This window comes from Sphaerisporangium sp. NPDC005288 (genome assembly GCF_040607475.1).
GTDB classification, from domain to species: Bacteria; Actinomycetota; Actinomycetes; order Streptosporangiales; family Streptosporangiaceae; genus Sphaerisporangium; species Sphaerisporangium rhizosphaerae.
In genome coordinates this window covers 57,672-108,278 of record NZ_JBEXGT010000035.1, presented here as the reverse complement: position 1 = coordinate 108,278, position 50,607 = coordinate 57,672, and the positions used below count along the sequence as shown (strand labels likewise).

49 protein-coding genes and 1 pseudogene (1 of these 50 cut by a window edge) are annotated in these 50,607 nt (G+C 69.6%); 36 read left to right on the top strand and 14 right to left on the bottom strand.

Going from position 1 to position 50,607, the window contains the following annotated elements:
* Positions 1 to 197 precede the first annotated feature (197 nt).
* Positions 198 to 768: pseudogene (locus ABZU32_RS28950) on the bottom strand (transposase); the annotation flags it as partial.
* A gap of 553 nt (positions 769 to 1,321) precedes the next feature.
* Between ABZU32_RS28950 and ABZU32_RS28945 the strand changes: the two are divergent.
* The 3 genes from ABZU32_RS28945 (at position 1,322) to ABZU32_RS28935 (ending at position 2,951) form a co-directional block, all read left to right on the top strand.
* Complete coding sequence (locus tag ABZU32_RS28945) at positions 1,322 to 1,894, top strand: hypothetical protein (RefSeq protein ID WP_354926918.1); 573 nt, start codon at positions 1,322 to 1,324, stop codon at positions 1,892 to 1,894.
* 202 nt (positions 1,895 to 2,096) lie between these two features.
* Complete coding sequence (locus ABZU32_RS28940; RefSeq protein WP_354926916.1) at positions 2,097 to 2,594, top strand: hypothetical protein; 498 nt, start codon at positions 2,097 to 2,099, stop codon at positions 2,592 to 2,594.
* Positions 2,595 to 2,804: 210 nt separating this feature from the next.
* Positions 2,805 to 2,951, top strand: a complete 147-nt coding sequence (locus ABZU32_RS28935; RefSeq protein ID WP_354926914.1) for a hypothetical protein — start codon at positions 2,805 to 2,807, stop codon at positions 2,949 to 2,951.
* A gap of 392 nt (positions 2,952 to 3,343) precedes the next feature.
* Here ABZU32_RS28935 and ABZU32_RS28930 read toward each other — a convergent pair whose 3' ends face one another.
* Positions 3,344 to 4,135: an SDR family NAD(P)-dependent oxidoreductase gene (locus tag ABZU32_RS28930; RefSeq protein ID WP_354926912.1), complete on the bottom strand. Its 792-nt coding sequence runs from the start codon at positions 4,133 to 4,135 to the stop codon at positions 3,344 to 3,346.
* 3 nt (positions 4,136 to 4,138) lie between these two features.
* On the opposite strand from ABZU32_RS28930, the gene ABZU32_RS28925 reads away from it, so the two are divergent.
* Entirely contained in the window at positions 4,139 to 4,396 is a 258-nt protein-coding gene (locus ABZU32_RS28925) for a hypothetical protein (protein WP_354926910.1), read from the top strand.
* Between the two features lie 2 nt (positions 4,397 to 4,398).
* Here the strand turns inward: ABZU32_RS28925 and ABZU32_RS28920 are convergent, their stop codons facing one another.
* Positions 4,399 to 5,127 carry a TetR/AcrR family transcriptional regulator gene (locus ABZU32_RS28920; RefSeq protein WP_354926908.1) on the bottom strand — a complete coding sequence of 243 codons (729 nt, stop codon included), beginning with the start codon at positions 5,125 to 5,127 and terminating at the stop codon, positions 4,399 to 4,401.
* An 88-nt stretch (positions 5,128 to 5,215) separates the two neighbouring features.
* Between ABZU32_RS28920 and ABZU32_RS28915 the strand changes: the two genes are divergently transcribed.
* From ABZU32_RS28915 to ABZU32_RS28905, 3 genes are read left to right on the top strand one after another with little or no spacing between them, the layout of a single operon-like run.
* A complete protein-coding gene (locus ABZU32_RS28915) occupies positions 5,216 to 6,148 on the top strand; it encodes an alcohol dehydrogenase catalytic domain-containing protein (RefSeq protein ID WP_354926906.1) in 933 nt (310 codons plus the stop codon).
* Positions 6,145 to 7,638 carry an FAD-dependent oxidoreductase gene (locus ABZU32_RS28910; RefSeq protein WP_354926904.1) on the top strand — a complete coding sequence of 498 codons (1,494 nt, stop codon included), beginning with the start codon at positions 6,145 to 6,147 and terminating at the stop codon, positions 7,636 to 7,638. Before ABZU32_RS28915 ends, ABZU32_RS28910 begins: the two co-directional genes overlap by 4 nt.
* Positions 7,639 to 7,681: 43 nt before the next feature.
* Positions 7,682 to 8,242, top strand: a complete 561-nt coding sequence (locus tag ABZU32_RS28905) for a cupin domain-containing protein (protein ID WP_354926902.1) — start codon at positions 7,682 to 7,684, stop codon at positions 8,240 to 8,242.
* Between the two features lie 53 nt (positions 8,243 to 8,295).
* On the opposite strand, the gene ABZU32_RS28900 is transcribed toward ABZU32_RS28905, so the two are convergent.
* Together ABZU32_RS28900 and ABZU32_RS28895 are read right to left on the bottom strand one after the other, a co-directional pair.
* Positions 8,296 to 8,538 carry a hypothetical protein gene (locus tag ABZU32_RS28900; protein WP_354926900.1) on the bottom strand — a complete coding sequence of 81 codons (243 nt, stop codon included), beginning with the start codon at positions 8,536 to 8,538 and terminating at the stop codon, positions 8,296 to 8,298.
* A 712-nt stretch (positions 8,539 to 9,250) separates the two neighbouring features.
* Positions 9,251 to 9,634 carry a hypothetical protein gene (locus ABZU32_RS28895; RefSeq protein WP_354926898.1) on the bottom strand — a complete coding sequence of 128 codons (384 nt, stop codon included), beginning with the start codon at positions 9,632 to 9,634 and terminating at the stop codon, positions 9,251 to 9,253.
* 260 nt (positions 9,635 to 9,894) lie between these two features.
* On the opposite strand from ABZU32_RS28895, the gene ABZU32_RS28890 reads away from it, so the two are divergent.
* Entirely contained in the window at positions 9,895 to 14,454 is a 4,560-nt protein-coding gene (locus tag ABZU32_RS28890) for a caspase family protein (RefSeq protein WP_354926896.1), read from the top strand.
* Positions 14,455 to 14,460: 6 nt separating this feature from the next.
* Here ABZU32_RS28890 and ABZU32_RS28885 read toward each other — a convergent pair whose 3' ends face one another.
* On the bottom strand, positions 14,461 to 14,769 hold the full coding sequence (locus tag ABZU32_RS28885) for a hypothetical protein (protein WP_354926894.1): 309 nt from the start codon (positions 14,767 to 14,769) through the stop codon (positions 14,461 to 14,463).
* On the opposite strand from ABZU32_RS28885, the gene ABZU32_RS28880 reads away from it, so the two are divergent.
* The 3 genes from ABZU32_RS28880 to ABZU32_RS28870 all read left to right on the top strand — a co-directional run bounded on the left by ABZU32_RS28880 (position 14,752) and on the right by ABZU32_RS28870 (position 17,479).
* Positions 14,752 to 15,561: an MFS transporter gene (locus tag ABZU32_RS28880; protein ID WP_354926892.1), complete on the top strand. Its 810-nt coding sequence runs from the start codon at positions 14,752 to 14,754 to the stop codon at positions 15,559 to 15,561. The two genes, ABZU32_RS28885 and ABZU32_RS28880, sit on opposite strands and share 18 nt — an antisense overlap.
* Before the next feature lie 354 nt (positions 15,562 to 15,915).
* Positions 15,916 to 16,341, top strand: coding sequence for a hypothetical protein (locus tag ABZU32_RS28875; protein WP_354926890.1), 426 nt, complete (start codon positions 15,916 to 15,918; stop codon positions 16,339 to 16,341).
* Between the two features lie 25 nt (positions 16,342 to 16,366).
* Positions 16,367 to 17,479 carry an ArsO family NAD(P)H-dependent flavin-containing monooxygenase gene (locus ABZU32_RS28870; RefSeq protein ID WP_354926888.1) on the top strand — a complete coding sequence of 371 codons (1,113 nt, stop codon included), beginning with the start codon at positions 16,367 to 16,369 and terminating at the stop codon, positions 17,477 to 17,479.
* A 12-nt stretch (positions 17,480 to 17,491) separates the two neighbouring features.
* On the opposite strand, the gene ABZU32_RS28865 is transcribed toward ABZU32_RS28870, so the two are convergent.
* Positions 17,492 to 18,253, bottom strand: coding sequence for a class I SAM-dependent methyltransferase (locus ABZU32_RS28865; RefSeq protein WP_354926886.1), 762 nt, complete (start codon positions 18,251 to 18,253; stop codon positions 17,492 to 17,494).
* A gap of 273 nt (positions 18,254 to 18,526) precedes the next feature.
* On the opposite strand from ABZU32_RS28865, the gene ABZU32_RS28860 reads away from it, so the two are divergent.
* Both ABZU32_RS28860 and ABZU32_RS28855 read left to right on the top strand, forming a co-directional pair.
* Complete coding sequence (locus ABZU32_RS28860; protein ID WP_354926884.1) at positions 18,527 to 18,742, top strand: heavy metal-associated domain-containing protein; 216 nt, start codon at positions 18,527 to 18,529, stop codon at positions 18,740 to 18,742.
* 148 nt (positions 18,743 to 18,890) lie between these two features.
* Positions 18,891 to 19,250, top strand: a complete 360-nt coding sequence (locus ABZU32_RS28855; protein WP_354926882.1) for a metalloregulator ArsR/SmtB family transcription factor — start codon at positions 18,891 to 18,893, stop codon at positions 19,248 to 19,250.
* Here the strand turns inward: ABZU32_RS28855 and ABZU32_RS28850 are convergent.
* Together ABZU32_RS28850 and ABZU32_RS28845 are read right to left on the bottom strand one after the other, a co-directional pair.
* Positions 19,215 to 19,562 carry a metalloregulator ArsR/SmtB family transcription factor gene (locus ABZU32_RS28850; RefSeq protein WP_354926880.1) on the bottom strand — a complete coding sequence of 116 codons (348 nt, stop codon included), beginning with the start codon at positions 19,560 to 19,562 and terminating at the stop codon, positions 19,215 to 19,217. The two genes, ABZU32_RS28855 and ABZU32_RS28850, sit on opposite strands and share 36 nt — an antisense overlap.
* Positions 19,563 to 19,690: 128 nt before the next feature.
* Positions 19,691 to 20,626, bottom strand: a complete 936-nt coding sequence (locus ABZU32_RS28845) for a helix-turn-helix transcriptional regulator (RefSeq protein ID WP_354926878.1) — start codon at positions 20,624 to 20,626, stop codon at positions 19,691 to 19,693.
* Positions 20,627 to 21,256: 630 nt separating this feature from the next.
* Between ABZU32_RS28845 and ABZU32_RS28840 the strand changes: the two genes are divergently transcribed.
* From ABZU32_RS28840 to ABZU32_RS28735, 22 genes are all read left to right on the top strand, one after another.
* Positions 21,257 to 21,511 (top strand): hypothetical protein, encoded by a 255-nt coding sequence (locus tag ABZU32_RS28840; protein WP_354926876.1) that lies wholly within the window; start codon positions 21,257 to 21,259, stop codon positions 21,509 to 21,511.
* 86 nt (positions 21,512 to 21,597) lie between these two features.
* A complete protein-coding gene (gene aroA / locus ABZU32_RS28835) occupies positions 21,598 to 22,923 on the top strand; it encodes a 3-phosphoshikimate 1-carboxyvinyltransferase (RefSeq protein WP_354926874.1) in 1,326 nt (441 codons plus the stop codon).
* Positions 22,920 to 24,440: a 2,3-bisphosphoglycerate-independent phosphoglycerate mutase gene (gpmI, locus tag ABZU32_RS28830; protein ID WP_354926872.1), complete on the top strand. Its 1,521-nt coding sequence runs from the start codon at positions 22,920 to 22,922 to the stop codon at positions 24,438 to 24,440. Before aroA ends, gpmI begins: the two co-directional genes overlap by 4 nt.
* A 61-nt stretch (positions 24,441 to 24,501) precedes the next feature.
* Positions 24,502 to 25,215 (top strand): hypothetical protein, encoded by a 714-nt coding sequence (locus ABZU32_RS28825; protein ID WP_354926871.1) that lies wholly within the window; start codon positions 24,502 to 24,504, stop codon positions 25,213 to 25,215.
* Positions 25,216 to 25,229: 14 nt separating this feature from the next.
* The gene (locus ABZU32_RS28820; protein ID WP_354926869.1) at positions 25,230 to 26,258 is read left to right on the top strand and encodes an inorganic phosphate transporter; all 1,029 of its coding nucleotides are present in this window, start codon (positions 25,230 to 25,232) and stop codon (positions 26,256 to 26,258) included.
* A 133-nt stretch (positions 26,259 to 26,391) separates the two neighbouring features.
* Positions 26,392 to 26,601 (top strand): hypothetical protein, encoded by a 210-nt coding sequence (locus tag ABZU32_RS28815; RefSeq protein ID WP_354926867.1) that lies wholly within the window; start codon positions 26,392 to 26,394, stop codon positions 26,599 to 26,601.
* 319 nt (positions 26,602 to 26,920) lie between these two features.
* Positions 26,921 to 27,940, top strand: a complete 1,020-nt coding sequence (locus ABZU32_RS28810; RefSeq protein WP_354926865.1) for a M28 family metallopeptidase — start codon at positions 26,921 to 26,923, stop codon at positions 27,938 to 27,940.
* Between the two features lie 29 nt (positions 27,941 to 27,969).
* On the top strand, positions 27,970 to 28,320 hold the full coding sequence (locus ABZU32_RS28805; RefSeq protein WP_354926863.1) for a carboxymuconolactone decarboxylase family protein: 351 nt from the start codon (positions 27,970 to 27,972) through the stop codon (positions 28,318 to 28,320).
* A gap of 51 nt (positions 28,321 to 28,371) precedes the next feature.
* Positions 28,372 to 29,658, top strand: a complete 1,287-nt coding sequence (locus ABZU32_RS28800) for an ATP-grasp domain-containing protein (RefSeq protein ID WP_354926861.1) — start codon at positions 28,372 to 28,374, stop codon at positions 29,656 to 29,658.
* Between the two features lie 7 nt (positions 29,659 to 29,665).
* Complete coding sequence (locus tag ABZU32_RS28795; protein WP_354926860.1) at positions 29,666 to 30,820, top strand: GNAT family N-acetyltransferase; 1,155 nt, start codon at positions 29,666 to 29,668, stop codon at positions 30,818 to 30,820.
* Positions 30,820 to 32,034, top strand: coding sequence for an ATP-grasp domain-containing protein (locus ABZU32_RS28790; protein ID WP_354926858.1), 1,215 nt, complete (start codon positions 30,820 to 30,822; stop codon positions 32,032 to 32,034). The genes ABZU32_RS28795 and ABZU32_RS28790 overlap by 1 nt, the downstream gene beginning before the upstream one ends.
* A gap of 35 nt (positions 32,035 to 32,069) precedes the next feature.
* Positions 32,070 to 33,347: an ATP-grasp domain-containing protein gene (locus ABZU32_RS28785; RefSeq protein WP_354926856.1), complete on the top strand. Its 1,278-nt coding sequence runs from the start codon at positions 32,070 to 32,072 to the stop codon at positions 33,345 to 33,347.
* A gap of 301 nt (positions 33,348 to 33,648) precedes the next feature.
* Positions 33,649 to 35,382, top strand: a complete 1,734-nt coding sequence (locus ABZU32_RS28780) for an ABC transporter ATP-binding protein (protein ID WP_354926854.1) — start codon at positions 33,649 to 33,651, stop codon at positions 35,380 to 35,382.
* Positions 35,375 to 37,282: an ABC transporter ATP-binding protein gene (locus ABZU32_RS28775; RefSeq protein WP_354926852.1), complete on the top strand. Its 1,908-nt coding sequence runs from the start codon at positions 35,375 to 35,377 to the stop codon at positions 37,280 to 37,282. Before ABZU32_RS28780 ends, ABZU32_RS28775 begins: the two co-directional genes overlap by 8 nt.
* A gap of 3 nt (positions 37,283 to 37,285) precedes the next feature.
* The gene (locus tag ABZU32_RS28770) at positions 37,286 to 37,504 is read left to right on the top strand and encodes a hypothetical protein (RefSeq protein ID WP_354926850.1); all 219 of its coding nucleotides are present in this window, start codon (positions 37,286 to 37,288) and stop codon (positions 37,502 to 37,504) included.
* A 25-nt stretch (positions 37,505 to 37,529) separates the two neighbouring features.
* Positions 37,530 to 37,955, top strand: a complete 426-nt coding sequence (locus tag ABZU32_RS28765; RefSeq protein WP_354926848.1) for a FixH family protein — start codon at positions 37,530 to 37,532, stop codon at positions 37,953 to 37,955.
* Between the two features lie 8 nt (positions 37,956 to 37,963).
* A complete protein-coding gene (locus ABZU32_RS28760) occupies positions 37,964 to 39,187 on the top strand; it encodes a pyridoxal phosphate-dependent aminotransferase (protein ID WP_354926846.1) in 1,224 nt (407 codons plus the stop codon).
* Positions 39,188 to 39,244: 57 nt separating this feature from the next.
* Complete coding sequence (locus ABZU32_RS28755; protein ID WP_354926844.1) at positions 39,245 to 39,466, top strand: heavy metal-associated domain-containing protein; 222 nt, start codon at positions 39,245 to 39,247, stop codon at positions 39,464 to 39,466.
* A 122-nt stretch (positions 39,467 to 39,588) separates the two neighbouring features.
* Complete coding sequence (locus ABZU32_RS28750; RefSeq protein ID WP_354926842.1) at positions 39,589 to 41,955, top strand: heavy metal translocating P-type ATPase; 2,367 nt, start codon at positions 39,589 to 39,591, stop codon at positions 41,953 to 41,955.
* Positions 41,956 to 42,024: 69 nt separating this feature from the next.
* A complete protein-coding gene (locus ABZU32_RS28745) occupies positions 42,025 to 42,405 on the top strand; it encodes a metalloregulator ArsR/SmtB family transcription factor (RefSeq protein WP_354926840.1) in 381 nt (126 codons plus the stop codon).
* Positions 42,402 to 43,361: a GNAT family N-acetyltransferase gene (locus ABZU32_RS28740; RefSeq protein WP_354926838.1), complete on the top strand. Its 960-nt coding sequence runs from the start codon at positions 42,402 to 42,404 to the stop codon at positions 43,359 to 43,361. The genes ABZU32_RS28745 and ABZU32_RS28740 overlap by 4 nt, the downstream gene beginning before the upstream one ends.
* Positions 43,362 to 43,408: 47 nt before the next feature.
* Positions 43,409 to 43,537, top strand: coding sequence for a hypothetical protein (locus ABZU32_RS28735; RefSeq protein ID WP_354926836.1), 129 nt, complete (start codon positions 43,409 to 43,411; stop codon positions 43,535 to 43,537).
* Positions 43,538 to 43,624: 87 nt separating this feature from the next.
* On the opposite strand, the gene ABZU32_RS28730 is transcribed toward ABZU32_RS28735, so the two are convergent.
* From ABZU32_RS28730 to arsB, 3 genes are all read right to left on the bottom strand, one after another.
* A complete protein-coding gene (locus ABZU32_RS28730; RefSeq protein ID WP_354926834.1) occupies positions 43,625 to 44,314 on the bottom strand; it encodes a helix-turn-helix domain-containing protein in 690 nt (229 codons plus the stop codon).
* A gap of 60 nt (positions 44,315 to 44,374) precedes the next feature.
* Entirely contained in the window at positions 44,375 to 46,735 is a 2,361-nt protein-coding gene (locus ABZU32_RS28725) for a molybdopterin-dependent oxidoreductase (RefSeq protein WP_354926832.1), read from the bottom strand.
* Between the two features lie 320 nt (positions 46,736 to 47,055).
* The gene (gene arsB, locus ABZU32_RS28720) at positions 47,056 to 48,138 is read right to left on the bottom strand and encodes an ACR3 family arsenite efflux transporter (RefSeq protein ID WP_354926830.1); all 1,083 of its coding nucleotides are present in this window, start codon (positions 48,136 to 48,138) and stop codon (positions 47,056 to 47,058) included.
* Between the two features lie 201 nt (positions 48,139 to 48,339).
* Between arsB and ABZU32_RS28715 the strand changes: the two genes are divergently transcribed.
* On the top strand, positions 48,340 to 48,753 hold the full coding sequence (locus ABZU32_RS28715; RefSeq protein ID WP_354926828.1) for an arsenate reductase ArsC: 414 nt from the start codon (positions 48,340 to 48,342) through the stop codon (positions 48,751 to 48,753).
* 9 nt (positions 48,754 to 48,762) lie between these two features.
* Here ABZU32_RS28715 and ABZU32_RS28710 read toward each other — a convergent pair whose 3' ends face one another.
* Positions 48,763 to 50,007, bottom strand: a complete 1,245-nt coding sequence (locus tag ABZU32_RS28710; RefSeq protein WP_354926826.1) for an MFS transporter — start codon at positions 50,005 to 50,007, stop codon at positions 48,763 to 48,765.
* A 21-nt stretch (positions 50,008 to 50,028) separates the two neighbouring features.
* Positions 50,029 to 50,607, bottom strand: the end of a protein-coding gene (locus ABZU32_RS28705; RefSeq protein WP_354926824.1) for an FAD-dependent oxidoreductase. 822 nt of this gene lie beyond the right edge of the window; the window shows 579 of its 1,401 coding nt (coding positions 823-1,401); the start codon falls outside the window, past its right edge; the stop codon is at positions 50,029 to 50,031.

Sequence of the window (50,607 nt, the reverse complement as noted above, 5' to 3'; positions counted from 1 at the left end):
ATTCCTGGTACCGACAGTGGAGGCAAACGCGATCAAACGCTCGCAACCCGTACGGCGTGTCGCACCCCGGCGAACGTATGTGGACACCGCACTAGGTACTCGGCGGGTTCCTTGATGGAGACACCGCCGACGAGGGCGATGCTGAACAACTCGCCCTGTCGTAGGCCGCAGCCGGCCGCGACGATCGGCAGGGCGTGGACGCCGGTCAGGCCGCGGGCGACCAGGCTGCGCGGGAAGGACAGCCGGCCGGTGCCGTCTTCGCGGCTGGTGACCTCCAGGCCGAGGATCTCCCGCTGCCTGTTGGCGTTGACCACGGTGGCGACCAAGACGTACACGTTGATGATCCGCCCGCCTTCGCGGACTTCTGGGTGAGGGCGTCCAGCCAGACGAAGGTGTAGGGGCCGGCGTCCAGGGTGCGGGTGCGGAACGCCTCGACCTGGGCGTCCAGGGTCTTGGCCATCACTGACACCTGGCTTTGGAGATCCCGGCGATGCCCAGTTGCTCCATCAGCTTGTCCACCCGGCGGGTGGAGACTCCCAGCAGGTAGGAGGTCGCCACGACGCTGATCAACGACTGTTCGGCCCGGCGGCGGCGTTCCAGCAGCCAGTCGGGGAAGTAGGAGCCCTGCCGTAGTTTCGGGATGGCCAGCTCTATCGTCCCCGCGCGGCTGTCCCAGTCCAGGACGCGGTAGCCATTCGCCAGCCGGCCTGCTGGATCCACTACACCGAACCGGTCGCGGTGGGCGTCGATGAAGGCGTTCGTCTGGGCGGTCGAAGGTCGAGTTCCCTCGGAAAAAGCAGACGCCGCCTTGAGGATCTCATTGGCCCGGCGCAGCTCGCGGACCTCACGCTCCAGCTCGGCGAACCTCTTGGTCTCCTCGGTGCTGGTGCCGGGCCGATTGCAACCGTCGATCCCGGTCTGCCTGACCCGGTTACGCAGCGATTCAGATTCGATGCCGAGCTGACGAGCGACCCTGGTGATCATGCCGAACGAGTCCCCGGACTATTCGATGGCCTCCTGAACCATCCGCACTGCTCGTTCTTTCAGCTCCGGTGGATAGCTCCTGGGCATGCTGACCTCTCTTGGGGTTCAGGCATGCCAGTCAACCAGAGGACTCTACGAAAGCCGGGGAACATCAAAAGTCTCCACGAAACACCAAGTGGGTCGACCAGGGGAACCGCGGCCGCGACTGCGCCGCCGGCTCCCGATTCCCGGCGGCCGGCGAGCGCTCCGGCCCCCATAGAGGAAGCGGCCCCAGAATGGGCGCCGCGACTGGAGGGGAACGGTTGCCCTGTCGTGGGACGCATGCGAGTCTCTCGCCATGGGGCAGTTTTTGGCTCAGTTACCGGCGCTGCTGGGCGTCGTCGTCGGTGCTCTGGCGACATTGGCCACGACACGAGCGACTGACAGAGCCCGCTGGAAGCGTGAGATGGAGATGCGCTGGGACGCCCAGCGGCTCGAGGCCTACATGGAGTACGGCGCCAGGCTCAAGGACCTGTCGACCCTGGCCTTTCGCGCGACCGCGGGAAAGCGGCCCGGATCCCGAAACAAACTGATCGACCCCGCATTGGCCGATCAGTTGTACGCCGAGGCGGAGGCCAATCGGACCCGGTCGTGGGAGAGGGTCCTGCTCATGGGGGACGCGGCGACGGTGGATGCGGCTCGCAGATGGCGGGTGACGATCGCGCGACTGCATGACTACGCCCAGGGGGTGACCGATGACTGGGACGGGTGGGAGCCGGCGGTCCGCCGGGTGGATGACGCGCGCGACGCGTACTACCAGGCCGCTCGGCACAGTCTTCGAGTCGGTGGGGGAGACGTGGCTCAGTCGGCGTTCCTCCGCAAGATGGACGAGCTGCGCAAGGGGCGTGAGACCCCGATATTGGGCGAATGACCGGAGCGGCGCGCGCATCTCCCCGTGCACCGTATATCGGTCCGCCGCCGGAACAATCTCGCACGAGCGCCGCCATGATCCCACCGACGGCCTTCCCGTCGGCCACGGCTCGATGTCCCCGTCCGCCAGGGTGCGCCGGGCGTCACGTGCCCGTCTGCGCAGGACACCCCCTCGCCCATGCCAAACCACTACGATCTGGGATGTGACGGATGCGGAGACCGGCGAACCTGGACGTGAGCAGGGCGTGGTCAGGGTGATCGCCGATCTTTCCGAACCCGAGTACCGAGGGGCCGATCCGGCCGTCAACATGAGGACGGTCGCAGAGTACATAACCCATCTGCATCAGTTCATTGACGCAATACAATATGCCTTCGAGATCAAACGCGTGCTGGACTCCGGCCCCGTCGCGGGTGCCGATGACGTCATAGCCGCCCGCCACTATGGGCTTTATGAACAAGTGAACGTCCGCCGGATGTCGCTGAACTCTCCACTCATGGTGGACGTGGCCCTGGGCGGGATCAGTAGCGCGGGAGCACTCTCCGCAGTGGTCTACCTCTTCAAGAATCCCGACAAGCTCGGCCAGTGGTGGCCGAAGGTTCAGACCTCCTGGTACCGGGGGCGAGAAGAAGCGGAGAAGGCGAAGCAGTCGTATGAGACGCTCCTTAGATATCGAACCGAAATGCAGGAGCTGGAGCGCTGATCATGCGCCCTGTCACCGGTACGGTGCGAAGCCGGCAGTCACCCGCGCTGGATAACCTTCAGTTGCTCCAACGTCAGTTCCTGCGTGCGGTTGGCGTTCGGGCTGGTCACCCATGCCAGGCTCCACGGATCGACGTCCTGTCCGCGCGGCAAGCCTCCGACTGGAAGCCGGTCCCAGGACAAAGCACTGCTATGGGAGCTGGCGGGGCGCATGTCCCGCAGAATCCTGCTCAACATGCGCGACCATTTAATGACGCTCGAGCGTGCGTTCTCCGGGCCGGTGATGCTGGTGTATGGGCACATGCCCTTGAGCCGCGTCGTCGCCGAGAGCGCGGCGCAGATATGCCACCTGCTATAGCTATCTTGGGGGCGCGCAAGAGTGCGTACGGCTGACATGTTCGCGGCGCCGATCGGCTAGAGCTTCCTTGTCGGGTTGCCGGCGCGGGCCTGGGCGCATCGGCCGCCACGGCGGATGGGCCGACGGCTCCCGCGCCCTGCGGTCTGATCGCTGATCGGCAGATCGGCGATCACCTGGTACACGGTGCGCCTAGCCTTCAGCAGGTCCAGCACTTTGCGACGGAACTCGCGGGGTAGCTCCTCACACGCTGACCTCTCGTGGGTTAGGACATGCCGGTCGATCAAAGCGACTCCACGAAAGCCGGAGAACATCAGGGTGGGTATCGTGACGACCCTGTCCAAGGCCCGCATCGCCGCACCGGGTAACTGAGGCCACTGCGCCGACGCTGGTGATCAACGGAACGCGGCCAGGGCGAGTGGCTGCCACCTTCGCCATGTGGCGAGGCGGTCCTCGTATTCAGCCGTGACCGGTTCGAGGGAATTGCCGAAGAAGATCCGGGCCGGAGGGGCGTCGGTGTCGGCCAGTTCCAAGATGGGGGCGCGGGTGGCTTTCGGGTCTCCGAGGTCCCACTCGATTTGAGTGGCGGCGCGGACTTCGGCGTAGTCCGGATGCTCGGCGCTGGCGCGGACGCTGGCGCCGCCGAAGTCAGTGGAGTAGGGGCCGGGTTCCAGACAGATGATGTCGATGCCGAAATGTGCGACCTCCTTGCGGAGCGACTCCGACAGGCCCTCCACGGCCCACTTCGACGCGTGGTAGGCGCCGATGCCGGGGAAGGCCCGGACGCCGCCCTCGCTGGTGACCTGGATGATCCGGCCGTGACCCTGTGCGCGCAGCATGGGCAGGACCGCCTGCGTCACCCACAGGGTGCCGAAGAAGTTGGTCTCCATCTCGGCGCGGATCTCGGGTTCGGTCAGCTCTTCGACCATGCCGAAGTGGCCGTAGCCGGCATTGTTGACCACCACGTCCAGAGCGCCTAAGCGCTCGGCCGCCTGCCGTACCGCGGCGAACACGGCGGCGCGGTCGGTGACGTCGAGCCGCAGGGGCAGTACGGCGTCGCCGTACCGCTGGACAAGGGGACGCAGGTGGCCGAGGTCGCGCGCGGTGGCGGCAACGCGGTCGCCCCGCTCCAGGGCGGCCTCCGTCCACTCGCGGCCAAAGCCTTTGACGTGCCGGTGATGAACCACGTCTTGGACATCGTCTTCATCGCTCCTCAGTCAGTGCGGCTGATCGCCGCCGCCGTCGGCGAGGACATCGGCCTGCCGCCTGACGCGCTCGCGTCGCGTCTGACGGCGTACACCGTGGTGGGGGGCCTGCGCGAGTTGTACATGGCCCGCGAAGCAGGCCGCGGCGACACCGCCACGGGGGAATTGTTCCCCGTGGTCGACCGTGTGCTCGGCTTCGCCCGCGCGGGCCTGGCCGAGATCACGGCCCGGGACCTTGGCTGAGATCACGGCCCGGGACGCCGGGGCGTGATCCGGGCTTCGATGGCGTCAAGCAGCGCGGCCAGGCCGAACTCGAACTCCTCCCTGCTGCCGACGCGGGACAACTCTTCCGCGTTGGCGACCATGATGGGGTGCCGCTGAGGGTCCAGTCCCTCGTAGAGCCTCCGGCGCAGCCGTTGCTCGTCCGGATCAGCGGTGTCCACACCCATGTTGAACTGCACCGAGCCGACCACGAACGTGGCGAACGCCGACGCCGTCGCGTAGGCCTCCCTGACGCTCAGCCCGATGGCGATGAACTGCCCGAGTGAGTGCTCCATGCCGCTCAGTGAGCTCGGGCCCAGCCGTTCGGTGCCGCGGATGAACGCGACCAGTCCCGGATGCGCGAGCAGGAAATCGCGGAAGGAGTGTGCCTGCCACTCCACGGTCTGCCGCCAGCCCAACCCCTCTGGCGGCGCGTGCAGGCCCAGCCCCACCGCCCGGTCCATGGCGACGACCACGAGTTCGTCCCGGCTGGTGATGTGCCGGTACAGCGCGGCCTGACTGCAGCGGAGCTCGTGGGCGAGTCGGCGCATGGTCAGTGCGTCCGCGCCTTCGCTGTCCAGCACGGACAACGCGGTGTCGGCGATCAGGTCGAGTGACAACATCCGCCGGCGCCGCTGGCGGTCATCGGCCTTCTCGGTCCTGGCCAGCCACCAGGCCGCCGTGCCCGCCCTGACGGGCGTGGCGTCATCCATGCGTACCCACCCTCTTGTTAAGCGAACCGAGTTCACTTAGTCTAAGTGAACTCCGCTCGCTTAGACTAGCGCTATCGAAGGGACAGCCATGCTCGCTGTCAGGAGCACCGAGTCCGGGGCCCGTGTCGTCACGGTCGACAGGCCGTCCGGACCGGGCATACGGGTGCAAATCGCCGCTGCGGGGATCTGCGGCACCGATGTGTCTTTCGCCGCCATGGGGCTGCGCGGCTTCACCCTCGGGCACGAGATGGCCGGCACCACCCAGGACGGCCGTGCCTGGGCGGTCGAGCCCACCCTTTACTGCGGCGTCTGTCCAGAGTGCGCGACCGGCGATGTCCAGCGCTGCGTCGCCGAGGGCCACGGCGTGCTGGGGATCCTCCAGGACGGCGGGATGACCTCGGAGGTGGCCGTCCCCGAGTACACCCTGCTTCCGCTCCCCGGCGGGCTGCCGGTGGAGAACGCGTGCCTGGTCGAGCCGGGTTCGGTGGCCTGGCACGGAGTGCGTCGGGCCGGGCTGGTCGCCGGGGAACGTGTGGCCGTCGTGGGCGGCGGGTCCATCGGGCTGCTCGCCGCTGCGGCCGTCCGCCGGATGGGATTCGAGGTCGATGTCGAGGCGCGATACGAGCACCAGGCACACGCCGCCGAGAAACTGGGTGCCGGGCGGACGCACGGGCAGTACGACGTGGTCATCGACATGGCGGGCAGCCCCACTGCGCTGACGCGATGCGCCGAGTTGGCCCGGCCGGGCGGCCGTGTCGTCGTGGTCGGCGTTTACTTCGAGTCCGCCTCTTTCCCCGGCCCGACGAGCCTTGTGAAGGAACTCTCCTACATGAACGCCATCGCCTACGACCACCGCGACGGCCGTCGCGAGTTCACCGACGTGGCTGCGATGCTGGCCGAACAGCCGGAGATCGCGGAGATCGTCATCACGCACCGGTTCCCGCTCGCGGACGCGACCGAGGCGTTCCGGGTGGCCGCCGACCGCTCCAGCGGCGCGATCAAGGTGGTCCTGCACCCGTGACCGCGTCCCACCACGGCGCCGTGTCCACCCGCGCCCACCACGTGATCGTCTCCGGCGCCGGCCCGGTCGGTCTCACCCTGGCCATCGAGCTGGCCCGGCGCGACGTCGACTTCGTGCTGATCGACAAGGCGCCGCACTCCTTCGCCGGGTCTAGAGGCAAGGGCATCCAGCCCCGGACCCTTGAGGTGTTCGAGGACCTCGGCGTGCTGGACCGGATGGTCGCGGCCGGCGGCCGATACCCGCCCCAGCGCGTTCACACCGAGGACGGCCCGGTCGACCGGCACATCATGGAGCATCAGGACCCGGTGCCGGCGGAGCCGTACCGCACTCCGCTCATGCTCCCCCAGTTCCGCACCGAGAGCCTGCTACGCGACCGGCTGGCCGAGCTCGGCCATGCCCCGCGGTACCAGCACGAACTCCTGCACTTCGACCAGGCGGACGACGCCGTGACCGCGCGGATCGGCACCCCGGACGGCACGACGACGGTGCGTGCCGCGTACCTGATCGGCGCCGACGGCGGCTCCAGCATGGTGCGCAAAGCGCTCGGCATCGGGTTCCCCGGACGGACACTCGGAGTACGGGCGTTCGTGGCCGACGTGCACGCCGACGGCCTGTCCGCCGATGCCTGGCACATGTGGAACGAAGGTACCCCACGGCAGATCGCGATGTGCCCGCTGGCCGGCACCGATCTGTTCCAATGCCAGGGCGGCGCCCCGCTCGAGGGCGACGTCGACGTGTCCGCCGCCGGGCTCACCGCGATGCTGTGCGAGCGCACCGGCCACGATGGCGTCGTGGTCCGCGACGTGCGGTGGTCGTCGGTGTACCTGATGGGCGCCCGCCTGGCCGACGCGTTCCGTGGCGGGCGGGTCTTCCTGGCCGGCGACGCGGCGCACGTACACCCGCCGACCGGGGGGCAGGGGCTCAACACCGGCATCCAGGATGCGTACAACCTGGGCTGGAAGCTGGCCGCGGTGCTGGGCGGGGCACCCGGGGCGCTGCTCGACTCGTACGAGGTGGAGCGCCGGCCGATCGCCGAGTCCGTGCTCGGGCTGTCCACCCGGCTGCTCCGCGAGGCCGTACGACGCGGGATGAGTCGCGGGCGTGAGGCACAACAGCTCGATCTCGGCTACCCACTGTCGCCGCTCACCGGCCCCGGCGACCTGGCCGGGTACCGTGCCCCCGACGCACCGCTCACCGGTGCCGGCGGGCAGCCGGTGCGGCTGTTCCACCTGATGGCCGGCCCGTGGTGGACGCTGATCGGACACGAGGTGCGGGACGTCCCGGCACCGCGCGCCGGACTGCGTGTTCATACCACCGGGGTCCGTGGCGAGATCGTGGACAGCGGCGGCCACCTGCGCGACGCGTACGCTCTGTCACCCGGCGACTGGGTCCTGATCCGGCCGGACGGATACGTCGCCCTGGTCACCGCCGATCTCACCACCGTCGAGTCGTACCTGAACCAGGCCGGGATGCACCGGCCGCAGAGGTGAGAGCGGTCAGCGATTTCCGCACGACATGACAGGAGGCGTCCCGATGTCCTTCGGCTACGCTGCACCGCACGGTGGTACCCCGATCCCCGGCGCGAATCCGGACGGCTACATGCTGGGCCCCGACGACGGAACCATGACATGGTTCGCCGGCGCGCTCATCGTCTTCCACGCCAAGGCCGCCGACACCCGCGGCGTGTTGTCGTTCTTTCAGTGCGACGTGCCGTACGGGTGGCAGGCACCGGTGCACCGGCACGCCGGAGAAAGCGAGCTGTTCCATATCACCGAAGGCGAGTGGGAGATCTACGTCAACGACACCGTGCACCTGGTGACTCCCGGCTGCACGGTCTGGATTCCGCGGAACACCGCTCACTCCATCTTCGTGCGGTCCAAGCGCGGTCGCGGTCTCTGCGTGGTCACCCCGGCGGGCTTCGAGAAGTTCTTCGAGGATCTGGGCGAGCCGGCGACGGCGCCGAGTATGCCGACGCACCAGACCCGCAACCCGTCGGTCGAGGAGCTGATGGCCGGTGGTCGGGCGATGGGCTGGGAGTTCGTGGAGCCGCAACCACGCCGACTGCTCGACTCGGATGAACCGCGCCGGGATTGATGGAGACTTTGGTGTTCCCCGGGTTCCGTGGAGCTGAACTACTTCGACGACGCCTACGCTTCAGGTGCGTTGCCGGTACGGACCCCAGAGGGAAGCTTGTTCGTATGCTGGGCATCCCACTCGGAGAGAACCTTCTTGATGAAGTATTCGATGACGGGCTGAATCGCTTGCAGTAGCGCTGAGCTGTTCGCGTGGGCGAAGTAGTGCGACGCCGGCCGGTACGCAAGGTCGTACAGGTTGATGGCAAGCGTGGCGCCGGTCTCGGCGCCGGTCTCGGAGTCGATCCGCTGGGCCATTGACCGTACGTCAGGGAGCTTGGCTGGTTCGCCAAGAGCGCTTACTGCCTGCCGGATCAACGCCTCAGGGACCAAGCCAGTACTCGACATAAAGGTCAGCAATGTCGGCGCGATCTTGATGCCGACTCCCGTTGACGCGTCTGAACCGCCCGGCGAGTTGCGCGCTGCAACGCTAGCAGCCTCAGCATCGCCAGCCGGGCGTAGTCCTCGCAGGTCACCGCTACCTCGTCGCGCGGCCAGGGCTCGAGGGTCGCGATGGCGTGGGCACGGTGGCGGACCTGCACTCGACGACGCAGGTCGGGATATGGCAGCACACCACGAAGAACGATCCAGGCGATCGCGAACACAATGGTTCTCACACCCCGACATCATCGCAGGAACTCTTGCCCCCTGACCTCGGGTTTTCGGCACTACGGGCGTGCCGGCGGCTTGGGGTCGTCTGCCCGTTGTGCCTCGTCATTCCGCCGCCGACCACACCGGCACCTGCACCAGCGGAAATGCACGCAGGGCACGGGTGCACGGCTTCGTCGCCGTCATCATCCCCTGGACCTCATGCGTCCGCGGCACCGCAACCATCACGGAGATCGGTCTGATGGTCCCCGACTGAATGTACGGCGCCTGGATCAGGCTCAAACAGACTGCGGCCAACCAGATCTCACCGACCGCATCTTCGCCGGCGACCGGCGCACGCCGCCGTCCCGGCCGAGCTGACTCAGGATTCCTCCGCCCCTTCGAGTTCGGCGCGCTGAAGGGATTCGAGGAGTTCCTCGGCCAGGGCTCTGGTCGCCGTCAGGTCGAGGCCGCGTACACCCTTGGCGGTTACTTCGACGCTGGATTCGTCCTTGCCCCGGCTCAATTTCACGGTTATCTCGCTACGGCGGATATGCAGCCATGCGACCAAGGCGGTGGCCAGGACTCCCACAGAACCCAGCGCCACCTGAATGGCATCCGCCACGGGGCCGAGCGCTCCGGGCTCGGCCTCATGCTCCACCAGCTGGATCCGCCCGCGAAGGCCGGGTTCCTGGGCCAGCCATCCGTAAAGGTCGCGCAGTGCGGCCTCCGAGTTGTCACCCTCCGCGCTGAGCCGAACGTCCATCGGAGCTCCAGCCTCTGAATCCATCGTGCTATTACATTTGCGCCGCAGCCGCTGACAGGTGACGGTAGTTATACCAAACTATAGCGAACCCATCGTCGCTGTAGTGGCGGCACAGGCCCAGGAAGTTAGAAAGGGGCATTTATGCCATATGTTCATGATCGTCGAATTATGGTACTAATCGTACGTAACAGATATTAATCCCACGTTCGGTAGTGACCGAAATGTCTTCGCATCTCCTGCTTGCCTCGCCCGGAACCCGAGTGCTGATTGTGGCCGCAGCCGAGTACGCCGAAGGTTCACAGTTGCCCGCCGTCGGCTCAGCCGCCAGATCGGCTGAGGAGCTCGGCCGCAGCCTGGTGCAACGCACTGGACTCGACCCGGCCAACCTCACCATCGCGATCGATCCCGCCGGGCCTGTGGAGTTCGGCATGGCGGTGGTCCAGGCCGCGTCCAGCGCCACGGACGTGCTGATGATCTATTACGTGGGCCACGGGCTGATCGGCACCACCAACGAGCTGCACCTCGCCACCCACGCCACCATCGATCTCACGAAGGGCATCGCCGAACATCAAGCTCTGCCATACGCCACGCTCAGGCAAGCCGTGGCGCAGAGTCCCGCCTCGATCATCGTGCTGGTGCTGGACTGCTGCTTTTCCGGACGCGCGGCACCAGCCACGCGGGCCGGAGGGCAGCACGTGCTGGACGCCGCGCCTCAGGGCACTTACCTGCTGTCCGCCGTAGATAGTGATCAGCGTGCGTGGGCGCCTGTTGGGGAGCGGTACACGGCGTTCACGGGGGCGCTCATCGAACTGCTGGCTGACGGCGACCCCACCGGCCCACCCATGCTCACGCTGGACGACATCTACCGATGCCTGACGCGCATGCTCGTCGAACGCGGTTTTCCCGCGCCTCGCCGGCAGGCCGGCGATCACGGTGATCAGCAGGTCGTAGCATCTAACCCCGCCTATGCGCAGGTGAAGGCCGAGAGGCCGAAGGAGCACGACTATGGCGGGTTCAGCCCATATCGAGGACTGGCCGCCTTCGGGTCGCAGGACGCCGACTACTTCTTCGGCCGCGCCGAACTGACGCGTGTGCTGACCGACCGCGTGACCCGGCAGATCACGGCCGGGGGACCGTTGTTGGTGACCGGCCCCTCGGGCTCGGGCAAGTCGTCGCTGCTGCGGGCGGGTCTCATCCCCGTCCTGCGGAGGTCTCTCGACGCCGAGATCGCCGTGATCACACCCGGCGATGACCCGGTGGGCACGCTGGCCGACCGATTCGCCGAGGTAGGAGGTCGTGACGTCACGGAGTTGCGCGAGACACTGGAACGGGACCCGGCCGTTCTCCACGACATCCTGACGACGGCGACGGCGGACCGCCTGGCGGTGGTCATCGTCGATCAGTTCGAGGAGGTGTTCGCGACCTCCGAGCAGGATCAGCAGCGTGTCGTTCGCGCGCTGCTCGCCCTATGTGAGCGGAAGGACGGAGCGCCGCCCACGACCGCGGTCGTCATCAGCGTACGGTCGGATTTCTTCGGCTACTGCGCCGGACATCCCGAACTGGTACCTGCTCTGGAACATGCCGTGGTTGTCGGAGCCATGACATCCGAGCAGCTGCGGCAAGCCATCCACGGACCTGCCGACCGATCTGGGCTGGCCGTGCAAGAAGGACTGACCGAGCTGATTCTGGACGATCTTAGTGCCGGCACCCAGCCGATGAAGGCCGGCATGTTGCCTCTGCTGTCGCACGCCTTGTTGGTCACCTGGCGCCATCGAGATGAACGCACGTTGACCATGGCGGGCTATCGCGCCACGGGTGGGATCCACCATGCGCTCGGCAGAACGGCCGACGCGGTGCTGGAGGACCTCGATCCCGCGGCCCGGCGGCTCGCCCGGCAGATTCTCATCCGACTTGTGCGACTGGGCGATGGGCTTGAGGACACACGCCGTACGGTTCCCGTCACCGATCTGCTGCCGCCCACGCATACGGCCGACCATGCGGCGGCACGCCGTGTCCTGGATGCGTTCATCCAGGCCCGGCTGATCACTGTGGACGCGGATTCGGCGCAGATAACGCACGAGGCACTGATCCGGGCCTGGCCGCGACTGCGCCGGTGGATCGAGACCGACCGCACCACGCTGCTGACTTACCAGCAGCTCGCCGAGGCGGCGGACGACTGGCGGCGGCACGACCACGATCCGGCGTTCCTGTATCGGGGCACCCGCCTGTCGGGTGCACAGGAGGCCATGAGCCTGTGCCGGACCGATCCCGGCCGCTACCCCGCTCTGAATGATGTGGCTCAACAGTTCCTGGAGGCTGGCATCGCGGGCGCGGACCGGGTCGCGTACCGTCGTCGGCTGAGCATCATCGCTCTGATCATGCTTGCGACGGTGTCGCTCACCGCCGCGGGGGTTGCCACCTATCTGGCCGCCGAAGCCGCAAGGGCACGCGCCGTCTCCCTGTCCCGGCAGCTGGCCGCGCAGAGCCAGAACATCGGCGTGGCCGACATTCAGTTCGCGCGACGGCTCGCGACGGCGGCCTGGACCATCGCGCATACCGACGAGGCGCGGTTCGCCATGCTGGAGGCGCTCCTCAGTCCTCAACAGGCGCTCCTGAGGGATCAGCAGAGCCCCGTGTACGCGCTGGCTTTCAGCCCGGACGGTACCCGGCTCCTATCCGGGGGACTCAACGGCACCCTGCGCCTTCGGGACGGGGTATCGGGGCGGACGCTCGCGGTGCTGCCGGGACATGCCCACCTGGTCGAGGCCATGGCCTTCAGCCGTGACGGCAGTCGCGTCGTCACGGGAGACTTCGAGAGCAACGCCGTCTTCTCCGGTAACGGGTGGCTGCGTGACGGCAGCGCGTGGCTGCGTGACGGCAGATCGGGCAGGCCGATCGCCGTCCTCGGGGGACACCGTAGCTCCATCACGTCGGTTGCGTTCAGCGCTGACGACGCGTTCGTGGCCACAGCGGGGGGCCTTGATGGCACGGTACGCCTCTGGGGCAGCCGGTCGGGGCGGCCGGTCAATGTACTCAAGGCGCCAGGTACGGTCGAGGCGGTCGCGTTCAGCCCTGACGGCAGCCGAATCGCCGCCGCCGTCGGCGACACCGCCGTATTGTGGGGCATGTCCACGGGGAAACGCGTCACCGTACTCAAAGGTCACCGGGGCGCTGTGAACACCGTCGCGTTCAGCAAGGACGGCACCCGCCTCGCCACATCAAGCGACGACGCCACTGCCCGTCTGTGGGACCTGAGATCAGCCAGGACGATCGCCGTTCTGAAAGGTCACAGTGACGGTGTGATCGCCGCCGCATTCAACCGGGACGGCAGCCGGCTTGCCACTGCGGACCAGGACGCCGACAACGATGGCGCCGTCGACGGCAGCGTACGTCTGTGGGACGGGACATCAGGTACGGCGATCACCACATTGGCGGAGCACACCGCGGGGACGCAGGCTCTCGCCTTCAGCCCGGACGGCATGCGGCTGGCCGCCGCCGGAACGGACGGTGACATCCAGGTGTGGGAGGTCGCCACCGGCATGCTGATCACGAGCCTGAAGGGCCACACCAGCACGGTGTACGCGCTGGCCTTCGACCCGGACGGCGGCCGGCTGGCGAGTGGCAGCGAGGACGGCAGCGTACGGCTGTGGGATCTATCGATCGGCACCGCCACCACCACACTGAAGGGTGACATCGGCCCGATGAGTGCGTCCGCCGTCAGCGACGACGGCACGCGCATGGCCACGGCACGCGGAAACACGATCGACTCCACTGCCAGCGGCTCTGTCAAGTTGTGGGACATGCGCTCCGGCGAGCTCCTCGCGACCCTGAAAGGCCACAAGGATCTGGTGTATGCGGCTCGCTTCAACAGGGACGGCACAATCCTGGCGACTGGCGGATTCGACGGCACAGCACGAATCTGGGACGTCCGCACCGGTAAGCCTGTCGCGTCCAAGCAGGGCGGGATCGGCCCGATTTACGTCGTCGACCTGAACGCGGACGGATCGATCCTGGCGGCCGGAAGATTCACGGGAAGTGTCACGCTGTGGGATGTCAGATCCACATCGAAGAGTCCCGCGGCGACACTCGGCGGACACGGTCTCGCAGGTCCCGTCGTGACCGTCGTCTTCAACCGCGACGGCTCACGACTGCTCACCGCGGACACCCACGGCACCGTGCTGCTGTGGGATGTGGCCACCCGCGAAGTGCTCTTCCGTCTGCCTGGCCACGGGGACACCTCCCTCACGGCCGCTGTCTTCGACGAAAGCGGTCCCCGGCTGGTGACGGCGGACGACCACGGCACCGTGCTGCTGTGGGACAGTGCCACGGGAACTCGGATCGCCTCGCTCTCCGCAGGATCCGGTCCGGTGCATGACGTCGTCTTCTACCGCAACCCGGATGGAACCCGTCTCGCCACAGCGGGGAACGACGGTCTCGTCCGACTGTGGGACAGCACTACCGGCGCACCGGTCGCCACCCTGACCGGCCATATCGGACCGGTGAACGACATCACGTCCAGCTCCGACGGCACATGGCTCGCCACGGCCGGAGACGACGGCACCGCCCGGCTCTGGGACGCCTCCACCGGCGCTCCGATCGCCACGCTGTCCGCTCACGTCGGGCCAATCGCAGTGGTGACCTTCACCGGGAAGGGCACGCGCCTCGCCGCCATCACCCAAAAGGGCGCCACCCAGCTGTGGAATCTCACCCTCCCCGCCGACCCCTTTCCCGCGGTCTGCGCGGTCTCCGAAGGCTCACTGAGCTCCCAAGAATGGACTCAGTACATCCCCGACGAGCCGTACCAGAAAGCCTGCTCCTAATGCCAACTACGGCTGGCCGATCATCCGCGCACCGACCTGCATACGCCCTCCGGCCAGCTCACCGAGCGGTCCCGGTCCCGCCTGACCATCCCCCGCGACCGGCTCGGCAGCTTCGAACCGGTCCTGCCGCTCAAACGCGCCGACCGCATCTCCGGCGGCCTGAACGACATGATCACCAGCCTGTACCCGGTCGCTGAATAGCAACCCGAGCTGGGCCGCGCGGCCCGCAGGCGGGAATACGTCGCTGATCACCCCTAGAGGGATAGCAACCATGAGCGGCGCCGTGAGGATGGGCCGGTGGCTGTCGCTGATCATTTGGAACTATTCCGCATGGCGTTCCCGTGGGACAACCTCGCAACCACACAAAAGGCGGGCATCGACCCCGAGGCACCGGCGCGCGCCGACCCCGACGAGCCCCGCCCTCCCGCCTTCCGGCTGGCGCTGGTGGAACTCGTGCGGCACTATCGGGCGCGGCTCGCCCTCGGGTGCATCCTGGATCTTTCCGAGGCGTTCGGCTACTACGGCATCTTCGCCCTGCTGTCGATCGTCGTGCTGCCCGAGGTGAACTACACCGACGCGGAGATCCCGTTCTTCTTCATCCTGGGCAACGTGGGAGCGGTGGTCGGCGGCGTCGCCATGACCCTCGCCTTCGACCGCATCGGCCGCCGCTGGACCGTGGGCATCTACTACGCGCTCGCCGGCGCGAGCGTCGGCGGCCTCGCGGCGGCCACGGCGACAGGCAGCAAGGTGTGGGTGCTCGTCGCGTTCATGGTCGCGAACGCCTTCGCCACCGGCGCCTGGACCGCCGCCTACCCCACCTTCACAGAGCTCTTCCCGACCCACCTGCGTGCGGCCGGCATCGGCGTCAGCGTCGCGGTCGGACGGCTGGGCGCGGCGTACGGGACCCTGTACCTGCCGAGCATCGCCGCCGATATCGGTCCCACGCCGAGTTATCTCCTCATCGTGGCCTTCTGGGCCCTCGGCGTCGCCGCCATCGTCGTCTGGACGATGACCGGTGGCGTCGACGGGGCGAGGAAACCCCTCGCCGCCGTGAGCTCCCTCAGCAGTCGCACCACCGCCCGTGCGAGCGTCCCCGCCGAACAGTGAGACGCGGGCGCCCTCCCGCCCGGTCGCCGCAGACTCTCCGAAAGGGTGATCGCCGATGACGAGCGACTCCCGTCATTCCTGGAAGGACAGTCCCGCTCCCGCGTCCCTGGCGCAATGGCTCTCACGCGCCGCGGAGGTGGCGGAGATGCTGGGCGCGAACGCCGCCGAGCGTGAACGCGCGGGAGGTTCCCCTGAGGACGAGATCCTGCTGCTGAAGGAGTCGGGACTCGTCACGCTGCTGGGCCCGCGCGACGCCGGCGGGGGCGCGGCGAGCCGGACGACCGCCTACCAGGTGGTGCGGCGCGTCGCTCAGGCGGACGGCTCCGTCGCTCAGCTCCTCGGCGACCACTATCTGTGGGTCTGGCTTCCCGGCTGTGGGGGACCGAGGAGCAGTACAAGCGACTGGAAACCGAGCCGGCACGCAACGGATGGCTGTGGGGTGCCGCGGTCAACCCGCGGGACAACGATGTGGTCGTCGAGGACGCGGGCGACGACCTAATGTTCCGAGGGCACAAGTCCTTCTCCACCGGGGCGCGGGTCAGCGACCGCCTCATCCTCGAAGGGGTCCTGCTGGACGACTCCGGGCAGCCGACCGACCGGCGGGTGTTCGGCGTCACCCCCACCGACGCGCCAGGACTCAAGTGCCACGCCAACTGGGACAACATGGGTATGCGTCTCACCGAAAGCGGCAGCGTCGACATAGACGCCGTCCGCGTCCCGTGGACCGACGCCCTGGGCTACACCGCCAAGGTGCTGCTCTCGGCAGGAGCTGTAGGTTAGAGATCCCTCTAATCAGGAGTCATGCATGCCCTCGCCTGCCAGTGAACGTCGAGCCGACAGTCCTGCGGAGGTCGACGTCCTCGTGGTGGGCGGAGGGCAGGCAGGGCTGGCGGCCGGGTACTACCTGCGGCGGGCGGGAGCCGACTTCGTCATCCTTGACGCTCAGGAGCGGCCGGGAGGCGCCTGGCGGCACGCGTGGCCGTCGTTGCGCCTCTTCTCGCCCGCGCAGTACAGCTCCCTGCCGGGCCGGATGATGCCGTCGACCTCCGACGGCGGGTACCCGACCGCGGCGCATGTCGTCGGTTATCTCGCCGATTACGAGGAGCGTTACCGGCTTCCCGTCCGGCGGCCCGTGACGGTGGAGGGCATGGGGCGAGGCGACCGCGGGCTACTCGTCGACACCGACGCCGGGCAGTGGGCCGCGCAGGTGGTCATCAGTGCCACCGGCACCTGGTGGCGGCCGTACGTGCCGTTCTACCCCGGGGCGGGCGACTTCGCCGGGCGGCAGCTGCATGCCGCCGACTACACCGGGCCCGACGAGTTCGCGGGGCGGCGAGTGGTCATCGTCGGCGGAGGGAACTCGGCGGCCCAGATCCTCGCCGAGGTGTCCACCGTCGCGGAGACGACCTGGGTCGCCCGGCGGACACCTCGTCTTCTGCCGGACGAGGTGGACGGCAAGGCGCTGTTCGACATGGCGACGCGCCGAGTGCGGGGCGAGGCCGGCGCCGGGGGAGGGGGTGGCCTGGGGGACATCGTGGCCGTGCCGCCCGTCCGCGACGCGCGCGAGCGCGGAGTGCTCAAGGCCCAGCCCATGTTCAGCCGGATCACCGCGGGCGGCATCGCCTGGGCGGACGGCGCCGAGTCGGCATGCGACGTCATCCTGTGGTGCACCGGCTTCCGGCCCGAGCTGCGGCATCTGACGCCGCTGCGGCTGCGCACCCACGACGGGGTGATCGCGACCGTCGGCACCCGGGCCGAAGACGAGCCTCGGCTTCATCTCCTCGGATATGGAAACTGGACCGGCCCGGCGTCGGCCACGCTGATCGGGGCCGGCCGGACCGCGCGCGACACCGTCGCGGAGGTGGTGAGACAGCTCGCCGACCTCCGCGAAGCCCCTCCCAAGCGCGGGGATCACTGAGGCCGACCCGTGTCATCCGGGCTTGCGCGCGACGAACAGGACCCTGTCCTCGTCCTCCGGCCGCTCCGCGGGAAGGAGCGGATGGTCGGGGGTGCCGACGCGGCAGTCCGCCCACCCGGCGTCGTCCATGAGCCTCCGCACGTCGGCCACCGCGTGCGCGGTGTTGACGATGGTGGACTCGAACCTGTCGTAGCGGCCGTCCTCGGCGCGCACCACTCCGGAGATCCGGAAGAAGCCGAAGCCCTCCTCCTGGTTCATCGCCCCCCGGAACAGGAACATCGCCGACTTCTCATCCTTGATCCAGATGCGGTTCATCGCTTCGAGCCCCTTGGCCGTCGTGAGGTCGAACGCGAACATCCCTCCCGGTTCGACGGCGCGGTGGACGGCACGCAGATACGAGGCGACCTGGTCCAGGGTCCTGAGGTGGTTCGGGATGTCGTAGGTCGAGAAGGCGAACGGCACCGGTTCGGGGATGGTGAAGTCGGTCGCGTCCCCGTGGATGAACGTGGCCCGGTCGCCGGCCGCGTGGAAGCGTCTCCGGGCCCGTTCCAGCATGGCCTTGGAGATGTCCAGGCCGGTGACCTGGTATCCCTCTTTGTAGAAGCGCGCGGCGACGATGCCGGTGCCGCAGCCGACGTCGAGAACGCGGCGCGGGGCGTCGGGCATCGTCGTCTGGTGCAGGCGCAGCAGCGCCCGGCCGATGCGGCCGGGGTAGAAGCTCCAGAACTCGTCGTAGATCTTCGCGTGCAGGTCGACGTACGCCTCTGCCGTCATCGGTGATCCCTTCGTCGCCCCGTCGGAGGTGGCCGGATGCCCGGTAGCGCCGTCGCAAGGTGGCCGAGCCACGCGTGGCGCTTGATTCGAGGTTTCGCTAATTATATGATCATCAAAGCACTCAGGATGTCAATGACCGGAGTGAAGAGCGTCTGTCAAGTCGGCGCGCGCTCCACATGGCCGCTGGCCGGAGCTCGACTTCACCGTCCGACCGGTGTCCGCCGGAGTCCGGTCGTCGCACCTACTCTCTCCATCATCGAAGGGAAGCCGGCAATGGCGACTGCTACTTATCGCGTGAATGGCATGACCTGTGGACACTGCGTCTCCGCCGTCACGGTGGAGGTCACGAAGATCCCCGGAGTCACCGACGTCCAGGTCGATCTGCAGGCCGCGACCGTCACGGTGACGAGCGATCGGCCGGTGGAGAGCCCGATGGTGGAGGCGGCGGTGGACGAGGCCGGTTACGAGCTGGTCGGCCCCGCCCAGTAGGCGTGTAGTCTGATCGCCCCCTCGTGGTCGTCGCGGTGCACCCCACGAGGGCGGCGAAACCCCTGTACGCGGCACGCCTCGGACGCCGACTGTTGCAGTGAACTTAGACGGGTGTCAAAATAGAGGTATGTCGAACACGGGAGTGCCCATGCCTGCAGCCGACTCCCCCGCCAAGGGGTGCTGTGCTCCGCTGGAGTCGGTGCCGCTGGATCCCGCGCACGCCGTCGGCATGGCGAAGATGTTCAAGGCTTTGGGCGACCCGATCCGGCTGCGGCTGTTGTCGCTGATCGCCGCCCACCCCGACGGCGAGGTCTGCGTCTGCGACATGACCGACCTGTTCGACGTCGCCGCGCCGACGATCTCCTACCACCTGAAGCTGCTTCGCGAGGCCGGCCTGGTCGACCACGAGCGTCGCGGCACGTGGGTGTACTACCGGCCGATCCGCGAGCGGCTGCACCAGCTCTCGGCCCTGCTAGCCGCGGCCGACCTCGCAGGCGTCTCCGGTTAGAGGCGCGCCAGCCGGTCGGGGCGCGACGTCGGAGGGCACGGTCAGCACCTCGCTCAGTCGTTCCAGCGCGGTGGGGATCACCCAGTAGAACACCCAGGTGCCCCGCCGTTCACAGCCGAGGAGCCCCGCCTCGCGCAGCACTCTGAGGTGGTGCGAGATCGTGGGGCCGGTCAGGTCGAAAGCCGCGGTCAGGGTGTTCACGTAGGCCTCGCCGCCCGGATGCGAGGCGATCAGCGACAGCAGCCGCACGCGGACGGGGTCCGACAGCGCCTTGAACGCGGCCGCGACCTCCGCCGCCTGCTCCGCGTCCACCGGTGCCGAGGCAAGTGGCGGACAGCAGATCTCCGCTGGAACGCCCCCTTGTTTCGACACATGCCTATTTTGACAGGTCTCTAGACCGGCGGCAATGGATGTTTGTGGATGTTCCTGGCGTATAGCTCTCAGCTGGCGGGTGCCAGCCAGCCCTTCTCCACCGCCTTGACGCCGGCTTCGAAGCGGCTGCGCGCCCCCAGCCGGTCCATGAGGTCGGCCACCATCCGGCGGTGCGTGCGGAGCCCGATGCCCAGCTTCTTGCTGGTCGCCTCATCGGTGAGCCCTTGCGCCAGCAGCCTGAGCAGCTCGCGCTCCTGCATGGTGATGCTCTGGTCGCAGCGTTGCCGCCCGGAGCCGAACGGCGCGGCGTGGTCCCAGACCTCCTCGAAGAGCGCGAGAAGCGCGGTGATGATCCCCTCACCGCAGACCTCCACCGCTCCCTTCCTGCTCGCCGTGGGGTCGAGGGGCAGCAACGCCACCTCGCGGTCGAACATCACTATGCGGATCGGCAAGGTCGGGGCGGTGCGGACCTCGCCTCCCAGGCCGGTCATCCAGCGCGCGTAGGCGAGCGTCGCCGTGTCGTTGCACGCGCTGTCCTGGTAGACCGTGCGGACGGACACGCCACGCGCGAGCATCTCGTGGTCCAGCGGCCTGCTCGCCTCCAGGCTCTCGGGAGACTGGGCGCCGCCCGGCATGAACGACAGGCACTCGGAGGTCGCTCCGCGCGCGAGGGTCTCGATGCGGGCGCGCACCGCTTCGACACTCTCTAGACAGTCGCATTCGTGGCGCGCGCCGGCCGCGCACAGCTCGCTGTACTCCTGGATCAGCCGGTCGACCGCGTGTTCCGTGGCGACGAACTCCTCCTGGCGGCGCAACAGGTCGGCCCGCTGCCGCTGGAGCAGGTCGTGAAAGGCGACGCTCGGGCTTCCCGCCCTCAGTGCTCCGGACGACCGGCGCAGGAGCGAGAGCTCCACCAGCCGGTCGATGGTGGCGCGGACTTCGGTCTCGGAGATGCCGAGGTGGGCGGCGATCTGCGCGATGCCCCACTCTTTCCGAGTCAACACGAGGCGGTAGATGGTATCGGCGTGGACGTCTAAGCCCCATTGCTGAAGCACGGCAGCCCCCATAACACCTGTGCGCGGCGAGGTCATTAAATAACATGAGGATGAAGCTGTCCATGTCAAGTGGTATCGAGCCGGGCGCCGGCTCGCGTAACTCACCAAGGCTGCCGCAGGGTGACCTCCCAGAAAACTCGTCTCCCGCACGTGTGCGGCTCGAACTCAATGCATGACGGAGTGTGACGTTCCCCTTTTCCGGCCGGTGTGGGCAACTTCAAAGATTAGCTTTTTGCGGCCGGTAGGTATAGCCGCCAAAGGTATGCCCGCTACGGGTGGCCGCGGACATGGCGCTCCGCGCGGATCCCGGCCGCGCTTCCTCTCCGGGCCGTGGCACCAAGTTGCCCGGCAACTAGCTGCCTGGTCTGACCACTTTCGTGTAGCGATGGCAAACATGAGAGTAGGGGCGTGCGAGGGTGCCCAGGTGAGCTGCGGGAATGCCGGATGACCGCTTGTGACGTCACGTCGAGCGGTGGGAGCGGGGGAGCGATGATCCCGGTACGGAGAGCGCGCGCGGCGGTCGCCGCAGGGTGGACGCCGGCGTGACGACGTCCCGGAAACGGCATGTACATGGCGACGGTGACGCTGACCGCCACCGATGCCGCCGTGCGCCGAAGGCCGCCGCCGCAGCTCGTCACCGACATCCTGTGGACCGCGGCGACCCCTGCGGATGATCTGGAGCACCTGCACTCCTTCGTGACCTCCGACCGTGTCGAGCTGACCTTCTTTCATGGCAGTGCGAATTGGATGCAAGCGCACGCGGCCGCGATACGCATATGTGAGAGAGCTTTGCGAAGCTCGCCGACATTGCATGGCTGGGTGCTCGGTGAATGACAGGTTTCTGACACGTGAATCAGTGCCGGGAACAAATTTCCACGCGAATCGCATGACCGACGCCGATGGCTCAAGGAGAAACTTAAATGGCCTCAGCCACCCCTGATCCGCGACGCAAGGCAGCCGAAGTCACCGTCCGGCCGTTGCGCACGATGGACGCCGACGTCAAGGTTCTCGGCTCCAAGAGCTACACCAATCGATATCTCGCCATCGCCTCCTTGTCCGGCCAGGAGACCACGCTGGAGAACGCGCTGATCTCCGACGACACGGTGTACCTCTCCCGCGGCGTCGAAATGTTCGGTCATGTCCGCGTGGACATCGACGAGCGGGAAGAGACGATTCACATCACCCCGACCGGCCAGGCGATGCGTGCTCCCGATGAGGAAATCTTCATGGGCGGCGCCGGCACCCCGTTGCGCTTCCTGATTTCCATGGCGGGCCACGCCCCGGGCGTGACGACGATCACCGGCAACAAGCGAATGCAGGAACGGCCCATGGGGGACCTGCTCGCCGCCCTGCCGGCGCTGGGAGTCGAGGCGGTCAGCGTGCGCGGGAACGGGTCACCTCCGATCAAGGTGACCGGGGGCGATTTCCGTGGCGGTGCCACGCGGATCAGCGGAGCCGTGAGCAGTCAGTTCACCTCCAGCCTGCTCATCAATTCGGTTCTCGCCCAGAACGACGTGGAGATCACGATCGTCGACGACCTCATCTCCAAGCCCTACGTCGAGATGACGATCGCGGCGCTCGCCGAGATGGGCGTGCAGGTCAAGCGCGACGGCCACACCCGGTTCACCGTCCCCGCCGGACAGGCGTTCCGCGGCGGGTCCGTGACCGTCGAACCGGACGCCTCCGGCATGTCCTACTTCCTGGCCGCCGCCGCGATCCTCGGCGGACGGGTCACCATTCCCGGCATCGGCCGCGACTCCCACCAGGGCGATGTCGGCCTGGTGGACGCGCTGGCCCGTATGGGATGCCAGGCGTCCTTCGACGGCGGCGGCATCACCCTTCGAGGCGGAGAGCTGCACGGCATCGAGATCGACATGGAGAGCATGCCGGACGTGGTGCCGACGCTCGCGGTGGTCGCGGCCTTCGCCGAGGGCAGCACCCACATCAGCAACATCGCCAGCCTGCGAGTGAAGGAGTGCGACCGCATCGCGGCGGTGACCACCGAACTCCGCAAGATGGGCGTCACGGTGCAGGAGTTCCCGGACGCGATGACCATCGCCGGCGGGACCCCCGCCGGCGCCGTCATCGACACCTATGACGATCACCGGATCGCCATGTGCTTCGCCATCGCGGGCCTGCGCGCCGAAGGCGTGGTGATCAAGGATCCCGGCTGCGTGGCCAAGTCGTATCCGACCTTCTGGGAGACGCTGGACACCCTGCACCCGGACGGAGCGTCGACCCTGTGAGCTCGGCGAGCCGGGGCATGCTCCTGGTGCTGGACGGATGGGGACACGCCGCCCCAGGTCCGGCCAACGCTCTCAGCCGCGCGGCCACGCCCCATCTCGACGCGCTGATGGCCGAGTTCCCCTCGACCCTCGTCGAGGCGTCCGGTGGGGCGGTCGGCCTGCTGCCGGGCACCGTCGGCAACTCCGAGATCGGTCACATGGTGATCGGGGCCGGCCGGCCGCTGCCGTACGACAGCCTGCTCGTGCAGCGGCAGATCGAGAGCGGCGCCCTCGCGGCCGATCCGCTGCTCGTCGCGACCTGTGAGCGGCTCGCCCGCACCGGGCGTGCCCTCCACCTCGTGGGGCTGTGCTCGGACGGTCAGATCCACGCGCACATCGGCCATCTCCGGGAGTTCCTGAGGGTGGCGGCCGCCCATGGTGTGCCCGAGGTGTGGATCCACGCGATCACGGACGGCCGGGACGTGGGGGACGGGACGGCGGCGGCCTACCTGGACGAGATCGACAAATTCACCGCCGAGACGGGAACCGGCCGCGTCGCCAGCGTGGTCGGCCGAGGCTACGCCCTCGACAAGAGCGGCGACCTGACCCTGACCACCGCGGCCGCGCAGGCGGTGATGGACGGGGCCGGAGTGCGGGTCGCCCGTCCCCACGACGCGCTCGCCGGCCAGAAGAGCGACGAGTGGGTCGCCCCGAGCGTCGTGGTCGACGAGCGGGGCGCGCCCGTCGGCGCCGTCGCCGACGGCGACGCGGTGCTGTTCACCAACTTCCGCAGCGACCGCATCCAGCAACTCGCCGACCACCTGGCGGTCCACCTGGCCGCGCGGGGCGTCACCCTGCTCAGCCTCGCCAGGTACGACACCCAGGCGTCCATCCCGCCGCTCGTGGACCGCGCGGACGCTTCGGGCGGCCTGGCCGACGAACTGGAACGGCACGGGCTGCGCTCGGTCCGCATCGCGGAGCGCGAGAAGTTCGAGCACGTCACCTACTACCTGAACGGCCGCGACGACCGGGCTCGTTCCGTCGAGGAGCACGTCCGGATCAGCGGTGACGGTCCGGCCGACTACCGGTCCCGTCCGGAGATGAACCTCTCCGCGGTGGCCGACGCACTGATCGAGGCCGCCGTCCGCACCGACGTGGCGCTGGTCGTGGCGAACCTCGCCAACATCGACGTGGTCGGTCACACCGGAGACGCCGACGCCACCGTGCTGGCCGCCGAGCACACCGACGCGGCCGTGGGCCGGCTGATCTCGGCGGCACGCGCGGCCGGGCGGTGGGTTCTCCTGGTCGGGGACCACGGCAACGCCGAGCAGATGACACGGCCCGATGCCGAGGGGCGCGAGCGCCCGTACGGCGGCCACACCACCAACCCTGTCCCGTTGATCCTGGTGCCGGCGCCGGAAACGCCGGTCCCGGGCCGCCTGAGGGACGGCGGCACCCTCGCGGACGTCGCGCCGACCATCCTGGCCCTTCTGGGACACCCGCCAGGGGCGGCGATGACCGGCAGGCCGCTGCTGTGACCGAACGACCTGCACGAACGTGGATCGGCCGATTCACCGGGGATGATGAGGAGATCTTCTGATGACCGAGCGCCCGCGTATCGCTCTGATCGGCAACCGCAGTTCCACGACGCCCGCCCACGCGTGCCTGGACGCGTTCGTCCCGTCCCTCGACGCCGACGTCGACTGGGTGCCCAGCGAGACCATCACGGGGCCGGACAGCCTCGGCGGCTACTCCGGGCTGTGGGTGATCCCCGGGTCGCCGTACGCCTCGAAGGACGGGGTCCTGCTCGCCATCCGCCTCGCACGGGAGACGGGCATTCCCTATCTGGGGACCTGCGGCGGCTTCCAGCACGCTCTCATCGAGTACGCGCGCAACGTGCTCGGGCTCTCGCAGGCCGACGACGTCCAGTACGACCCGGAGGCGGAGACTCCGCTGATCACCGCCCTGTGCTGCTCGCTGGTGGGGGAGACGGCCCCCCTCTACCTCTCCGACGGCAGCAGGCTCGCGTCGGTGTTCGCGCATGCGGAGGAGACCGTCGAGACGTTCCACTGCAAGTACGGTCTCAACCCCGACTACGTCGATCTCATCGAGCAGAGCTCTCTGGTGATCAGCGGGTGGGACGCCGAGAAGGCTCCACGGGCCATCGAGATCGTCGACCACCCCTTCTTCATCGGCACCCTCTTCCAGCCGGAGCTGTCCTCCTCGCCCGGCTCGATCCACCCGCTCATCGAAGCCTTCGTCGCCGCCGCGGCGCGGCACGCCGAGACATCCGCCCGGGCCACAACACCGTAGGAGGCCGTTGCCGCATGGAAGTCCTCGTCCTGATACTCGTTCTCGCTCTCGCCGCCGCCAACGGCGCGAACGACGTGCCGAAAGGCGTCGCCACGCTCGCCGGCGCGGGCGTGACCCGGATCCGCACCGCGATCCTGTGGGGCACCGTGGCGACCGCCGTCGGATGCCTGGTCTCGCTGACCCTGGCGTCGAAGATGACCGCCCTGTTCTCCAAGGGCATCGTGTCCGCGGCCCCGACGCCTGCCTTCGCGGTGGCGGTGCTGGTCGGCACGGTGTTCTGGGTCATCCTCGCCACGGTGCTCAAGCTGCCGGTCTCCACCACCCACGCCCTGGTGGGAGCGCTTCTGGGAGCGGGCAGCCTGTTCGCCGCCGACGCCGTGCAGTGGAACGGCCTGCTGGGCAAGGTCGTCCAGCCGCTGCTGCTCAGCATCCTGGTGGCGTATGCGATCTCCGCCGTGCTCGGCGTGATCACCCGCAAGGTCGTGGCCACCTCGGCGGCCAGCAAGGCGCGGGCGGCCGAGCAGGCGCCGGACGGCGGCGGGCTCGCCACGACCGTGGGAGTCCAGGAGGAGGTGACCAAGGCGCAGAAGGCGATCGGTATCGGCCACTGGATGACCAGCGGCCTGGCCAGCTTCGCGCGCGGGATGAACGACGCTCCGAAGATCGTCGCGATCGGCTCCTTCGCGCTGGTGGGAGGCATGACCCCGACGACGCTGCTCCTGCTGGTCACCGTGGCCATGGCGGTCGGTGGCCTGGTGGGCGGCTCGCGCATCGCCGACCGTCTCGCCTACTCCGTCATCAAGATCCCGCACGTGGAAGGGTTCACCGCGAACCTGACCACCGCGGCGCTCGTCGGACTCGGCGCGACCCTCGGGCTGCCGATGTCCACCACGCAGGTCTCGGCGGGCGCCATCTCCGGCATCGCGGCCAACGACCTGTCCCGGCTGAACAAGAAGACCGTGCGCGACCTGCTCATCGCATGGCTTCTGACCCCGCCGGTGGGCGCCGCCGTCGCGGCGGGCGTCTACCTGCTCATCGCCTGATGTCGCGGGTCGCCGGAGCCGCGTCTCCGGCGACCCCGTACCGAGTTCGTCCGGCACGGCCATTGACACGCCAATGATTCGATGATCTTATAACTATCGAATCAAGCCCGGACCATGGAAGGGGACGTGAGCCATGAACCAGCAGCAGGACACCGGAGACCGGGTCGTCGGTGGGTTCATCACCGATCCCGAGCTGGACGCGGACGCCGGCGCGTCCGGATGCTGCGGCGAGCCCGCCTCGGGCCCGGTGGAGATCGAGCTGATCGATCTCGGCCCGGAGGACAGTGCCAGTGGTTGCTGCGGCGAGCCGAGCGAGACCAGTAGCGGGTGCTGCGGGGAGTGAAGGCCGGGGCCGGACGCCGTCTGGGCGGCCGAGGCCCGTGACAACGAGAAAGGCTCGTCATCGGATGTCCAGGACCGTCCGCTCCGGTGTGGAGGAACGGCTCACGGCGTTGGCCGGCGCCTTCGATGAGACGCGCGCCATGGAGATTCTGCGAGCGCTCTGTGCGGAGCCCCTCTCTGGACGAGCCGTCGGCACTGCTGGTCGCGACCGCGCCACGGCATTGATCACTGACCGGTTGCACGCCTCGGGACTGCGACCGGAGACGCACGCCTTCCCGGTGCCGGGGGTCTTCAGGCTCACCTCGCCCCCCGTGTTCACCGTGCGCGGTCCACGACCGTCCCGGACGTTCGAACACCGGCGGGACTACGCCGAGCACCCGAGATCGGCTCCCATGGAGGCGGCCGTCGAAGGTTCGGTCGCGCGGTGGGACGGCACCCCTCGTCCCGGCGCCTGGTGCCTGCTCGACCGGGTGCCGCAGGGCCGCGCCTTCACCGATCTGGCCGCCGCCGTCCGCGCGGCGGGCGGGCTCGGCCTGCTGACCTCACAGCGGCCCGCGTCCTCCGGCTTCCTCACCAAGCGGGTCGTGGGGGGCACGCCCGTGGACCTGCCCGTCATCGCCGTCCGCGAGGAGCACCTTCCCGCGCTCGAGGGCGGTACGGTGCGCGCCCTGGTTCCCCTGCTTCGAGAGGCCGTCACCGGCACCAACGTGACCGCCGCCCTGCCGGGCGCCGACCCGGCCGGCGGCGACCGGCCGGTGCTCGTCACCGCGCACTATGACGGAGTGGGCGCCGATCCCGGGCGGCACTTCCCCTGCGCCGGTGACAACGCGAGCGGAACGGCGGTGCTGCTCGGCGTCGCGCACGCCCTCCTCGCGGAGGGTTTCCGGGGAGCTCGGCCCGTCCTGTTCGCCGCGCTCGACGCCGAGGAGGTCGGCGCCCTCGGCTCTCAGCACCACGCACGGCGCCTGGCGGCCACCGGCACCCACCCCGACGTGCTCAACCTCGACATGGCGGCGAAGTTCAACGGTGCCGTGGCGGTCGAACTGGGACCGCGCTCCGGGCGGATACGCCAAGCCCTTGACCAGGCGGGACGCATGCTGGGCATCCCGCTCGCCGCCGGACCCGTCGCCTCCGACAACCGCCAATACGCGTCGGCCGGGCTGCCGGCCGCCGGCATCGGGCTCGGCGCGGCGCACTACCACTCGCCGCTGGACTCTCCTGATCATGTCGACCCCGCCGCCCTCCGCATGGCGGGCCGGCTGCTGCTCGTCACGGTCGCCCTCCTGGCGCTCGACGAAGCCGGGGACGGCGGAGGGGCGAGCGCCGCACCGCATCAGTGAGCACTTCTGCCCATACCTGAGGAGTCATCATGGCAACCGCAGCACCGAGCATCTCGGTCCAGCTCATGCAGCTGGCCCCGCACATCAAGGACGGCCACCAGAGCTTCTCCGCCGGATACCAGAGCTTCTTCAACACGGTCTTCGACGGGGGCGCTCTGGAACCGAAGGCCAGAGCCGCCGTGGCCCTGGCCGCCGCCCTGCTGCTGGGCCGGGAGGAGACCGTGCGCTCCTTCCTGGCGACGGCGAAGCAGCTCGGCCTGGGCAACGAGGAGATCGCGCAGGTCGCCGGCATCGTGGAGGTTCTGAAGCTGGACGCGGTGCAGCGTCCCGCCCCGGTCGCGGCGGCGGCGCCGGCCAAGAAGGCCAACACCTGCTGCTGATGGTCGTGTTCGTCCCCGATACGCCACTCGCTTGAAGGGAATGGAGCGCCGATGACGCAAGGCGGCGATCCGCCGGCGGGCACCGTCGTGCTCATCGGCGGCCGTGCGGAACGAGAGTTCACCATCGTGCACGACCTCGGCTACCGCATCCTGTACCTGGACCGGCAGGTGCCGATGCAGTGCGTGTTCTGGGCCGACGTGCCGGTCGACGTGGACGTCGACGACTGGGACCAGGTCCGCGACACCATCAAGGCCCGGCTCGGCGGCGCCGCGCCGGCGGCCGTCCTGACCCATGTGGAGCCGCGGATCCCGTTGATGGCGCACCTCACCGAGCAGTTGCTCGCCGAGCGGCGCGGGCTCAGCGCCGAGGCGGCGTGGAACTGCCGGGACAAGCTGCGGACGCGCGAACGCCTGCGTGACGCGGGCCTTCCCGTACCGGGCTTCGGCCTCGCCGCCGGCGCGGAGGACGCGGTGCGGGTCGCGGAGACCATCGGTCTTCCCGTGGTGGTGAAGCCGCGGGACGGGGCCGGCGCGTTCGGCGTGCGCCGGTGTCTCACCACCGAGGAGGTGCGCGAGGCGGTGGCCGGCATCCTGGCCGATCCCGGCCCTGGGACGCAGGCCGGGGTCCTCGTCGAGGAGTACGTGGACGGACCGGAGTACGCCGTGCAGACCCTGACGGAGGCCGGTCGCACCCGCTTGCTGAGCGTCTTCCGCCAGCACATGACCGAGCCGCCGGTCTTCGTGGAGCTCGGGTACGAGCATCCGAGCGGTCTCGATGCCGCCGGAGAGCAAGCCCTCGCCGAGGTCGTCACCTCGGCTCTGGCCGCTCTCGGCGTGACCGACTGGATCAGCCACACCCAGGTGCGCCTCGGCCCGGAAGGCTTCCGCGTCGTCGAGGTCAACGCGCGCCGCCCCGGCGGCAGGCTGGTCGAGATGACCACCGCGGTGTCCGGTGTGGACATGACCGTAGCGGCCACGCGGCTCGCCCTCGGTCTTCCGGTGACCACCGGCCGGCCCCGCACCTCGCACGCTCTCTACAGCAGCATCGTCTTCGACGAGCCCGGGCTGGTGACGTACCGGACCGACATCGATACGTCGGCCTTCCCGAGCTCGGTGCCGCCGATCGTGGAGGTCGAGGTCGCGCCCGGCGAGCCCGTCCTGCCCAAGGAGCATCCGGGAGGCGGCGTGTACGGCCGCATCGTCGTCTTCGGCGACACCAGAGCCGAGGTCACCGACGGCGCCCGCCGCATACGGGAACACCTGGATCTGCGGGTGACGCCCATGGACGACCTGGCCACGTCGCGATCGGACAGCCGTGAATTCAAGTCCTGCTGCTGAGGTCACCGTGACGAGCCGGACGACCACGCCGCCGCGGTCGATCGACCTCGGGGAGACCGCCGACGGACACAGACTGGCGCTCGCCCGCGGAGTCGCCGACATCGACGGCGAGGTCTGGAACGACATCGTCCGCCGCAGCGGCGGCACGATCTTCTACAGCCGCGAATGGCTGGCCGCCTTCGAGGAGGCGCCTCCGGGAGAGTTCGAGCCCGCGCACCTGCTGGCCTACCGCGGTGACGATCCTGTCGGCGTCTGCCCTGCGTATCTCGTTCATCACTGCCCCCGGCTCGACTACGCCTACTCCCTCGGCGGGTCGGCCTCGTTGCGAGAGAGGGGGCCGTTGCTTCTCGCGCACAGCCTCGCCGCGTTGCGTGGTGGACCGCTGGCCCTGCCCGGGCATGCAGGCGCCGTACAGGCGCTGGTCGACGGCCTTGAGAGGGCGGCGGCCTCGCTCGGCGCGTGGGCCTGGGGAATCGCCAACCTCCCGGCCGACGCCTTCGCGGGAAGGCTGATGGGTCAGGGATACGCCACCGCGCACGTCTCCACGGCGTACAGGATCGACACGACCTATGCCGGTCCGGCCGAATACTGGGCCACGCTGCCGGGCCGGCGCCGGCGCAAACTGTGGAGGGAGCAGCGCCTCCGCGCCGAGGGACTGACCGTCACCGAGAGCGTGCCGGAGACCGGCACGCTGGTCCGGCTCGCCCATGAGCTGCTCGCCGCCCACGGCACGCCGATCGAGGTGTTCCCCGCCGCCTACCTGCGAGCCCTCCATCGGCACCTGCGTCCCTACGAGAGGACCGTCGTGGCCGCCGACGACGCCGGCGCCGTCGCCATGTTCGCCGGATGGCAGTTCGGCGCGGAGTGGTCGCTGTGGATCGCCGGGCTGCGGACGGCCGACCATCCCGCGTTCGAGCCGTACCACACCATGCTCGCGCACACCATAGAGGCCGCCGTCACGACGGACGCGCGCGTGCTCGACCTCGGCCGGGGCAACGCGCCGATCAAGCGCCGGTACGGCGCCGTGGGGACCCCGCTCATGCTGGCGGTGAAGACGGCGGACCGCCGGCAGGACGCCCTGCTGCACGCGTGGTGCCGGCGCCTGGAATCGGCCGCCCGGGCCTCGGCGGACGGGCTCGAAGTCGTCAGCAGGTGCTGCTGATGCGCGCGGAGACGGGCGACGGCCGTCCGAACGTCATCTGCATCGCCGGGCGGCGGGTGGTGCACGTGCTGGCCGAGATGGACGTCCGCACGACACTTCTCGGCGACCCCACCCCTCTCGACCTCGCCTGCGTCGTCGACCTGCCCCTGGACGTCGATCTGGATGACTGGGCGGCCACCGAGGCCCTGCTGCGCGGGCTTCACGACGCGCGCCCTTTCGGCGGCGTGGTGAACGTCTACGACGCCCACCTTCCTCTGGCCGGCTACCTCGCCGCCCGGCTCGACGTGGCCGGGCCGGCGATGTCCGCGGCGATGAACTGCGACAGCAAGCTCCGCATGCGGCTGGCCCTCGCGGGAGGCGGTGTCCCCGTCCCCGCCCACCGCCTCGTCGGCGATCCGGAGGAGGCGCAGGCCGCGGCCTCGCGCCTGGACTACCCGGTGCTGGTCAAGAAGGTCACCGGAGCCGGGGGCAACGGGACCCGCGTGTGCCGCGGGCCGGAGGAGGTCGCCGCGGCGGTGGTCGCCCTGCGGACCGACGACCATCCCGACCTGCTGGTCGAGGAGTACATCGACGGCCCCGAGTACGCGGTGCAGACCGTCACCGCAGGCGGTGTCACCGACGTGGCCGGCGTCCTCGCCCAGCACACGGCGCCCGGCGCCCGGCCGCTGGAGATCGGATACGACCACCCCAGCGGGCTCGGCCCCGAGAAGGAGGCGGAGCTGGGCGGCCTCGTCGCCGAGGCCCTGCGCGTGCTGGGCCTGGCCGACGGAGTGGCGCACACACAGGTGCGGCTCGGGTCCGAAGGCCCGGTCGTCGTCAACGTGAGCCCGCGTCCACCGGGTGGACGACTGTGCGAGGTGACCCGGGCCGTGTCGGGCGTCGACCTGGTGCGGGCGGCCGTCGAGGTGACCCTCGGCCGGCCGGTGACCCGGCGGGCGCCGGTCGCCCGGTACGCCAGGTACCGATGCCTCACCTTCGAGGAGGCGGGCGCCGTCGACTACGACCCTCGCGCGCTCGCCGACGCCGGCGAGGCACCCGCGCCCGTGATCTCCATGGACGTCGAGCCGGGGCAGACGGTCTTCCCCGTCGACCACGCGGAGGGCGGCGTGTACGGGCGGGTGGTCGTCTACGCCGACGACGAGGCACGGCTCGTGCCCGCCTACCAGGACGCGATGGACCGCCTGCGCCCGCGGGTCGACCACCGCAGCACCTGAGACCCATCTCTGCCCCGGACGAGGACGGTGACCACGTGTCAGAAGGAACAGGACCACGCGCGGCCGAGACGACGCGCGTGCTGGTGCTCGGCGGTCAGCGCACCGTCACGATGCTGAAGGAGCGCACCGGCTACGAGGTCGGCTTCGCCGACGAGTTCATCCCGATCGAGCTGTTCGCCGCGGTGGACATCCCGTTCGAGGTGGACTTCGACGACTGGGAGGGGGCCGTCGAGCAGATCGCGCGCGTGCACGCGATCCGGCCGTTCACCGCGGTGGTGAGCCAGGTGGATCGGCTGGTCCCGCTGGCCGGCCTGCTGCGCGATCGCCTCGGGCTGTCCAGCGGGATCACCTACGAGGCGGCGCGGAACTGTAATGACAAGGCGGCCACCCACCGGCGCCTGTCGCAGGCCGGCATCGCCGTCACCCGGCACGAGGTGGTCGGCAGCGTGGAGGAGGGCACGACCGCGGCCAAGGAGATCGGCCTGCCGGTCGTGGTCAAGCCGCGGGACGCCTCCAGCGCGGCGGGCCTGATGTACTGCGCCACCTCCGAGGAGGTCGCCGCCGCCGTCGGCGCCATCCTCGACGGCGGCCGTGACAGCGCGCTGGTGGAGGAGTACCTCGTCGGGCCGGAGATCGGCGTGTTCGCCAGCCGGGCCGCAGGAGCGACCAAGGTCCTCTACGTGTTCGAGGGCGAGGTGGGGCCGCCGCCGAAGTTCGTGAAGCTGGGCGGCTGGTTCCCCGGAACCCTGGCCGAGGAGGTGCTCGCGCGCCTGACCGACCTCACCGGCCGCGCGCTCGCCGCGCTGGGGGTGGACGACTGGGTGGCCCTGCTGCAGTTCATGCTGACCGACGCCGGGCCGAGGGTCGTGGAGGTCAATCCCCGGGTCTCCGGCGGTCAGGGGGTGGCGCTGATCGCCGCGACCACCGGCTACGAGCCGACCCTGGTCGCGGTGGAGGCCGCCCTGGGCCGTCAGCCGGAGCCGGAGACGCCGAAGGCGCCCGTCGGCCGGTATCACAGCATCGTCTTCGAACAGGAGGGGAGGCTGTGGTACCGCGAGGAGGCGCTGCACGCGGTCCAGGGGCTGGAGTCGCCGGTGGAGCCGCTCATCGAGATCGACGTCAAGCCCGGCGAGGCGGTCCTCGGCATCAACCACGCCCGCGGTGGCGCCTTCGGCCGCATCGTCCTGGCCGGCGAGAGCCGTGACCAGGTCACCCGGGACCTCGAGCGGATCCTCGACCAGCTCGATCTACGCGTGGAACCCATGGCCGGGGCCGAGTCGTCGGTGACCAAGCCGCACACGTCCTGCTGCTGAGCCCCGTGGTCCTTCTTCCGCCTTGACGGCGGTCGGGTGATCTGATTCGATAATCTTGGAATCATCAAATTAGCGGAGAGGAGGGGTCATGGCGGACGACATGATCGGCTCGGGCTGCTGCGAGACCAGCGGCATCGAAGACGCCGCGGAAGACGGCGCCGAATGCAGCTGCGCATGTGCGTGCTGCGACTAGGCCGAGGCCGATCCGTGTGAGAAGGCGCGGCGCGGCCGGCGCCCCGAGCGGCACGGCCGCGCCGCGCGCCAGGCACGTGCGACGGCCCGGGCCGAAAGGAAGAGGCAAGTGAAACAGTCGCTTCACGCACTGCGGTTCATCTACGGCTACCCTCTCCGCTACCGCCGGGCGATGACCGTGGCCACGATCACCATGCTGACCGGGCTGCTGAGCACCATCGCCATCCCGCTCATCATCCGGGTGGCCATCGACGCGGGCGTTCTCGGCGGCGACCCCGGACTGCTGCTCGCCGTCGCCCTCGGTGTCCTCGCCATCGGCGCGGCCTCCGCCGCTCTGCTCCACCTCGGCAAGCAGATGCGCTTCACCGTCGCCAGCAAGGCGGTCAACGACCTGCGGCACGACCTGTTCCGGAGCCTGCTCAGGCTGGGGCCGGCCGACACGGCCGAGGCGTCGGGCGGCCGGGCGCTGACCCGCCTGATCTCCGATGCCGTCTTCGTGCGCGGCCTCACCAACGGCGGCCTGCTTGAGCTGCTCAACCAGGCGCTGGTCACCGTGGTGATGTACCTGGTCGCGCTCCTGATCGACGTCCGCACCACGCTGGTCGCCTCCATCCCGCTCGCCATCGTGATCCTGGGCAACCTGAGCGTCCAAGGGCGCCTCCAGCGGGTCTTCGTCGACGTGAAGGGACAGTTCACCAACCTGTTGTCCGGCGTGGGGGAGTCGCTGGCCAACATCGGCGTGGTGAAGTCCTTCGGCCGCGAGGACGACGCCTCCGGCCGGCTGCAGAAGATCAACGAAGAGCTCTCCGCCCGCCGCGGCAGCATGAAGACCACCTACAGCCGGTGGGAGGCCATCCTCAACGTCATCGGGGCGCTCCCGACCCCCATCGCCCTGTGGCTGGGCGGCGGCGCGGTCGTCGACGGCGCGCTCACGGTGGGCGGCCTGGTCGCCCTGGTCGCGCTGATCATGATGGTCCAGATGAGCATGCACCAGGTGACCATGCACGCCAACGGCGTCTTCCGGTCGGTGGTCATCGCCCAGCGGCTGCTGCGCATCATCGAGGCGCCCTCGGTGCTCGACCCACGATCCGACAGCCGGCCCATGCCCGCTCCCGCCGGCGCGGTCTCCGCGGCCGGCATCGTCGTGGAGATCGGTGACCGCAAGGTGCTCGACGGGGTGAGCGTGACGGTCGAACCCGCCGAGGCGGTCGCGATCATCGGCCCCACCGGCAGTGGGAAGACGACGCTGCTCCACGTGCTGGCCCGCCTGCGCGACCCCGAGTCCGGCTTGGTCCTGTACGACGGCGCCGACGCCCGCGAGTACGACCTGGCGTCCATCCGGCGGCAGGTCGTGTGCCTGCCGCAGCGCCAGTGGATCTTCGAAGGCACCCTGGCGGACAACATCCGCTTCGCCCGGCCGGACGCCACCGCCGACGAGGTCAGCAAGGCGGCGGAGGCGGCGGGCCTGCGCCACATCCCGCTGGACCGCACCCTGGCGGCCGACGCGGTCGACCTGTCCGCCGGGGAAAGGCAGCGCGTCGGCCTGGCCCGCGTCCTGCTGGTCGACCCGGCGGTGCTGCTCCTGGACAACCCGACGGCCAACCTCGACGCGGAGACCGAAGTGGAGCTGCTGGAGACCATCACGCGGGTGCGCCAGGGCAGAACGCTGATCATCGCCACCCAGCAGCTCGCGGTGACCCGCTACGTCGACCGGGTGATCGCCCTCAAGAACGGCGTCCTGGCGGAGCCGGACTCCGTGCGACGGGCCGTACAGGACGACCGACCGGCGGAACGGCCGCTGGCGCCCGCCGGCCTGCCGGAAGGAGGTCAGGCCGATGACTGAGACGGCCGCCGAACCCGTGGTCCTCACCGACGTCGAGGTCAACCAGACGCTCCGCCGCGCGGTCAGGCGCTTCCTCCCCTACCTGCGGCCGCACGTCGGATGGATCGCGGTGGCCACCGTCGTGACCATCCTCAGCTCCATCATGACCATCGCCCAGATGTACACGGTGATGGTCGGCGTGGGACACATCGTCACCGGGAACATGGACGCCGTCTGGGGCACCGCGATCAACCTGGTGGTGCTGGCGGTGCTGGACAACGTCATCCGCATCACCTACAACATCGCGATGATCCGGGTGAACGAGCGGCTCACGGTCACCCTGCGGAACGACCTGGTGGCGCGCCTGCACAACCTGCAGCTGTCCCGTCACGTGTCCCAGGCCAGCGGCACCTGGGTCACCCGTGTGCTGTTCGAAGCCGAGCGCTTCCGCGGGTACATCACCAAGACCGGCCTGGAGCTCGTCCAGAGCGCCGTATGGTTCGTCGCGTTCGCGGTGTTCCTGCTGGCCCTGAGCCCCGGGGTCGCCCTGCCGACGCTGATCGTCATCCCCGTCATGGTGCTCATCGCGCTGCGCTGGACGCGTCATCTCAAGGCCGACACCCGGCGGCAGCGCGAATCGTGGGACTCCGTGGTGGGCTACCTGAACCAGCGCATCGACGGGCTCGCGGACATCCGCGCCTTCGGCCAGGAAGACAGCATGATGGCCGACCTGGAGAGCAGGTCCGCCGGGTACACCAAGGTGCACAACAGGCTGTCCACCAAGCGGCTGTGGCTCACCTCCTACCTGGGGTTCACCGTCCACATCGCCCTGGCCCTGCTGATCTTCTTCGGCGGGCTGCAGATCATCAACGGGCACGCCCTGGGCTCCGGCTTCTTCTTCGACCTGGCCGCGGGCATGATGCCCATGACCTGGATGCTGCTCGGCACCAACACGATGATGGCGTCGATGGGCATGGCCCAGGGCGCGGCTCTGGCCGCCGGCACGCTGGCGGCGTTCGCCCTGTTCTCCAAGCGCATGCTGAACCCGGTCCGCGACGTGGCCAACCAGCTCGGCCAGGCCTCCGACATGGCGGTGTCGGCGCACCGCGTCCTCGAGGTGCTCGACCTGCCCGAGGAGGAGGACACCGGCGACCCGTTGCCCGAGGTCCAGGGACACCTGCGGATCGACGGGGTGAGCTTCGCCTACGCCGACGGCGTCGAGGTGCTGCACGAGGTGGCACTGGAGGCCCGGGCCGGCGAGCACATCGGCATCGTCGGCGCCAGCGGCGCCGGCAAGAGCACGCTGATGCAGTTGCTGGTCCGCTTCTACACGCCCACCTCCGGCACGATCCGCATCGACGGCCACGACATCTCCCAGGCGACCAAGTCCTCCGTGCGCGGCCAGGTCCTGCTCGTGAGCCAGGAGGCACAGCTCTTCGACGGCACCGTCGAGGAGAACATCCGGTTCGGCAGGCCGGACGCCACCGACGAGCAGGTCGTCCAGGCCGCCCGCGCCGTGGGCGCCGACGAGGTGATCGGCGAGCTGAGCAAGGGCTATCAGACCAGGGTGGGCGAGCGCGGTGCGCGGCTGTCGGTCGGGGAGCGCCAGCTCGTCGCCCTCGCCCGCGCCATGCTGGCCGACCCTCGAGTGATCATTCTTGACGAGGCCGTCTCCAGCGTCGACCCCGCCCGCCAGCGGACCGTCCTGGCCGCCATCCGGCGGCTGCTGGAAGGCCGCACCGCGGTGGTCGTCGCGCACTGGCTGGCCCTCGTCGAAGACCTGGACCGCGTCTTCGTCCTGGAAGACGGCCGGATCGTCGAGAGCGGCAGACCCGTGGAACTCCTCACGGGTGATGGCCGGCTCGCCGAGCTCTGCAAGGTCCAGACCGGAGAAATCGCCCTACCCGCTGGAAGGAAGTGACCCATGTCCGTCACCGAGCCGAGCGTCAGCCAGCTCTTCTGGTCCGCCGCCCAGAACGAGCCGCTGCCCGTCGTCCAGGCCGAGACCAAGAGCTCGTGCTGTGGCCCGAAGACCGCCGCGACCGAGACCGAGGCTCCCGCCGCGAAGAGCTCCTGCTGCGGTCCCAAGCCCGCCACCGAGGAGAAGGCCGCGGCCACCGCCAAGAAGTCGTGCTGCGGATAGCACGCCACGTACCAGGAGGAAGCCGATGAGCAGGCGCTCACTTCGAGCCGCGGCGGCCGCGATCATCGCGGTGACCGCCGTGGCAGGTTGCGCGCAGAGCAGGGCCGATGGCAACTCCTCGCCGGCGGCATGCCAGACCGAGAAGCAGAGCGCCGGGCTCACCGTGCGGTTCACGACCGACCCGTGCCCGGCGAAGGGCGGCACGGCGGCCACCGGGCAGGTCACCATCCACGACTCCTCGGGCGCCCCCGTCACCGACGCGACCGTCAAGGTCGGCTACGACATGCCGAGCATGAACATGCGCGGCGGTGAGCACGTGGCGACCAGGAAGGGCGAGACCTACGAGTCCAAGCTCGTCCTGGGCATGACCGGCTATTGGATCGTCAGCGTCCAGGTGAACCGCGGGTCGGGGGCGCCGGCCACGATGCGGTTCGACGTGCGGGCCAAGTAGGGGAGACCATGCTCAGTCGCCGTGCGGCACAGCTGCCGCCCTCCAGCACCGCGGCGCTCGACGCGCACGCCAAACAACTCGCCGCGGAAGGCGTCGACGTCATCAACCTCACCAGTGGCGAACTGGCGTTCCCCACTCCGCGGGAGGCGTCCGACGGCGGGATCACCGCCATCACCGACGGCCGGACCCGGTACACCGCCGTCGCCGGCATCCCGCCACTGCGGCAGGCCGTGGCGGAACGGCTGACGCGCGCGTGGCGGGCGCCCTATGCCGGTGAGGAGATCATCATCACCAACGGCGCCAAGCAGGCACTCGCGAACGCCTTCGTCGCGCTGCTGGATCCCGGGGACGAAGTGATCATCCAGGCCCCGTACTGGGTGAGCTTCCCGCACATGGTGACCCTCGCCGGCGGCACACCGGTCATCCTCCCGACGGGACCCGGCACGGGATTCAAGATGACCCCCCGAGCCGTCGCCGAGCGCATCACCCCGCGGACGAAGGTCCTGCTGGTGAACAGCCCCTCCAATCCCACCGGAGTCGTCTACGACCGGCGGGAGCTGGCGGCCCTGGCCGAGGTGGCGCTGGGCGCCGGGCTCACCATCGTCAGCGACGAGGTCTACGGCGACCTGGTCTACCAGGAGGGCCTGTTCGCCGCCACGGCGTCCCTCGGCCCCGAGGTGCGCGCCGCCACCGTCACGGTCGGCGGCCTGTCGAAGACCTTCGCGATGACCGGCTGGCGGGTCGGGTACGCCGCCGGTCCGAAGCCGGTCATCTCGGCCATGGCCGCCCTGCAGGGGCACACGACGTCGGCCGCCTCGACCATCTCCCAGCATGCCGCCCTCGCGGTCCTGCTGGACGAGCCGGCCGCCGAGCTGGACGCCCGCAGGGCGGAGCTCGACGGGCGCAGGCGAGCCCTGTGCGCGGGGCTCGCCGGACTGCCCGGCCTCCGCCTCGACGTCGAACCCCTGGGCGCGTTCTTCGCCTTCGCCGAGGTGAGCGGCACCTACGGCCTCGCCTGGCAGGGCGAGACGATCCGCAGCGCCGCCGACTTCGCCCGTCATCTGCTGAGCGCGGCCCGGGTCGCCGTCGTCCCGGGCGCCGACTTCGGCGCACCCGACCACGTCCGGATCTCCTACGTGGACAGCCCGCAGGTGATCGGCGAGGCACTGGCCCGGATCCGGGCGTTCCTGACCGAGGCGGCGCGAGCCAACGTCGGCGCCGCCCGCCATTGACGCCATTGACGCCATCGCACCGAGCATCGCCGGGCCATCCGGCTGAAAGGACCAGTTGTGAGCGTTGTCGCTACGTACGCGGTGGAAGGCATGACCTGCGGGGGATGCGCGAAACGCGTCAGGAACGCCGTGGACGTCGCCATCCCCGGCGTCGAGGTGATCGAGATCGATCCCAAGAGCGGCCGGATGCGGCTCGGCTCGGATGCTCCCCTGCCCGAGGAGACCGTGCGGGGCGCGGTCGAGAGCAGCGGATACCGCTTCGCCGGGACCCTCGCGTGAAACCCCGCACCAAGCTGGCCGGCTTCCTGGTGGCGCTCGCGGTGGTCTTCGCACTGTCGTACGCGCTCGGGACCGTCGTGCCGCCGGTGGAGTTCTAGGCGCGGTCGGAAGGAGACGAACCAGTGTCCGCATCAGCTCTGCCGATCGCGAACCGCTCCGAGGTCACCCTGTTGATCGGTGGCATGACGTGCGGCTCGTGCTCGGCGCGCATCGAGCGCAAGCTCAACCGCATGGATGGTGTTCAGGCCGAGGTCAACCTCGCCATCGAGCAGGCGCACGTCGTCCACGACCCGGGCGTGTCGGTCGGGGAGCTGATCGCCGTGGTGGAGCGGCTCGGATACACGGCGGCGCTGCCGGAGCCCGAACCCGTCGCCGAGCAGGGCACAGACGAGCGTGAGGACGCGGAGGACACCGGCGACGCGGCGCTCGCCGTCATGCGACGCCGGCTCCTGATCTCCACCGCGCTCGCGGTCCCGGTCGTGGCCATGGCGATGATCACACCGCTGCAGTTCACGTACTGGCAGTGGTTGTCGCTGACCCTCGCGGCGCCCGTGGCGGTGTGGGGCGCGTGGCCGTTCCACCGTGCCGCGTGGAAGAACCTGCGGCACGCCTCGGCCACCATGGACACGCTGGTGTCGCTCGGTGTCATCGCGGCGTTCGGCTGGTCGCTCTACGCGCTCTTCTTCGGATACGCCGGGCTCCCCGGCATGCGGATGCCGTTCGTGATGCGACCGGTGTCCGGCGAGGGACTGCACCACATCTACCTCGAGGTCGCCGCGAGCCTCACGGTCTTCATCCTCGCGGGACGCTACGCCGAGCACCGCTCCAAGCGCCGGGCGGGAGCGGCGCTGCGTGCCCTGCTGCGGCTCGGCGCCAAGGACGTCGCGGTCCTGAGGAACGGCAACGAGGTGCGCGTCCCGGTGGACCGGCTGGCCGTCGGAGAGATCTTCTCGGTCCGGCCAGGGGAGAAGATCGCCACCGACGGCGTCGTGGTCCAGGGCACCTCGGCCGTGGACGTCTCCATGCTCACCGGAGAAAGCGTGCCGGTCGAGGTGGGACCGGAGTCGGCCGTCGTCGGGGCCACCGTCAACACCAGCGGACGACTGATCGTCCGCGCCACCCGCGTCGGCGCCGACACCCAGCTCGCCCAGATGTCCCGCCTCGTCACCGACGCACAGGCAGGCAAGGCCCCCGTGCAGCGCCTCGCCGACCGGGTCGCCGCGGTCTTCGTCCCCGTCGTCGTGACGATCGCCGCCGCCACGTTCGGGTTCTGGCTCGGCAACGGCCTGGACGTCGCGGCCGCGCTGACCGCCGCCGTCGCCGTGCTGGTCGTCGCCTGCCCGTGCGCGCTCGGCCTGGCCACCCCGACCGCGCTGCTGGTCGGGACCGGACGCGGCGCCCAGCTCGGCATCCTCATCCGCGGACCCGAGATCCTGGAGTCGACCCGGCGGATCGACACCATCGTCCTGGACAAGACGGGCACCGTCACCGCCGGAGCGATGCGGCTCGTCGACGTCGTGCCGCGCGCCGGAGAGGACGAGGACCAGATCCTCACCTTCGCCGGCGCACTGGAGGACGCCTCCGAGCATCCGATCGCCAAGGCCATCGCCGCCGGCGCGCGAGAGCGCCTCGGCGAGCTGCCGGCCGTCTCGGCGTTCGAGGGCAACCCCGGCCGGGGAGTCTCCGGCGAGGTCAACGGCGTGCAGGTACGCGTCGGCCGCGCCACATGGCCGGACGCCGCCGCCCCGCTGCCGCCCGAGTTGCGTCAGGCGCACGACGAGGCGGAGCGCCGCGGCATGACCCCGGTCCTGGTCTCCTGGGACGCGGAGGTTCGGGGCCTCGTGGTCGTCGCCGACACCGTCAAGCCGACCAGCGCCGACGCCGTGGAGGCGATGCGGCGACTCCGTCTGCGGCCGATCCTGCTCACCGGGGACAACACGCGTGCCGCCGAGGCCGTCGCCGGACGGGTGGGGATCACCGAGGTCCAGGCCGAGGTCATGCCGGCCGGCAAGGTGGAGGTCATCAAGCGATTGCAGCAGGAAGGGCGGGTCGTCGCCATGGTGGGCGATGGCGTGAACGACGCCGCCGCCCTCGCCCAGGCCGACCTGGGCATCGCCATGGGCACGGGGACGGACGCCGCCATCGAGGCCGGGGACATCACCCTCGTCCGCGCCGACCTGCGTGCGGCCGCCGACGCGGTGCGGCTGTCCCGGCGGACGCTCGCGACGATCAAGGGCAACCTCTTCTGGGCCTTCGCCTACAACGTCGCCGCCGTCCCGCTCGCGGTGCTGGGCCTGCTGAACCCGATGATCGCCGGTGCCGCGATGGCCGCCTCCAGCGTCTTCGTCCTCACCAACAGCCTGCGGCTGCGCCGGTTCCGCGCCCTGGCGGACGGCTCCGCGCCTGCCGGACCCACCGAAGCGCCGGTCCCACCGGACTCCGCGTCCGGCCGTGCGCTGGAGACGGCCACGACGAGCCGGGACGGCTGACGATGTTCCGGCGCGGGACCGGTGTGAGTGTTCGCGGAGATGACGACATGCGAGCCGGGAGCTGAGGCGATGGAATCGGCCGCGTCCGACGGGTACGCGCCACTGACGCGCGGAGTGCTCGACACCTCCGTGGCGGGAGACCTGGCGCCGATGTTCAAGGCGCTGGGTGATCCGGTGCGGCTCAGGCTGCTCTCGCTGATCGCCTCCCATCCCGACCGGGAGGTCTGCGTCTGCGACATGTCCGAGGACTTCGACCTGTCGTCCCCGACGATCTCCTACCACCTGAAGGTGCTCCGGGCCGCCGGTCTCATCACCGCGGACCGGCGCGGAACGTGGGTCTACTACAGCACGGTCGCAACGGCGCTCGACCGCCTGGCGCGGTTGCTCGACTCCCCGGGAGCGGCGCTCTCGGCGGTGCTCCCGGCTGAGATGGGACGTGAGGATCGGTGATCCGGAAGACGGCCTTCGGCGTGCCGATGGCGATCGTCACCCCCGACGAGGCGCTCAACGGGGACTGGTCCGTCCTCGGAGGCGAGGTCGACGTCGTGCGCGTGCAGGACCCGCCGATGGACGGGTGGCCGGACCTGGCGCGCGCGGGATTCTTCCCCAAACCGCAGGTCCTGGTGTGGCGGGCGGCCACGGCCGGGACCGAGGAGGCGTTCCTGGCCCGGTTGCCGAGCAAGGACAGGCGCAACGTCTTCGCCGCGCGCCGCAGGGTCGCGAACAACGGCGTGCGCTTCGAGGTCCGTCCGGTCTCGGCGGCGCTGCTCGACGCGTTCCTCCCGCTGTACGAGAACGAGGTCGGCAAGATGCGCCACGGCTGGGCCGGGGCCAGTACCAACAAGGACCGTATCCTCGCCGCGGCCGACGACTATTTCGCCGTCTGCGCGTGGGACGGCGACGACCTGGCCGGCGCCTGCCTCAACCTCCAGTCCCGGCCGAAGGACGAGGTGCGGGCGCGTTTCTCGGCGGTGACGCCGCGGCACCGCTCCGCCGGGCTGCCTCGTCTGCTGTACATGAGGGTCATCGAGGAGGCCCGCCGGCGCGGCTTCGGCTGGGTGAGCCTCGGGAGCGACCCCAACCTGTACGGCCACATGGTGAAGCCCGGCCTGTTCGGCTTCAAGAGTCGGCTGGGCTTCGTCGCCGTCCCCTCGCATCTGGTCGACCCGGGCTCCGGTTCCGACCAGGCCGATCGGATCGTGCGCTTGAGCGCGCTCACCGATCCGTCGTTCGTGCTGTCCTACGCCGCCGGTGACGATGGCCGGCCGCGCCGCGGACCGGCCCTGCGGCTGGAGGTGTTCGGCTCGATCGAGGAACCGGATCTTCGCCCTTACGCCGCCGGCTTCCTCGCCGAGGTGCGCGCGCACCGTCTCGGCGAAGCGCCTGTTCCCGCGAGAAATCGCTGACCGAGAACGATAGGAAGGAAGAAATGCCGCGCGAACCGTACATTCTCGTGCCTGCGAGGCCTGACGCCGCCGAGCCGGGCACCGTCCACCCGGCCGGGGCGGGCATACCCGCCGGCTGGGACGACTCGCCCCTCCCCCCGCTGATTCCCGGAGCCGGATGGGACATCGCGGCCTGACCGGGCTCACGGCCATGTGGCTCACGGCCATGTGGCTCACGGCCATGTGGCTCACGGCCATGTGAGGTATCCGCTTCGATGTGACGGTCAGCCCGTCGCCTCGCCGGGTGGCCGAACGGCCGCGGACAGCCGGGACACCCGGTCGGCGAGCTCGTGGAAGGCCCGCTCGAAAGCCTCTCCGGTCTCGCGGCTCACCGGATCCGGTACCGACCAGTGCAGGTGGTCGGTGCCGGCGAGTCCTTCGTGGGCCTGGTCGCACACCGCCACGACGAGGTCGTCCGGGCGGACGACCTCGTCGACGCGCCTTGGCCGGGCGCCTTCCAGCGTCAGGCCATGATCGCGCGCCGTCGCCACGGCGCAAGGATGCACTCGCGCCGCCGGTCGGGTGCCGGCGGAGGCCACCGGAACGTCGCTGCCGTCGGCCCACAGCGCCGCGGCCAGCTGTGAACGGGCGGAATTGTGGGCGCAGACGAAGACCACCCGCGGCGCCTGCCGCACGGTGACGGGCGTCAGACCGGAGAGCGTGCCTGGGACCATCCGGAGGTAGGTGCGGCGACGGTCGGCCTCCGACCGCGTCCGCTCCACCAGGCCGACGTCCTGGAGCGTCTTGAGATGGTGGGCCAGCAGATTGCTGGGCAGCCCGAGTGCGTCGCCGATCTCCCGGGGTGAGGCGTCACCGAGCGCGAGCATGTCCATGATCGACAGGCGGATCGGATCACCGAGAGCGGCGTGGACACGAGCCCTCGCCGTGATGGAAAGTGGTCCGTCGCGCTCCATTCACTCAATTCTGGTTGAGTGAATGGAGCGCTGTCAACGGTCGTCAGGACGGCCCGCCGGTCACTTCTTCCGGACGCTGCACGCGAAGCACTTGTACGCCTGCTGGCCGGAGAGGTTGTCGTACAACCCGTCGTCGACCAGCATGTTCGCCGGTTCGTACCGCGGATCGTCGTACAGGTCGCCGACCCGCTGGGCGGGGCCGAAGGTGTTGGGCAGGTAGATGGTGTCGGTACGAATGCCGGCGTCGAGCAGCGCGGTGCCGGTCACCGCGCCGCGCGGGCTCTCGACCACGACGGTGTCGCCTTGCGCGATCCCCAGCTTCTGGGCGGTGCTCGGGTGGATCTGCACCAGGCGGACGCCGTTGAGCCGCTCGCCGGTCGGGGTCCAGTGGGTCACCGAGGCGAAGTGCACGACGCTCGGCCGACCGGTCATTCCCATCAGCGGGAACCTCCGGTGGACGGCGCTGGAGCCCGGCACGCCGAGCCGCACCGGCTGGGTCAGCGCCTGCGGGTTGATGGGGTTGGAGATGTACCGGTCCTCGTAGGCGATGGTCGGGTGCGCGCCGGTGACCTCGGGATGGGTGTAGAAGGTCGGCAGCGCGTGATGGCCGCTCGGCGCGAGCCTGCGCTCGAGGTCCGGGGTGGTGATCTCGATCTTCCCGCTGGGGGTCAGGAACCTCTTGCCGCGGTTGGCGGGGTCGAGCGCCTCGGCGGCCTTGTACCAGCTCGGGTGGTCCAAGTAGAGCGTGCTGACACCGGGATGGTCCGTCGTGGGGCACGGCCAGCGCAGCGGTTCGGTGCGCGCCCGGAGGCGCTCGCGGGTCATGCCGCCCATGCCCGGGGTGTTGGCCACGAAGGTGTCCCAGAGCTTCGGATAGCTCTTCCACTCCAGCGGGAAGGCGTCGGTCCAGTACGAGCTGGGACGCCGGCGGTCGTTGCGGCCCAGGGCGTGCGCGAGGCCGATCCAGATCTCCGTGTCGGACCACGAGTCGCCGACGCGTTCCACGGCGGCGTCCTGCCATCGGATGGCCCGGTCGTCGCGGCGCATGTACACACCCTCGAATTCCAGGCCGCTGCAGACGGGCAGGATGATGTCGGCGTAGTACGCCGCCTCCTCCATGAACAGGCCGGTATAGACGTAGAAGTCGAGCTTCGCGAACGCCTCCCGTACCTTGCCGGTGTTCGCCGAGCTGATCAGCGGGTTGCCCTCGGTCATCACGGCCTTGAGGCGGTAGGGCTTGCCGTTGAGGATCGACTCGGCGAAGGCGTCCGGGCCGACGGGCAGAGCCGGTCCGCGCTCGGGGGGAGTGACCTTCAGTGCCGGGAGGTCGAGGCCGCCGGGCCAGGTGTTGTGCATGAAGTTGCAGCCGCCGCCTGGAACGCCGATGTTGCCGGTGATCGCGGCCAGCATCGTGAGCGTCCGGTAGGTGTCGAAGGCGCCGAGCTGATGGGAGATGCCGGCATTGCAGAAGATGGCGGCCGGGCGCGCGGTGGCGTAGTCCACGGCCAGCCGCCGGATCGTCGCGGCCGGCACCCCGGTGACGCCCGCGGCCCAGTCCGGAGTGTACGCCTCGGCCTCCAGATGCTTGCGCAGATCCTCGAAGCCCAGCACCCAGCGTGCCACGAACGCCTTGTCGTAGAGGTCCTTGGTCACGATGTGGTGCAGCATGCCCAGGACGAGCGCGAAATCGGTGTGCGGCTTCGGCGCTATCCACTGGTCCGCGTGCACGCTCGTGGGCGTGTGCCGAGGGTCGACGACGACGAGCTTGGCGCCGGTGCGCTTTCTGCCGCGGAGGAGGTGGGCGAAGGTGACCGGGTGGGTCTCTCCTTGATTCGTCCCGAGGAAGAGGAAGAACTTCGCCGCCCCCAGGTCCTCCTTGCCGGTGGCTCCGTCGACGCCGTAGCCGTTGGTGAAGTTGCCCAGGCCGAAGGTGGTGGCCAGGGCGTTGCCGCCGGCGTCGTTGCAGACCGGGCCGACATCGGTGTCGTTGGGGCTGCCCAGCAGGGAGAAGACGCGGCCGACCAGCGATCCGGTGCCGCGGGGCAGTCGGCCGGTGGTCCGGTTGGCGATGGCGCGGGCTTCTCCGGCATCGCGGAGCGCCAGCCAGCGCCGGGCGATGACGTCCAGCGCGTCGTCCCACGAGATGGGCTCGAAGCGGCTGTCGGGGTCACCCTTGCGTCCCGAGACGCGCCGCAGCGGCGTGGTGAGCCGCAGAGGGTTGTAGACGAGCTCGGTCATCATGGGGGCCTTGACGCACAGGTTGCCGTCCTGCACGGGGTCCTTGTGCTCGCCTCGGACCTCCAGGACCCGGCCGAGCTTGAGTGATACTTCGAGCCTGCAGTTGCTGTTGCAGAACTGGCACGCGCTGTGCACCACCTTGTCCGGCGTCAGCGCGGCCGAACCCTCACTGAAGTCCGGCATGGAGGTCCCACCCGAACCTGCGGTCACCGGCGCCGCCGCGTATGCCGCTTGACCCGTGAAAGGGACAATGCCCGACACCCCGCCCGCGGCCGTGCCGGCGCTCGCGAGTATCGCGCCGCGCAGGACACCTCGGCGCGTGACACCGTCGCCTTCTCCGGGCACAGCGCCCTCCTGCTCCACCATGACGTCTCTCCCATCGCGATGGGCCGCTCACGGGGAACACTCTGATGTTCAGCGCCGGATCATGAAAGTGATCCACCCAGGCAGCATCCTGCCGGGCAACTTCGTGCCTTGCTCAGGCGCGGACCGTCGAGGGGCCCTCATCCCGGCCGGGTCGCCGTTGCCGGAAACCTCCTGCGCATGGCGAGAGAGACATAGACCAGGGCGACCAGGACGGGAACCTCGATCAGCGGGCCGACGACACCTGAAAGGGCCTGGCCCGAGGTGACGCCGAAGGTGGCGATGGCGACCGCGATCGCCAGCTCGAAGTTGTTGCCCGCCGCGGTGAAGGCCAGCGTGGCGGTGCGGTCGTAGGGCAGCCCGATCGCCCGGCCCACCGCGAACGAGCCGCCCCACATCACGGCGAAGTACGCCAGCAGTGGCAGCGCGATGCGGGCCACGTCACCCGGCCGGGCGGTGATCGTGTTCCCCTGGAGGGCGAACAGAATGACGATGGTGAACAGCAGGCCGTACAGGGCGGCAGGGCCGATCCTGGGCAGGAAGGCGGTCTCGTACCAGTGGCGGCCCTTGACCTTCTCCCCGGTCCGGCGGGTGAGGTAGCCGGCCAGGAGGGGGATCCCAAGGAAGATCAGCACATTGACGACGATCTTCACGACCGAGAACCGCAGGTCGTCGGTGGGAAGGCCGAGCCATCCGGGCAGGATGCCGAGGTAGAACCAGCCGAGCAGGCCGAAGGCGAGCACCTGGAAGACCGAGTTCAGCGCGACGAGGACGGCGGCGGCCTCGCGATCGCCACAGGCCAGGTCGTTCCAGATGATGACCATGGCGATGCAGCGAGCGAGACCCACGATGATCAACCCGGTGCGGTACTCCGGCAGGTCGGGCAGGAAGACCCAGGCCAGTGCGAACATCACCAGCGGACCGGCGAGCCAGTTGAGCACCAGCGAGGTGACCATGAGGCGCCGGTCGCCGGTGACGGTGTCCAGCCGGTCATAGCGGACCTTCGCCAGCACCGGGTACATCATGACCAGTAGGCCGAGGCCGATCGGCAGCGACACCCCGCCGATCTCGACCCTGCTCAGCGCGTCGCCAAGCCCGGGGACCACCCTTCCCAGCCCGAGCCCGGCGGCCATGGCGGCGATGATCCACGCCGGCAGGAAGCGATCCAGGGTGGACAGCCTTCTTACCAGGCCGGCCTCGATGGCGGCGGGCTCGGCGGTCATGTGGGCCTCTTTCTGCTCCGCGTCAGCGGTGTCCGGTGACGTCTTCGACGGTGCCCCAGGGGACACGGCGCGCTGGGTTCCTTCCGGGCGGTGCCGGTGGAGGCTCCGCCGCCGTTGACGGTACGATAGAAGCTCAATAATCATTGAGTCAATCTTCTATGACTGAATTCGGTCCTGTCTGGGGCCAAGGAAGGTCGCTCATTGTTCGCCGCCAAGCCCCGCGTTCTGCTCGTCTGCGTCCACAACGCCGGGCGCTCCCAGATGGCCGCCGGATGGCTGAACCACCTCGCGGGGGACCGGATCGAGGTACGGTCCGCCGGGTCCATGCCGGCTGAGTCCATCAATCCGCTGGCCGTCGAGGTCATGGCCGAGGTCGGCATCGACATCGCCGGCGAGCAGCCCAAGGTCCTCACCCCCGAGGCCGTCCAGAGCTCCGATGTCGTCATCACCATGGGCTGCGGTGACGCCTGCCCGATCTTTCCGGGTAAGCGCTATGAGGACTGGCAGTTGGACGACCCCGCCGGCAAGGACCTCCACACCGTCCGCCGCATCCGGGATGAGATCCGGGCGCGGATAGGACAGCTGATCGCCGAGCTCGGCTCCGGCGCGGTCTGAGCTTCGACGCTATCCGCGTGACGCGCGGTGGTAGGCGACGAGCGCGGTCGCCCCCGCCGCGCAGGCGGCGGCGACCACGCCCATCACGGCCCCGTACCCGACGATCTGCGCCAGGGCGGCGGCGCCCAGCGGCGCGCCGGCTCTCGCGGTCATCGAGAAGAACGCGATGCGCCCTGCCAGCGTGGCGTAGGCGGTGGTGCCGTACCGTTCCGCGAGCAGGTGCGGCTGGGTGACGGCCGCGACGCCGAAGCCCATCCCGAACGCCAGCACGCAGCCGACCGCTCCCACCGCGCCGCGCCCGACCACCGGCAGCAGGAGCGCCGCCACGCCTTGGACGGCGAGGATGACGGCGGCCACGACGGCGATGCCCACGCGACGCTGCAGGCGGGTGGTGACCAGCCGTCCGGTCACCGAGAGCACCCCGAGCAGCCCGGCGATCCCGGCGGCGAAGACGGGGGGATGACCGAGGCGGATGAGATAACTGATCAGCAGCACGGCGACCGTGGCGACCGCGGCGGCGTGCGCGGTGAAGGCGGTGACCAGCAGCCAGAAGGACCGCTCGCGTACTGCGGCGCGTGCCACGGCGGCCCGCTCGGACTCCGCATCGGACGCCGCGGCTTCGGAGCGCGAGCGGCCGCGGCGGCGCAGGACCAGGGCGTGCAGCGGAACCGCGGCGGCTCCGTACAGCAGGGCCAGGACGACCGCGGCGTGGCGCCAGCCGTATCGGTCGACCAGCAGGCCCGACAGCGGCAGGAAGATCGAGGAGGCGAACCCGGCGACGATCGTGACGGCCAGCAGCGCCCCGGCCCGCCGGCGCGCGTCGAACCAGCCGATCACGACGGCGAACGCCGGCTCGTACAGGACCATGGCCGAGGCGAGCCCCACGGCCACGAACACGCCGTAGAGCTGCGGCAGGTTCTCCACGCGCGACCAGGCCAGCAGGGCCAGCGTGCCGAGCACCGACCCTGCGGTCATCAGGACACGGGCGCCTCGTGCGTCGACCCACCGTCCGACCAGCGGCGCGCACAGGGCGCTCGTCAGGACCGCCAGGGTGAGCGCCGTGGCGACCTGCGGGGCGCCGGCGTGCAGGTCGCGTCGCATGGGTGTGAGGAACACCGAGAAGGCGTAGTAGAGGACGCCGTAGCCGATGGTCTGGGTCACGGCCAGGGCGGCGACGATCCGCCGGCCGTGGCGGACCCGAGGCCGATCGCCGCTCCGGTTCTCCGAGGCGGCGATCGGTGGAACAGAACTCACTCCGGAATCCTGGCGCCCCGGTCAGCCGCAGCAGCCGCCACCGGAGTCGACGCTCACCAGTGACAGCGGGTTGGCGAGGAGCCCTCCGCTGACGCCCGTCGCCAGGCCCACGCGCGCTTCCTGCGCCTCGGCGAGGTTGGAGGAGCACACGCCCGTCTCGGGAAGGTCGAGCTGGACGTCGCGGGCCGCCTCCCAGTCTCCGGCGAGCGCCGCCACCACGGAGCGGACCTGCTCGTAGCCGGTGGCCATCAGGAAGGTGGGGGCGCGGCCGTAGCTCTTGACGCCCACCGTGTAGTAACCGGTCTCGGGGTGGGCCAGCTCGTCCACGCCATGAGCCGGCACGGTGCCACAGGAGTGCTGATTGGGGTCGATGAGCGGCGCCAACGCGCGGGTGGAGCCGAGGATCGGGTCCAGGTCCAGCCGCAGCTCGCCGGCGATGGAGTGATCGGGACGGTAGCCGGTGGCCGACACCATGCGGTCGGCGGTGATGGACCGCTCCGCCCGGGAGGGGTCACGGCTGATCACCTCCAGCCCGTCATCGGTGACCGTGATGCGGTGGGTGTAGAAGCCGGTGACCAGATCGATGCGTCCCGACTCGAC

Coding starts and splice junctions, on each gene's coding strand:
- ABZU32_RS28920 (WP_354926908.1), bottom strand. CDS start 5,127: ATGGATGACGCCACGCCCGTCAGGGCGGGCACGGCGGCCTGGTGGCTG.
- ABZU32_RS28885 (WP_354926894.1), bottom strand. CDS start 14,769: ATGATCAGCGACAGCCACCGGCCCATCCTCACGGCGCCGCTCATGGTT.
- ABZU32_RS28825 (WP_354926871.1), top strand. CDS start 24,502: ATGACCGAGCGCCCGCGTATCGCTCTGATCGGCAACCGCAGTTCCACG.
- ABZU32_RS28770 (WP_354926850.1), top strand. CDS start 37,286: ATGTCCGTCACCGAGCCGAGCGTCAGCCAGCTCTTCTGGTCCGCCGCC.
- ABZU32_RS28765 (WP_354926848.1), top strand. CDS start 37,530: ATGAGCAGGCGCTCACTTCGAGCCGCGGCGGCCGCGATCATCGCGGTG.
- ABZU32_RS28790 (WP_354926858.1), top strand. CDS start 30,820: ATGCGCGCGGAGACGGGCGACGGCCGTCCGAACGTCATCTGCATCGCC.
- ABZU32_RS28855 (WP_354926882.1), top strand. CDS start 18,891: ATGCCTGCAGCCGACTCCCCCGCCAAGGGGTGCTGTGCTCCGCTGGAG.
- arsB (WP_354926830.1), bottom strand. CDS start 48,138: ATGACCGCCGAGCCCGCCGCCATCGAGGCCGGCCTGGTAAGAAGGCTG.
- ABZU32_RS28935 (WP_354926914.1), top strand. CDS start 2,805: ATGTCCCGCAGAATCCTGCTCAACATGCGCGACCATTTAATGACGCTC.
- ABZU32_RS28725 (WP_354926832.1), bottom strand. CDS start 46,735: ATGCCGGACTTCAGTGAGGGTTCGGCCGCGCTGACGCCGGACAAGGTG.
- ABZU32_RS28945 (WP_354926918.1), top strand. CDS start 1,322: ATGGGGCAGTTTTTGGCTCAGTTACCGGCGCTGCTGGGCGTCGTCGTC.
- ABZU32_RS28865 (WP_354926886.1), bottom strand. CDS start 18,253: ATGACGGCAGAGGCGTACGTCGACCTGCACGCGAAGATCTACGACGAG.
- ABZU32_RS28800 (WP_354926861.1), top strand. CDS start 28,372: ATGACGCAAGGCGGCGATCCGCCGGCGGGCACCGTCGTGCTCATCGGC.
- ABZU32_RS28905 (WP_354926902.1), top strand. CDS start 7,682: ATGTCCTTCGGCTACGCTGCACCGCACGGTGGTACCCCGATCCCCGGC.
- ABZU32_RS28815 (WP_354926867.1), top strand. CDS start 26,392: ATGAACCAGCAGCAGGACACCGGAGACCGGGTCGTCGGTGGGTTCATC.
- ABZU32_RS28895 (WP_354926898.1), bottom strand. CDS start 9,634: ATGGACGTTCGGCTCAGCGCGGAGGGTGACAACTCGGAGGCCGCACTG.
- ABZU32_RS28820 (WP_354926869.1), top strand. CDS start 25,230: ATGGAAGTCCTCGTCCTGATACTCGTTCTCGCTCTCGCCGCCGCCAAC.
- ABZU32_RS28760 (WP_354926846.1), top strand. CDS start 37,964: ATGCTCAGTCGCCGTGCGGCACAGCTGCCGCCCTCCAGCACCGCGGCG.
- ABZU32_RS28860 (WP_354926884.1), top strand. CDS start 18,527: ATGGCGACTGCTACTTATCGCGTGAATGGCATGACCTGTGGACACTGC.
- ABZU32_RS28900 (WP_354926900.1), bottom strand. CDS start 8,538: ATGGCCCAGCGGATCGACTCCGAGACCGGCGCCGAGACCGGCGCCACG.
- aroA (WP_354926874.1), top strand. CDS start 21,598: ATGGCCTCAGCCACCCCTGATCCGCGACGCAAGGCAGCCGAAGTCACC.
- ABZU32_RS28805 (WP_354926863.1), top strand. CDS start 27,970: ATGGCAACCGCAGCACCGAGCATCTCGGTCCAGCTCATGCAGCTGGCC.
- ABZU32_RS28730 (WP_354926834.1), bottom strand. CDS start 44,314: ATGGAGCGCGACGGACCACTTTCCATCACGGCGAGGGCTCGTGTCCAC.
- ABZU32_RS28745 (WP_354926840.1), top strand. CDS start 42,025: ATGGAATCGGCCGCGTCCGACGGGTACGCGCCACTGACGCGCGGAGTG.
- ABZU32_RS28870 (WP_354926888.1), top strand. CDS start 16,367: ATGCCCTCGCCTGCCAGTGAACGTCGAGCCGACAGTCCTGCGGAGGTC.
- ABZU32_RS28915 (WP_354926906.1), top strand. CDS start 5,216: ATGCTCGCTGTCAGGAGCACCGAGTCCGGGGCCCGTGTCGTCACGGTC.
- ABZU32_RS28775 (WP_354926852.1), top strand. CDS start 35,375: ATGACTGAGACGGCCGCCGAACCCGTGGTCCTCACCGACGTCGAGGTC.